Below are 57,671 nucleotides of genomic sequence, written 5' to 3' on the forward strand. Positions count from 1 at the left end.
GGTATCACCCAGGACAACAAATTCGTCACGCCGAAATCCCCTTCGGTATTGCCGGGTATCACCCGTCTGTCGTTGATCGAGCTGGCAAAATCGCGCCTGGGCATGGAAGTCGTTGAAGGCGACGTGTTCATCGACAAGATCAGCGACTTCAAGGAAGCCGGCGCCTGCGGTACTGCTGCGGTGATCACGCCGATCGGCGGCATCGAGTACAACGGCAAGCTGCACGTGTTCCACAGCGAAACCGAAGTTGGCCCGGTCACCCAGAAACTCTACAAAGAGCTGACTGGTGTGCAGACCGGCGACATCGAAGCGCCAGAGGGCTGGATCGTCAAGGTCTGATCCAGCGCTTGCGGCACTGAAAAGCCCACCCATCGCTCACGCGGTGGGTGGGCTTTTTATTGGTTGCCATCTACATCGAGCCTGGCAAACAACCACTCCAGAAACACTTGAGTCTGCTCTGTCACGTCCGGCGCAACACCGTAGTAGTAACGCGGCAGCGGCATGCGCAGTTCGGGCAATGGGCAAATCAGCCGGCCGCTCGGCAGGTCATCGCCCAGCAACGAGGCCGGACACAAGGCTATGCCCTGTCCCTCCACGGCAGCCTGAAGCACCGGCTGCATGTGATCGAACTGCAACGTCATCTGAGTCGCTGACTGCGTTTCGCCGAACAGCAGGGCCCAGTTGTGCCAGTCCTCGCGGCGGGTCTTGGCGGTCAGCAAGGTATGTCGGCTGAGGGCGTTCAAGTCGTCGAGCGGCAGACGCTTGATCAGCGAAGGCGCCGCGACCAGCAGCAATTCGTCTTCAAACAGTACCTGAGCGTGAATGTCCGGCGCCCAGCCGTCGCGGCCCCGTCGAATAACGACGTCGAACCTGTCTCGTGCGTGATCGGGCGCCAGCGTGGACGTGACCACCTCGGGTTTGATCTCCGGGTGCAGCGCCATGAACTCCGCCAGCCTGGGTCTCAGCCAGCGCTGGGCAAAGGTCGGACGGACGTTGATCTTTACGGTACGCAGCGAAGCGTGTTGCTTGAGTGCCGCGGCGGCGTTGGCAATCTGTGACAGTCCAGCGCTGACCTGTTCATAGAAGCTCTGTCCAGCCGGGGTCAGCAGCGATTGCCGGATGCGCCGTTCGAACAGCAGCACGCCCAGATGTTCCTCAAGCCGTTTGATGTGACGGCTGACGGCACTGTGGCTGACATGCAGTTCCTCGGCCGCGAGGCTGAAGCTCTGATGACGAGCAGCGGACGCAAAAGCGCGAACCGCATTCAAGGGAGGGAGTTGATTAATCATGCGTCTAATTTAGTCACATATACCGTGCAATTAAAGCGTTTGTCACACCTTCATCGTCACGCCAATCTGCGGGCATGCAGCCAATGCCACCTGATGGAGTGAGAGATGAATAGCTACGGAGTGTTTTTACTGTTCGCCGCCCTGACCATTCTGAGTCCCGGGCCCGGCGTGGTGCTCACGCTGACCAACTCCTTGCGTCATGGCTGGACCGGCGCGCTGCCGGGTATCCTGGGCATCGCCCTCGGGGCGTTTGTCGTCGCCGGGATCAGTGCGACCAGCGTGGGCCTGATACTCGCGACCTCCGCGAGCGCGTTCACCGTGCTGAAATATGCCGGTGCCGCGTACCTCTTGTACCTGGGTTACAAAAGCTGGCGCACTGATCGTTTCATCCCTGAGCGTGAAGTGAACTCGTCGAGTCCTGGGTATCGCTTCGTCGAAGCAGCATCGCTGCAGCTGTTGAACCCAAAAGCGGTGTTCTTCTTTCTCGCGGTGTTCCCGCAGTTCATCGATACCTCGACGCACTACTACAGCCAGTTTTTTAGCCTGGTCAGTTCCTACAGCCTGCTGGTGATCCTGATCCACGGCAGCTATGCGCTGCTCGCCAATGCAGCCAAAGGCTGGTTGTCGAGTCAAAAAGGTTCCTGGCTGGCGGCGAAGGTGTCAGGCGTTACGTTCGCCAGCTTCGGCGTGCTGATGGCCTCGGCCAGTCGATAGCGAATACGCCGTTATGGCGAAGGACTGACAACCGCGCGACTGCCTGACTCAGTGGCACTCCGCAGGTTCACCTTCGCCAGCGCCGGCAGTTCAATCGCGAATCTGGCCGTGATCTCTTTACGCCCGGTCGCCGTCAACGCCAGCGCTCGACTGTCCAGATCCTGTGTCAGCCATTTGCGCTTGATCGCCGTCTGCAACAACGCCGCGCCCAATGAGCCGCCGAGATGCGGGCGACGCATGCTCCAGTCGAGACAAGGGCAGGCAAAACGTCGACGCAGACTGTTCAAGGACTTCACGTCGATGCCCAACCCTTCGAAAAACCGCTCACCGGTTTCACTCAGCACGTGCTGCTGATCACCCTGCTCCGACACTGCCAACCAACCCGCTTCCAGCATCCGGTCATGCAGCAGCACGGCCAAGGTGCCGGCCATATGGTCGTAGCAAGTGCGAGCAAATTGCAGGCGATCCGGGGTTCGGGGAGTAAAGGTTGGCGCGGCGTTTTGGCCGATCACCATCAGCGCTTCCAGGGCCTGGGCGACCCGTTGGTCCGCCAGGCTGTAATAACGATGACGCCCCTGAACATGCAGCCGCACCAAGGCAAGTTCCTTGAGTTTCGCCAAGTGGGCACTGGCGGTAGAGGCGCTGACGTCGGCGATCACGGCCAGTTCAGTACTGGTGCGCGCGTGGCCGTCCATCAGCGAGCAAAGGATTTTCGTTCGGGCCGGCTCGGCAATGGCTGCCGCCACTTGCGAGACGCCGATGTCGTGCTGCTCTACGTTCATATTTCGCTCCCTGACGAATCGTCGCCCTGCCCGACTGGAGATAGTAGCAACACTTTCCACCGACGAATAAGGCAGCACTTCATGGACCCGATCATCGCCGCAACACATACCGACCCCTACCCTTATTACGCCAGCCTGCGCGCCGACGGCGGACTTTCATTTCATCAAGGACTGAGTCTGTGGGTGGCCAGCAGCGCCCAGGCCGTTGCCGCCGTGCTGGCTCATCCTGACTGCAAGGTCCGACCGGCCCACGAACCAGTGCCCAACGCCATTGCACACGGCGCGGCTGGCAAGGTGTTTGGTCAATTGATGCGAATGAACGATGGCGAACGCCAGCGCTGCCCGAGGTCGGCCATACAGCCGGGACTTGAAGTGATCGACACCGATGAGGTCAGCGCACTGGTGCGCGCCCGGTTGATCAGCCCATCTGCTGACGGACTGCACAAGGCCATGTTCATGGGCCCGGTGTGCGTGGTCGCTGCGTTGCTCGGCTTTACGCCAGCCGAAGGTCGAACCCTCAGTAAACTGACGGCTGATTTTGTCGCGTGCCTGTCGCCCCTGAGCAACCCAACCCAGCTGGACACGGCCCATGCGGCGGCGGAACAGTTGAACGGTTACTTCATAGAACGCCTCAGCGCGCAGGATCACCAAAGCCCTCTACTTGAAGGGATTCGTCAACGCCTGGCAAACCCCGACACCCTGCGCGCCAACCTGATTGGCCTGCTTTCCCAGACCTATGAGGCCACTGCCGGATTGATCGGCAACGCGGTGCTGGCATTGATCCGTAATCCGCAGCTCAAGGCTGAAATGCAGCGCGACCCGGCGCGGGTCAAAGATCTGTTGGCGGAAGTCCAGCGCCATGACCCTTCGGTGCAGAACACCCGTCGCTTCGTCAGCGCGCCTTGTGAAATCGACGGCGAGAGTCTCAAACCCGGCGACGTCATCCTGGTGCTGCTGGCCTCGGCCAACCGCGACCCACAGCTCAATGACAACCCGGACGCCTTGCTCCTCGACCGCCCAACCCGCCGCAGCTTCACCTTCGGCGCCGGCCGCCACCAGTGCCCCGGCCAGGCACTGGCCTTGAACATCGCCAGCGCCACGCTCAGCGAAATCCTGACGCACAACGATTTGCTCGATCAGCTTGCCTGGGAGTACCGCCCGTCATTGAACGGGCGTATTCCGGTGTTTTGGGAGCGGCGGGAGGTTCAGCGATGATCGTGGTGATTTTCGAAGCGTTGCCTCATGCGGAACATCGTCAGCGTTTTCAGACCCGTCCTACAGCCATGGCACTCCGCTTGAGATAGCGTCTCGTCGTACTTAACAGGCGAAACAAGGATGCGCATGGCTCGTAAAAAGGACATACCAAAAGTCTGGAACCCTCCGTCGGGTGACGGTCATCACCGCACCTCTAGATACATGACGCCAACCGAGCTTGCAGAGCGTGAGTTTCGACAGCAGGCATATGAAGACATGCTCTGATCAAAGCCGGAACGGTCGACAACAAAGGCAACATTCAGGGAGTTAAAAAGTGAGCCTGCTCTATCAAGATCCTTCGATGAACCATGACAAAGCGAACACTCTTCTTGCTGAAGGAAAGGAAACGGATGTCATCGCCGCCCTGATCTCCATCGGTCTTAACGAGCCAGATGGAGCGTGGGCTCAGAACACTTGCCTGCACTATCTGAACAGTGAGAGTGAAAATGTTGTATCAGCCGCCATCACAGCCCTTGGTCATGTGGCACGCCGACACGGTCAACTGGAGCTAGAGAAGATACTCGCGGCCTTTGAGCGTGCGAAGGCACGATTCCCCTCTCTTGAACCTGTCATCTCGGACACCCTTGAAGATATCGAGTTATTTACCTGACGTGGTGCCAGGTAAATGCCCATAGCAGTGTCCTCAAGCGTTGCGATATTCAACCGTCAGGTGTGACAGCTCATGAACCGGGGCCAGCCGTTCGCGGATGGCATCGGCCGTGACGGCTGCCGAGGTCACGACGCTGACAATCGCCGCTCGGGCCTGTGGGCCTACGCGCCAGACATGCAGGTCGGTGATGCTGACATCGCCTGTCGACTCCAGCAGCTCACGAACTTCGGCGGCAACGTGTTCATCGGTCGTGTCCAGCAGCACTGCGGCGCTGTCTCGCATCAAGCCATAGGCCCAATTGGCGATGACGACTGCGCCGACGATACCCATCACCGGGTCCAGCCAGACCCAACCCAGATAACGACCAGCCAACAACGCAGCGATTGCCAGCACGGAAGTCATCGCATCGGCCAGCACATGGACATAAGCCGAACGCAGATTGTTGTCGTGATGATGACCGTGACCGTGACCGTGACCGTGACCGTGGTCATGATGCGCAGAGTTGCCGGCCAGTAAAAGCGCGCTGACGATGTTCACGGCCAGGCCCACTACGGCGATCAGTGTTGCTTCGGTGAAAGCCACGGTAGTCGGTTGAAACAGCCGCATGATGGACTCTGCGGCAATGACGATCGAGACCAGCCCCAGCACCATGGCCGAGGCGAAGCCCGCCAGATCCCCTACTTTGCCCGTACCAAAACTGTAGCGCGCATTACCGGCGTTTCGTCTGGCAAACCCGTAGGCGATTGCGGTAATGCCCAGCGCACCAACGTGGGTGGCCATATGGAAACCGTCCGCCAACAGTGCCATCGAACCGGTGATGTAACCGGCGACAATCTCGCCAACCATCATGACGAACGTCAGCGCAACGACCCACAGCGTGCGTCTGGCATTCTCATCATGGGTGGCACCCAGGAACATGTGATCGTGGGAATAACGTGAAACCTGAGGTGTACTGCGCATGGGTTGCATGACCTTCAATTTGAATAACGACGAATGGCTTGCAGCAACTCTTCAAGACCTTCGGCGCGTTCTTGATCGCTGAGCTCGGGGCTGGCCACGTGTTCACGGGCGTGGGCTTCGATGAACTGGTCCATCAGACCGTTGACCGCGCCACGGATTGCCGCGACCAGATGCAGGGTCTTGGCGCAGTCGGCTTCCGACTCCAATGCCCGCTCGACGGCTTGAACCTGGCCGGCGATACGACGAACCCGCTTCAGCAGATCGTCCTTGTGTTCGTGAATGTGCGACATACCCATACCCCCTATACCTATCTACGGAAAGAATAGTCGTCGTTCACGTCAATATTGGCAACCCTGCATTCACCCAATGGTCATGGGATATGCCGCGGAACAGCGCTAGAACAAGTTGAGTTTGTTTCAGGGGCCGCGTCGACCTGTACTCTTGAACGTTCCTGCTTGCGCAGTCGCCCTATCCCGATCAAAGGAATGTCAATGAGTGCAAATTTTTCAGGCATTACGTGGGGCTTTCCCGGCATCGACCGGCGCCTGCTGAAAGTGCAATTCAGTTTTTTGCTGATGGTTCTGGGAGGACGGTGCAATCAACTGGCGGTGGCCTGGTGGACCTTGCAGGAAACAGGCTCTGCGCTCTATTTCGCCAACATGATTGCCTGTTCCATCGCGGCAGAGGTGTTAGCCAAGCCTCTGCTGGGATGGCTGGGGGACAAGTACAACAAAATCCTGATCATCAAGCTGGCCTCATGCATCAGCCTGCTGACAGCGCTGTTGATGGTGGTGCTGTCCGCCACGGGGTCGTTCAACCCCTGGACCGTGGGCGCGCTGATGATGATCAGCAGTGCGATCGTCGGCGTGCGTGACCCTCTCCAGGCGTCGATCATTCCTTTGTTTGCAGACGACGATAAAGTCTCCCCGGCCTTTCGGACCAAAAGCGTGATGTCGTCCTTTTCCATTCTGCTGGGGCCGGTGTTGGCCAGCGGGCTGATTTACAGGTTCGGTATCACCTTCGCCTTTGCCGCCGACTTTTTTGCGATTCTCATCGCAGGGACGTTGATCGCGACCATCCCGAGCCACATCGGTGCCACTGGCCAAGACGAAAAAGCCCCGGGTGCCAGTGGCTTCAGCATGATCTATTCCGGCTTCAAAGTGGTTTACGGAGTGAAAGTCGAGTTTTACCTGGCCATCATTGCAATGCTGATCAACTTTGCCCTGTTTCCGTTCTTCACCATCCTGATCCCTCTGTACGTAAAGGACGTCATCCAGTACCCGGTCACTTACATCGGTCTTCTGGATTCGTGCTTCGGGCTGGGCATTCTGGCGGGCAGTTACAAGATCATCGGCTGGTTATCCGACCGGGTCCCCCGTGACATGTGTGTGTCCGCAGGTTTTGCATTACTGGGGGGCAATCTGGTGGCAGTCGGCACCGTTTCATCGTCGTTCATCGTGCCCGTGGCCTTCTTCTGCGGCGGCGTCGGCCTGATGTTGATCAACATCCCCACCTCCGCTGTGAGGTTGCTGGCGACGCCAAAGCTCCATCGCAACCGGATTTTTGCCACGGTTTCATTTCTGTCTGCGGCGGCTAGCCCCTTGGGCAGTTTCGCGATGAATACCCTGATCGCCTATCTGGGGGTTGCACTGACAATCACGCTGCTGGGCGTCATGGTGCTGCTGTTGTCTCTGCTGGTCTTTCTGGTACCCGACTTCAAAACGTTCATGCGTTCCCAGGATACGCAGCTCAATGATGCCTATCTGGACAAATACCCTGAAGCGTTTGCGCACTGACGTGCTTCGCCATGCCTCTGCCTCTTACAAACGGAGTTGCCTTTCACTATGCCGGACTTCAAGGGCCGATCTGAAATCCGCTCTACCCCGATCGCCGCTACCGACCGTTGCGTGCGCGGTTGCTCACCGAGTTTCTCAGCGAGCGAGTCAGCCAGTTGCCGGGGTTCGAGGCGTAACAGTGGTCAGTCGTCGCGGGTCAGCACTTCGAGCAATTCAATCTCGAAAACCAGGTTGGAATTGGGCGGGATGGCGCCCATCGAGCGCTCGCCATACCCCAGGTGTGCCGGCACCAGCAACTTGCGCTTGCCGCCGACCTTCATACCCATCAAGCCCTGATCCCAGCCCTTGATCACTCGGCCGGTGCCGATCACACATTGGAAGGGCTTACCGCGCTCCCAGGAAGAATCGAACGGCGTACCGTCCTCCAGAAAACCGCGGTACTGAGTGGTAATCAAGGCGCCTTTGACGGCGACTTTGCCGTCACCCAGTTCAAGGTCGATGACCTGCAATTCTTCGTTCATTACTGCTCTCTCGTTCGCGGTGACCGTAAACACGGTCCGCGTTTTCTCAGATTTTGCCTTGCAGGGCAATGCCGTTGAAGACGCTGGTGTGGGCAGCGGTTCAACGCTCTATCGGCATGACCGCCAGAATCTGCCCGTTGGTGGTCTGCACCAGCATGTACTTGTCGTTGATTTGCACCCACTGGCTCTGACTTTGCGGGGTATTCAAGCCGCGTCTTTTCCAGTCGACCAGGGCTTTTTCGCTGCGGGTGTAGACGTCCGGCGCCTGGTCGCCGACGTGCAGGTTGCGGGCATTGATTGGCGCCGACTGGACGATGGTTTGCAGGGTATCGGCGGCCAGGACCGTCGGGCAGATAACTGCAAGACTCACAAGCACCGCCATGGCAGCCAGATTTCTTTGACGCAGCATCGGTATTTCTCCAGTGAATGGGTGACACCCGCTCTAGGACCGCCATTGCGTCCGGTCATTCGAAACGCTCACACCTCACTGTAGCGATGATTCTGCGATTGATCTCACCGCAGTGATAATCCATACGCATCAATGGATGTTAAATATGCACTTATCATATCGATCGACCTGCCCCAGTATCCGGCCTTAATAATATCCATGCGCCACGTTGCGCATGTCATAAAAGCGCGGGAGACACAACATGCAGGCTACAACCCATCCGCCAGCGACATCCGCTCGCAGCAAAGTCAGTGCAATTTTCCGGGTCACCTCGGGCAACTTCCTGGAACAGTTCGACTTCTTCCTCTTCGGTTTCTACGCCACCTATATTGCGGCGGCGTTCTTCCCTGCCAGCAGCGAATTCGCCTCGCTGATGATGACCTTCGCAGTGTTTGGCGCAGGTTTTCTGATGCGTCCTTTGGGCGCGGTGATTCTTGGTGCCTACATCGATGATGTCGGCCGCCGCAAAGGGTTGATCGTCACCCTGTCGATCATGGCCAGCGGCACGATTCTGATTGTGCTGGTGCCCGGCTACGAGACCATCGGTCTGTTCGCTCCGGCGCTGGTGTTGATCGGCCGTCTGCTTCAAGGCTTCTCCGCCGGTGCGGAACTGGGCGGCGTGTCGGTGTACCTGGCGGAAATCGCCACGCCGGGCCGCAAGGGCTTTTTCACCAGTTGGCAGTCGGCCAGCCAGCAAGTGGCGATCGTCGTTGCTGCGGCGCTGGGCTATGCGCTGAACCAATGGATGCCGGCGACAGTGGTTGCCGACTGGGGCTGGCGCATTCCGTTTTTCGTCGGTTGCATGATCGTGCCGTTTATTTTCCTGCTGCGGCGCAGCCTTGAAGAAACCGCAGAGTTCACCGCCCGCCGCCACCGCCCAAGCATGCGTCAGGTGTTCGGCACCTTGCTGCAAAACTGGCAGATCGTGATCGCCGGGATGCTGATGGTGGCGCTGACCACCACCGCGTTTTACCTGATCACCGTGTACGCGCCGACCTTTGGCAAAATCGTGCTGCACCTGAGCACTTCCGATGCGCTACTGGTGACCTTGCTGGTCGGCGTGTCGAACTTCTGCTGGCTACCACTGGGTGGCGCACTGTCGGACCGCATCGGTCGGCGCCCGGTGCTGGTGGCGATGACCCTGCTGACCTTGGCCACGGCCTACCCGGCATTGACGTATCTGGTCCAGGCACCGAGCTTCATCAACATGCTGTTGGTGCTGCTGTGGTTGTCGTTCATCTACGGTTTGTACAACGGCGCCATGGTTGCAGCGCTGACCGAAATCATGCCGGTGGAAGTCCGCGTGGCCGGTTTCTCCCTGGCCTACAGCCTGGCGACCGCAGTATTCGGCGGCTTCACCCCGGCGATTTCGACCTTCCTGATTCAGTACTCCGGCGACAAAGCCGCCCCCGGTTACTGGATGAGTTTCGCCGCGCTGTGTGCGTTGTGCGCAACGCTGTACCTGTACCGGCGCTCGACCGGTCGTTTACAAGTCGCCGTGCAATAAGCCAACCCCAGACAGAGAGGTATCGATGAAAAAATTACTGAACCTTGCGGCGCTGACCCTGATCGGCGCCCTGGGCCTGAGCAGCGTTGCCCAGGCTGAAGAGCTGCACGTGATGACCTCCGGTGGCTTCACAGCCGCCTATAAAGTGCTAGGTCCGAAGTTCGCCGCCGCCACCGGCAACACGCTCGATACGGCGCTTGGCCCGTCGATGGGCAAGGCGCCTGAAGCGATCCCCAACCGGTTGGCCCGTGGCGAGCACGCCGATGTGGTGATCATGGTCGGCTACGCCCTGGATGAGTTGATCAAGCAAGGCAAGGTCTTGCCCGGGTCACGGGTTGAACTGGCCGATTCGAGGATTGGCCTGGTGGTGCGCGAGGGTGCGGCGAAGCCGGATATCAGCTCGGTCGAAGGGCTGAAGACGACATTGCTCAATGCCAAATCCGTGGCCTACTCCGACAGCGCCAGCGGCGTGTACATCCAGGATCAGCTGTTCAAGCGCCTGGGGATCGAGCCGCAGCTCAAAGCCAAATCGACCATGGTGCCGAAAATTCCGGTGGCTTCGGTGGTTGCCACGGGCGACTACCAATTGGGCTTTCAACAGGTCAGTGAATTGCTCCCGGTGCCCGGCGTGACCTTCGTCGGCAAGATTCCGGAATCCGTGCAGTCAGTGACACGCTTCGCCGCCGGCATTCCGGTTGGTGCGCAACATCCGGTGCAAGCCAAAGCCTTGCTCGAATACCTCGCCTCCCCGGCCGCCCAGCCAGATGTCAAGGCAACCGGACTGGACTCGGTCAGCCGTTAAGCCTGATACCGGCCTCAGCCAATCCAGGCTGAGGCCGGTTTGACCTTCATTTCAATAATCAGCCGTTCCAGCTCCAGCGCCGCCGGCGTCAGCGTCCGTCCCCGACGCTTGAGCAGGCCGACGCTGCGCATCACTTGCGGATCCGTCAGCGGTACGTGAGTCAGAATCGGGTGGTCACTGCCGGGCATCGCCATCAACGGCACCGCAGCAATACCCAGCCCGGCTTCAACCAGACCGATCATAGTGGTGACGTGTCGGGTTTCGCAGATGCTCTGACGCGCCGGCACAATCCCGCTCAACGCCTGATCCAGCAGGAAGCGATTGCCCGACGTCTTGTCGAGGGAGATGTAATCCTGCTGGTACAGCTCGCTCCAGCTCACGCTTGCGCGGTTGGCCAAGGCGTGATCGCGTCGGCAAGCGACCACATAACGCTCCTGCACCAGCGGTTCGAACTCGACGTCGGCCTCCAGCGTGCCCATGAAACTCAAGCCGAAATCCGCCTCGCCATTGACCACTGCGCTCAGCACGTCATGGGCGCTGGAGTCGAGCACCTTGACCTTGATTCGTGGAAATCGCTGATGGTATTGGGCGACCACCCGCGGCATGAAGTAATAGGCCGCCGATGGCACGCAGGCCACAGTGACATAGCCCAAACGGGTCGACGCCACATCGCTGATCCCCAGCAACGCCACATCCAGGTCATCCAGCAACCGGTCGACACTCGGCGCAAACGCGCGCCCTGCCTGGGTCAGGCTAACGCGGCGAGTGGTGCGCTCGAACAGTTTGACGCCCAGTGCGTCTTCGAGCTTTTCAATCCGTCGACTCAGCGCCGGCTGGGAGATGCGCACCGCGTCGGCGGCCTTGCGAAAGCTGCCCTGCTCGACCACGGCGCGAAAAGCCTGCAAGTCATTCAGGTCGAAGTTGATGGCCATGAAGCGCACTCAGCGGCAAACGAATTGATCAGCTTATCCTATGAATGTAACAAACTGATGCAAAATGTAACGCGAAAATCCGCAATAGACGGCACTCATGACTGACTGACGCCGGCCCAGCCTTTATCCTTGTCGCCTTTCCAACCCATGATTGTCTGCAATTTTTGTTGTTCGACGTTTTCCCAGGAGTAAGCCATGCCCCATGAAGGCAACCTGTTGCAAGCCGCTGTCGTCTTTCTGTTCGCGGCGGTGCTCACCGTGCCTTTGGCCAAACGCCTGCAACTGGGCGCGGTGTTGGGCTATCTGCTGGCCGGCGTCATCATCGGGCCGTCGGTGCTGGGGTTGATCGGCAACCCGCAAAGTGTCAGCCATATTTCCGAGCTCGGCGTGGTGTTGCTGCTGTTCATCATTGGTCTTGAGCTGTCTCCGCGACGGTTATGGGTGATGCGCAAAGCGGTGTTTGGCGTCGGTCTGGCGCAAGTGCTGCTGACCGGTTCGGTGATCGGCGTGCTGGCGTTCTACGTGTTCGGCCAGGCGCTCAATAGCGCGATCGTGCTCGGCCTGGGGCTGGCGTTGTCGTCCACCGCCTTCGGTCTGCAAAGCCTGGCTGAGCGCAAGGAACTGACCAGCCCGCACGGACGGCTGGCGTTTGCGATTCTGCTGTTTCAGGACATCGCCGCGATCCCGCTGATCGCCATGGTGCCGCTGCTCGCCGGCGGCGATCACACCTCGACCGCCGCTGAAGATTTGAACCATGTCCTGCGGGTGCTCGGCAGCATCGCAGTGGTGGTGATTGGCGGGCGTTACCTGTTGCGACCGGTGTTTCGTGTGGTCGCCAAAACCGGCCTGCCGGAAGTCTCGACCGCCACCGCGCTGCTGGTGGTGATCGGCACTGCATGGCTGATGGACCTGGTCGGCGTGTCGATGGCACTCGGCGCATTCCTCGCCGGCTTGCTGCTGGCGGACTCGGAATACCGCCATGAACTGGAAGCGCAAATCGAACCGTTCAAGGGCCTGCTGCTGGGGCTGTTTTTCATCAGCGTCGGCATGGGCGCCAACATCAGCCTGCTGTTCAGCGCCCCAGCGACGGTGCTGGGCCTGACCTTGCTGCTGATCATGCTCAAGCTGCCGATGCTGTTTGTCGTCGGGCGACTGGCCGGAGGTTTGAATCGGCTGAGTGCGCTGCGCTTGGGCATCGTGCTGGCGGCGGGTGGTGAATTTGCGTTCGTGGTGTTCAAGATCGGCCGCGACCAAGGCCTGTTCGACCCACGGATGTACGACCTTCAGGTGCTGACCATCACCCTGTCGATGGCCGTGACCCCGCTGTTGCTGCTGATGTGCGGCCGACTGGTGAAATCGAAAGTCCAGCCCGTTGCCGTGCCGCCGCACCTGCGTGAAATCGACACTGACGCCCCGCGCGTAGTCATCGCCGGCCTGGGCCGTATGGGACAGATCGTCGCGCGGATCCTGCGGGCACAGAAAATCCAGTTCGTCGCCCTCGACACCTCGGTGGAAACCATCGAGCTGTCGCGCAGTTTTGGCGGTGTGCCGGTGTTCTATGGCGATCCGATGCGCCCGGAAATACTCCATGCGGCCAAGGTCGGGCAGGCGGAATACTTTGTGATTGCCACCGATGACCCGGACACCAACATCAAGACCGCCGAACTGGTGCGCAAACTCTACCCGCACATGAAAATCATCGCCCGTGCGCGTAACCGTCAGCACGTGCACCGGTTGGTCGACCTCGGCGCCGAGGCGATCCGCGAAACCTACTATTCCAGCCTGGAAATGAGCCGCCGGACCCTGCTCGGTCTGGGCCTGAGCCAAACCCAGGCCGACGCCCGCATCGAGCGTTTCAAGCATCACGACGAACAAGTGCTCGAAGCCCAGCACGCGATCTACGACGATGCCGCGAAAGTCATGCAAAGCGCCCAGGAAGCCCGAGCCGAACTGGCGCGGTTGTTCGAGGCGGATCGGATTGAGGAAGAGACGGTCAAACCTTGAAGCAAAAAAAGATCGCGTTCCCCGTGGGAACCGCCGCAGGCCGCGATCTTTTGCTCTGAAATGTTGAAAGGAATCCACGATGAGTAGCACCGACCAGTCTCCCCCCGCCCTGAAGGAAATCTTCAACGCCGAGCGCTTGCAACACATCGCCAGCGAAATGCGCGCGGTGTACCCGGCGTTCAACGCCAAGGCGTTCCTGAAACTCGCCAATGAAGGCCTGGCCGAGTTGTCGGTGATGCAGCGCATGGCGCGGGTCGGTGAGTGCCTGCATGCAGTGTTGCCGCTGAGCTATGAGCAGACACTGGAAATCCTGCGCCCGCTCGCACCACGCTTGAACAGCGGCTTCGTCAGCATGTTCCTGCCTCAGTACGTCGCCACTTATGGTGCCCACGCGTTCGAGCTGTCGATGGACGCACTCAAGTACTTCACCACGTTCGGTTCCTCGGAGTTCGCGATCCGGCATTTCCTGCGCAGCGACTTCGAACGCTCACTGGCACTGATGCACGACTGGTCGCTGGACGACAACGAACACGTCCGCCGCCTGGCCAGCGAAGGCAGTCGCCCGCGCCTGCCGTGGTCATTTCGTTTGGAACCGGTGCAAGCCGACCCGACGCTGGCAGCAGCAATCCTCGACAGCCTCAAGGCCGACAGCAGCCTTTATGTGCGCAAGTCGGTGGCCAACCACCTCAACGACATCACCAAGGACCACCCCGAGTGGGTGCTGAACCTGATCGAAGGCTGGTCGCTGGAAAACCCGCGCACCGCGTGGATCGCCAAACACGCCCTGCGCAGCCTGATCAAACAGGGCAACCAACGGGCACTGGCCATTATCGGCGCTGGCGGCAAGCCCGAGGTCCAGATCCATAACCTCAAGGTTGAACCGGCGGTGATCAGTCTCGGCGAGACCGTAAAGCTCTCGTTCGACCTTCACTCAACCGCCAATGACAACCAGCGACTGGTGGTCGATTACGCCATCGACTACGTCAAAGCCTCAGGCGCTACCTCGGCGAAAGTTTTCAAACTCAAGGGCCTCACCCTGCCCGCCCACGCCCGCCAAACCCTCAGCCGCACCCAGCAGATCCGCGAGCTGACCACCCGCAAACATTACGCAGGCACGCATGCGGTACACATCATGGTCAATGGCGAGCGACTGGGAAGCACCGCGTTCGAAATTACCCCGTAATCCCGGAGCAGGCACGCGCCTAGCCCTAGCCAGCGATGGGGTCGGTAAAATCACTACCGCCAGCAAGCCGCGCTCCCGCAGTTTTGATTGGTGTACATCTGCGGGAGATGGGTCGGCTGTCAGGCTGCCATCGCAGGCAAGCCAGCTCCCACACTTTTGATTGGTGTACATCCGCAAAAGATAGGCCGGCTGCCAGGTCGTCATCGCGGGCAAGCCCGGCTCCCACAAAAAAGGCAAAAAGGCAAAGCAGCGCATACCGTCGCCTTCACCACTCAACAGGCCGAGCGTTAGCTCGCCTGCCGCTGTTGATCTTGATCCGCCCGCCCCTTCGGGAGGCCGAGTGGAGGTGTTCATCAGGAGGTTGGCGCGTAGCGCCGTACGGCGTAGCCGGACACATCGAGAGGAGGTCGTCGCGAAGCAGACCGTAGGCGATGCCTCCTGATGAATACCGTAGCGAGGGAACGCCGAGCCTAAGCGAGGTGCCGTACGCTTGGGGCGAGCGTTTTTTTGCTTACTTTTTTTAGGCGCTTGTAAAAAAAGTGAGTCGCCGTAAGGGCGAAACCCTAAGTGGCCGGGGGTGTCAGAAATGGATATGTACACCTGCAAGAGATAGGCCGGCTATCAGGCCGCCTGGACCAAAAGATCGCAGCCTACACTTAAGAGCCGGGCCCAAGCAGCAGCGCCTGCTCGCGATCACACAACCCCACCACATAATCCCACAACACCCGCAACCGCACCGACTTGTGCAACTCACGCCGGGTACTGATCCAGTAACTACGCTGAATACTTTCAGCCGGTAACAGCGGCACCAGTTCCGGATCATGGCTGGCCATGTAACACGGCAACACCGCAATCCCCAACCCCGAGCGCGCCGCCTGCTGCTGGGCAATCACACTGGTACTGTGAAACACCACCTGAGGGCTGCGGCAAAAACTGTTGAGAAACATCAATTCCTGACTGAACAACAGATCGTCGACGTAACCGATCCACGCATGCCGCGCCAGGTCTTCCCGGCTGCGCAACGGCGGCGAACGGTCGAGGTAAGCCTGACTGGCGTAAAGCGCCAAACGGTAATCAGTGAGCTTGCGAGTGACCAGCATGTCAGCCGCCGGGCGCTCCAGATGAATACTGATCTCGGCTTCGCGATTGAGGATACTGACGAAACGCGGCACCGCCACCAACTCCACTTCCAACCCCGGATAGCGATCAAACAAACCCTGCATGCGACTGGCGAGAAACATGATCCCCAAGCCTTCGGTCACCCCGACGCGAATCTTGCCCAGCGGCGCACTGGACTGGGTGATCTCCTCCTGCGCCAGCAAGGCGACATTCTCCATGGCTTCAGCATGTTTGAGCAGCGCTTCACCAGCCGGGGTCAGTTGGTAACCCTGGGCTTGCTGGACAAACAGCGCGGTGCCGAGACTCGTTTCAATCGCCTCAATGTGTCGCGCCACCGTAGCGTGGGTGGTTTTCAAGCGCCGGGCGGCGGTCAGCAAGCGGCCGCTGCGTTGCAATTCGAGAAAAAACCGCAAGTCATTCCAGTCGAACATCCGCCTTCCTTGCATGCGTGGGAGTTGATCACTGTTTAAAAACGCACAGCAGCTGAGCAAAAACTAACATTCTTTTGCCGAAAACTAACAACTAGGATGGATCCCAATAAGAACAACACGCTGCGAGGTCATGGATGCAACCTGCCGTTGATGCATACGATTACATCGTGGTCGGCGCCGGACCGGCCGGCTGCCTGCTGGCCAATCGACTCTCCGCCAACCCGCAGCACCGGGTGTTGCTGCTTGAAGCCGGCGGGCGCGATAACTACCCGTGGATTCACATACCCGTCGGTTACCTGTACTGCATCGGCAACCCGCGCACCGACTGGTGCTTCAAGACCGAAGCGCAAACCGGCCTGCAAGGCCGCAGCCTGAGTTATCCACGCGGCAAGGTGCTGGGCGGCAGCTCATCGATCAACGGCATGATCTACATGCGCGGCCAGGCCGGCGATTACGACCGCTGGGCCGCCGAAGGCAACCCCGGCTGGAGCTGGAACGACGTACTGCCACTGTTCAAACAGAGCGAAAACCATTTTGCCGGTGACTCGGCATTTCACGGCGCCGCCGGTGAATGGCGCGTCGAGCGCCAGCGGCTGTCGTGGCCGATTCTCGACGCCTTCCGCAACGCCGCCGAACAAAGCGGCATCGCCAGCGTCGATGACTTCAACCAGGGCGACAACGAAGGCTGCGGCTACTTCCAGGTGAATCAGAAAGCCGGGGTGCGCTGGAATGCCGCCAAAGCCTTTCTCAAACCGGTTCGCCACCGACCAAACCTTACCGTCCTGACCGGTGTCGACGTCGACCGCGTGCTGCTGGAAAACGGCCGGGCATCCAGGGTCAGCGCCCGCTGGCAAGGCCAGGTAAACATCTTTGCTGCCCGCAGGGAGATCATCCTCAGCGCCGGCTCAGTCGGTTCGCCGAGCATCCTGCAACGTTCCGGCATTGGCCCCGGCAGCCTGCTCAAACGCCTGGGCATCGGCGTCGCCCACGAGCTCAATGGCGTGGGTGGCAACCTGCAGGATCACTTGCAGTTGCGGCTGATCTATAAGCTGGAAAATGCCCGGACCCTGAACCAGATCGCCGGCAGCCTGTGGGGTAAAATCGGCATGGGCCTGCGCTATCTGTACGACCGCAGTGGCCCGCTGTCGATGGCCCCCAGTCAACTCGGCGCCTTCGCCCGCTCCGGACCGGAACAAACCTCGGCGAACCTCGAATACCACGTCCAACCGCTCTCGCTCGAACGCTTTGGCGAACCCTTGCATGCGTTCCCGGCGTTTACCGCGTCGGTCTGCGACCTGCGCCCGCAAAGCCGTGGCCGCGTCGAGATTCGCTCGGCCGACCCGCAACAGCCGCCGCTGATTCAACCCAATTACCTGAGCCATCCCGAAGACCTGCGCGTAGCCGCCGAGGCGATTCGCCTGACCCGGCGCATCGTTGCCGCACCGGCCTTGCAACCGTTCAACCCGGTCGAATACCTGCCGGGCGCGGCCTTGCAAAGCGAAGAACAACTGCACGAAGCCGCCGCGCGCATCGGCACGACGATTTTCCATCCGGTCGGCACCTGCCGCATGGGCAACGATGCCGATGCCGTAGTCGATGCCCAGCTGCGGGTTCACGGCATTCCCGGATTGCGTATCGCCGATGCGTCGATCATGCCGCACATCACCTCGGGCAATACCTGTTCACCAACACTGATGATCGCCGAAAAAGCGGCGCAGCTGATTCTCGCCGCATCGACCTGGAACGCTACCGCGGAAATAGAACGGGTCACCGAGCCGCACCTGTAGAAGCCGAGCTTGCTCGCGATGAACGATGACGCGGATCACCGGATACACCGCGTCGCCTGCATCGCGAGCAAGCTCGGCTCCTACGAGGACCGTGCAATACCAGCAGGAGCGGCGCCAGCCCATACGGCCGGCGCTGACAGTGGAACAACAATAAATAAACACTGTGAGGGATACCGACATGTCAGAACAGGCTCAAGCCATCGCCGCAACGCTCAGCGCCGGCACCAGCAAGGAAACCCAGAAAGTCATCTTCGCCTCGTCCCTCGGGACGGTGTTCGAATGGTATGACTTCTTCCTCTACGGCGCCCTCGCGGCGGTGATCAGCAAACAGTTCTTCGCCGGGGTCAACGACACCACTGCCTTCATCTTCGCGTTGATGGCCTTCGCCGCCGGTTTCATCGTGCGACCGTTCGGCGCTCTGGTGTTCGGTCGACTGGGGGACATGATCGGGCGCAAATACACCTTCCTCGCCACGATCATCCTGATGGGCCTGGCAACCTTCTCCGTTGGCTTGCTGCCGACCTACGCCAGTATCGGCATTGCCGCACCGATCATTCTGGTGGTGCTGCGCATGCTTCAGGGCCTGGCACTCGGCGGCGAGTACGGCGGTGCCGCGACCTACGTGGCAGAACACGCGCCCGTCGGCAAACGCGGTTTCCACACCAGCTGGATTCAGTCCACCGCGACCCTCGGTTTGCTGCTCTCGCTGCTGGTGGTGCTCGGCTGCCGCTACTTCACCGGTGATCAATTCGAAGTCTGGGGCTGGCGCATTCCGTTCCTGCTGTCGATCGTACTGCTGGGCATTTCGACCTGGATTCGCCTGAGCCTGCACGAGTCGCCGGCCTTCTTGAAAATGAAAGAAGAAGGCAAGTCCTGCAAAGCACCGATCCGCGAATCCTTCGGTAACTGGGAAAACCTCAAAGTCGTGCTGATTGCGCTGTTCAGCATCAACGCCGGGCAAGCGGTGACCTTCTATGCCGCACAGTTCTATGTGCTGTTCTTCCTCACCCAGTTCCTGAAAATGGACCCGGCCCTGGCCAACACCTTGCTGATTGTCAGCGTGGTGATCGGTGCACCGTTCTTCATTTTCTTCGGCTGGCTGTCGGACCGGGTCGGGCGCAAACCGATCCTGATGATCGGCCTGTTGCTGGCCACCGTGCTGTACTTCCCGATCTTCAAAACCCTGGCCCATTACGCCAACCCGGCCATCGACCGCGCCAGTCAACAAGCGCCGATCAGCGTGCTGGCCGACCCGGCCACCTGCACCTTCCAGTTCGACCCGGTCGGCAAGGCGCGGTTTGACAGCCCCTGCGACAAAGTCAAAACCTTCCTGGTCAAACAAGGCCTGCCTTACAGCAGCAAAGCCGCCGCTGGCAGCGCGGTGCAGGTCAGCGTTGGCGATGTCACTATCGATGGTTACGACGAAGCCGCCCTGCGCGGTGCCGTGACCCTGGCCGGTTACCCGCAACAGGCGGACACCCAGCAGATCAACAAACCGATGATCGTCGTGCTGATCGTCGCGCTGATCATCATTTCGGCGATGTGCTACGGGCCGCTGGCGGCGCTGATGGTCGAACTGTTCCCGACGCGCATCCGCTACACCTCGATGTCCCTGCCGTATCACATCGGCAACGGCTGGTTTGGTGGTTTCCTGCCGACCGTATCGTTCGCGCTGGTGGTCTACACCGGGGATATTTTCTACGGGCTGTGGTACCCGATACTGATCACCGGGGTGAGCCTTGTGGTGGGTATGCTCTGCTTGCGCGAAACCAAGGACGTGGACCTGGAGAAAAACTGACGGCATAAAAAAAGTCCGCCCATGTTGGCCCTGGGCGGACTTTCATTTCACTGCACGGAACCGCATCGGCGGTTCCTGTCAGCAGAGTTTAGGCGACAATATCAGTGGTTGCCGCCTGACCGACCGTTCCCACGGCAAAATCTACCGCACCGTGGCCGGTGAGATCGATATACAAACTGGTCTGGTTGGTCTGTGCGAAGTACGTCAGGATCGCGTCGCCGGCATGGCCGGTGAAGCCACTGACGAAGTTCAGCGTGGCGGCGCCAGACGCGAACTGCGCGATGCCCGACAGGTCGATCTTGTCCTCACCGCTGGTGAAATCCATGATCCAGTCCGGTGCGGTCATGGTCGAATCGGATGCCGCACCGAACACGAAGGTGTCCGCCCCGGCCCCACCCCACAAGCTATCGCCGCCACCGCCGCCGTAGAGGATGTCGTTGCCGGCACCGCCTTCGAGCAGGTTGGCCACCGCGTTGCCGATCAGCAGGTCATTGCCCGAACCACCGATAGCGTTTTCCAGGGTTACGCCGTGGGCGATGGACACGTTGCCGACCAGGCCGCCAACGTCAGAGAACGAGCCTTGGTTGAGGTTGATCTTCTGGTTCTGGCTGAAGCCCGAGAAGTCCAGGGTGTCGTTGCCGCCACCGTCCCACACCGAGAACACCACTTTCGATTCAGCCGACGTGGCGCTGTAGAAATCGCGACCGGCGTTGGAGTTGAAGCCATAGACCGTATCATCGGCACGGGTCTCGAGGTTGGCACCGTAGAGTTTTTGCACCGCGACAATGTCGTCCATCAGCGGTGCCGAGGCGTACGCACCGCTGCCATCCTTGCTGAAGTCCTGACCGGTGTTGCTCTCGCTCCAGTAGCTCATCAGGCTGTAGCCGCGCGTGTCCTGAGCGTAGGTCACGTCGTTATAGGTCGGGTTGCCGCTACCCGCGTTATAGACGCCCGGATGGGACAGGCCCAGGCTGTGACCGATTTCGTGGGTCAGGGTCTGACGCCCGTAGTTGTTGGTGCCCGGCGTCTCGTTGACCCGGTACTGATCGTTGATCAGGTACCAGGACTGACCGTCGTAGCTACCGCCCGACGGCAAGTAGGCGAACGCCGCGCCACCGGTGCTGACATCGTAGTTACCGAAGCTCAGGTGCCCGTCACCGCCTGCGACCCCTTCCTTGAAGGTGACATTGGCCACGTCCGACCAGGATTGCAGAGAGAGTTTCGCCTGGGCTTTCTGCAGATCGCTGAACTCGCTGAAATGACCCAGCTTGGTGTTGTAGTTAGCCGGCGCCGACGTCATGAAGCTGAAGCTCAGTTCGACTTTGCCATTGCCGTCCGTGTCGTGCAAGGACAGGTTTTTACGCAGAATCTGATCAGCCGCCTGATCCGCGGTGAACGACGGTTTGCCGTTAATCAGCTCAGCGCCACCGCGATCATACAAATGGCTGAAGGCATCGACCTGACTGTAGGCCGAACTGACCTGCCCTGAAGAAATGAGCGCTTTTGCTTTGGCCTGTGACATCACTTACGTCCTTGTTTCAAATAGTCGGTTCCGATAGACCACGGCGACCCCTTCGCGAGATCGTCCTATCACTCGCCCTGTTGAAGGCGTAACGAAACTGACACAGTTTGAAGCAGCGGGGCTATTGAATTTTTAGATAGCCACCGCTCAAGGGCGAAGCGTCATGCCTCTTTTTTTGACCGGACTGATGGTACGCCCCTTCATCGCCAGCTGATTGACGTCTGCCCCCTGCAAGCGCGAGATAACAGGTTCAGCAATGTTCGAACAAGGGGAGTTCAACATGGTCAATGTCACCGTTTTGGCAGGAGATTTTCAACAAGGCGATAGCGAGTACCGTGAAGGGGCGTTGCAGTTGAAAACCCTTTTCAACCCTAACCAGGAAATCAAAGTGCGGCCCTCGGCATTCAAAACCCTGGAAGTGGCAACCGAGGACAGCGTGACCAACAAGGATGCGATTGGCTACAGCATCGCCGGCGCCATGCTGCTCGGCCCCATCGGGGCAATCGCCGGCTACCTGATGGCGGGCAAGGAGACCGAGATTACGTTCATCGCCACGCTCAAGGATGGTCGCAAGCTGTTGGCGGCAACGGACAGCGATACTTACCGGGATATTTCCCGACACATGCATCATTAAGCGTTACAGCGTAATCCCTTGTGCTCATGACGACTGAATGTCATGAGCACTTCGCGCCTTAATATCGATCACTGTCGACTGCAATTATTCTGACCGTCCCTTCTGCACTGTCCTTATCTGTCTAATGCCTTAACAACATGGATTTAAGGTTGACGTCAGCGGCCTGCCTGAGTACATTGCCCGGGCCGGTAACTCAGGCCTTTTTTCAACTCACAAAAGAATCCAATGGACACAGTATCTAGACGCTGTCTGGCTGATGCGTTTTCGCAGAGCTGGGCACTTAACCCAGAAAATGACGGGACTCGACTCCTCGGTCGGGTGAGCTGCGCTAGGGCTTGACGCTCCATCGTAACTTGCCTCTCCGGCGTCAGTCCGGTTGCGAGGCATGTTATGAACTTCAAATCTACTGTAATGCCAGGTGTACGCGCCTTCGCCTCGACGATGCGCGTAAAGCCTTGCCGTGAGCGCCCTGTGGCGACTCGTTCGCCGTTTTCCTCCCCTTCTTCGCGCACTCAGGCTCAGTTGCGTGCCACTTGGCGCGTCTGCCCGTCGACCGGCCAACTTCAGCAACGCTGGAGCCTCGACGAAAGCCAGGAACCACCGAGTTGGTGCTTTGCGCACCTCCTGCAGCAGGCCAGCGTATGGCTCGGCCTGCACCTCGGGGCACGCACTTTCAGTTGATCTGAAAGTACTTCCAAGGGTGTATAACCAGCGTTTTCCTTAATAAGGAATTCGGCAACTTTCTATTGCCTATTTAACACACAGACTTCATGAGGTTCGTTATGGACGAGGCCAGTAGTAGGTTCGCTGCATGCCGTTTTTTATTGGGCGTGCAGCGAACGTTAAACACTAAAAAACACAATAACTTTAATCGACCGCTTACTTGCGACTCGACCTACATTCGCTCGCCTTTAATTAGCTGAGTTTGCAGTGTGTCGTGCCGCAAGACTGCGGCAGGAGCACACGCAATGACCCTTGTAAAAGATCCGAAAAAGCACGTCCGGGGCGCCACGAACGACGACACCAAGCTGTCGATGCGCGCCGCCCGTGAGGCGCAAAACGGCCTCGCAGTTACCCTCGCCAACGTCAAGACTTCCGCCGACGGCCTGACCGAGCTTGATGCCGAAGGCCGCCTGCAACGCGAAGGCTTCAACGAAGTGGCCCATGACAAGCCACCTCACGCCATCGTCCAGTTTCTCCAGGCCCTCAACAATCCGTTCATCTATGTGCTGCTGGCGCTGGCCGGCATCAGCTTCGTGACCGATTACTGGCTCCCACTCCAGGCAGGCGAAGAAATCGACCTCACCAAAGTCATCATTATCATGACCATGGTGTCGCTCAGCAGCCTGCTGCGGTTCTGGCAGGAACACCGCTCGGCCAAGTCGGCTGAAGCGCTCAAGGCCATGGTCCGCACCACCGCCACCGTGCTGCGTCACGAGCAAATGGGCATGAAGCCCAAACTGCGTGAAGTGCCGATGCGTGAACTGGTGGCCGGCGACGTCATTCAGCTGTCGGCCGGTGACATGATCCCGGCTGACATTCGCCTGATCGAATCCCGTGACCTGTTCATCAGCCAAGCGGTGCTGACCGGCGAAGCCTTGCCGGTGGAGAAATACGACACCCTGGGCAACGTTGCACAGAAGTCCGCCTCAGCAACAGCCGCCGACCAGTCAAACCTGCTGGACCTGCCGAACATCTGCTTCATGGGCACCAACGTGGTCAGCGGCACCGCCCGAGCGGTGGTGGTCGCGACTGGTCCACGCACCTACTTTGGATCGCTGGCCAAAGCCATCGTCGGCTCGCGGGTGCAAACCGCCTTCGACCGTGGGGTGAACAGCGTCAGCTGGCTGCTGATCCGCTTCATGCTGGTCATGGTGCCGATCGTGTTCCTGCTCAACGGTTTTTCCAAAGGCGATTGGGCTGATGCGCTGATGTTTGCCCTGGCCGTCGCGGTCGGCCTGACCCCGGAAATGCTGCCGATGATCGTCAGCGCCAACCTCGCCAAAGGCGCGATGGCGATGGCTAAACGCAAAGTCGTGGTCAAGCGCCTCAACGCCATCCAGAACTTCGGCTCGATGGACGTGCTCTGCACCGACAAGACCGGCACCCTGACCCAGGACAAAATCATCCTCGAGCACCACGTCGACATCAATGGCCGGCGCGACGACTCGATTCTTGAACTGGCGTGGCTCAACAGCCATCACCAGAGCGGTCTGCGCAACCTGATGGACCAGGCGGTGGTGCAATTCGCCGAGCGCAACCCGACGTTCAAGATCCCGTTCGCCTACAGCAAGATCGATGAGCTGCCGTTCGACTTCATTCGTCGGCGCCTGTCGATCATCGTCAAGGACAGTCGCGACGATCATCTGCTGGTCTGCAAGGGTGCGGTCGAGGAGATGCTGAGCATTTCCAGCCACATCCACGAGAACGGCGTGGTGGTTGCACTGGATGAGCAGCGTCGCAAAGCGCTGCTGGCGATGGCCAACGAGTACAACGAAGACGGTTTCCGGGTGCTGGTGGTGGCGACTCGAGAGATCCCGAAAGCCCAGAGCAAAAACCAGTACAAGACCAGTGACGAACGCGAGCTGGTGATTCGCGGCTTCCTGACCTTCCTCGATCCGCCGAAGGAAACCGCTGGCCCGGCGATTGCCGCGCTGCGCGACATGGGCGTGACCGTCAAGGTGCTGACCGGCGACAACGCCGTGGTCACCAGCAAGATCTGCCGCGAAGTCGGCCTGGAGCCCGGCACGCCGCTGCTCGGCCAAGACATCGAGAAGATGGACGAGTCGACCCTCAAGTTGCGGGTTGAAGAACGCACGGTGTTTGCCAAGCTCACGCCGCTACAGAAATCCCGGGTACTCAAGGCCTTGCAATCGAACGGTCACACCGTCGGTTTCCTCGGCGACGGCATCAACGACGCCCCTGCCCTGCGCGACGCCGATGTCGGTATTTCGGTCGACAGCGGCACCGATATTGCCAAGGAATCGGCGGATATCATCCTGCTGGAAAAGAGCCTGATGGTGCTCGATGAAGGTGTGATCAAAGGTCGCGAGACCTTCGGCAACATCATGAAGTACCTGAACATGACCGCCAGCTCGAACTTCGGCAACGTCTTTTCGGTGTTGGTGGCCAGTGCCTTCATCCCGTTCCTGCCGATGCTGGCGATCCACCTGCTGCTGCAAAACCTGATGTACGACATCTCCCAGCTGGCGCTGCCGTGGGACAAGATGGACAAGGAATACCTGCGCAAGCCGCGCAAGTGGGACGCCAAGAACATCGGGCGCTTCATGCTGTGGATCGGGCCGACCTCGTCGATCTTCGACATCACCACCTTCGCCCTGATGTGGTACGTGTTCTCGGCCAACAGTGTGGAAATGCAGACCCTGTTCCAGTCCGGCTGGTTCATCGAAGGCTTGCTGTCGCAAACGTTGGTGGTGCACATGCTGCGGACCCAGAAGATCCCGTTCTTCCAGAGCACCGCGGCCTTGCCGGTGATCCTGATGACCGGGCTGGTGATGGTGCTGGGCATCTACATCCCGTTCTCGCCACTCGGCACCCTGGTCGGTCTGCAACCGCTGCCATGGCAGTACTTCCCATGGCTGGTGGGCACTCTGCTCAGCTACTGCGTGTTCGCCCAGTTGATGAAGACCTTCTACATCCGCCGCTTCAAGCAATGGTTCTGATCGTCTGAACGCCACAATCCCTGTGGGAGCAAGCTTGCTCCCACAGGTTTTTGTGTTCGCCGCCTCTATACGCCGCGATCCGGCTTTCGTGCCATCAATCAATGAAATAGCAAAGGGAGAGTCCTCATGTCGGGAACTACTCTATTGATCAACCTCGCCGGCTCCATCGCACTGATGCTCTGGGGCACCCATATGATTTCTTCGGCGCTGTTGCGCGGCTTCGGCACGCCTCTGCGCCAATGGCTGGGCAAAAACCTCAACAACCGCTGGATGGCCGTGCTCTCGGGCGTCGGGATCACCGGCATTCTACAAAGCAGCACCGCCGTCAGCCTGATGGCGACCTCCTTCACTGCCGCCGGAGCGCTGGGCCTTGCGCCAGCGTTGGCGGTGATGCTCGGGGCCAATATTGGCTCGACGCTGGTGGTGCAACTGCTCAGTTTCGATATTTCGATCGTCACACCTATCGTCCTGCTGGCCGGGTTCATCGTCTTCCGCCTGCGCGATGACTCACGCTACGAGAGCGTCGGCTGCGCGCTGATCGGCCTGGGCTTGATGCTGCTGGCGCTACGCATGCTCGGGTCGACGCTGGGAGAGGTCGAAGGCACGCCGATCTTCCATGCACTCATGCACAGCCTCGATGGTGACATGATCATTGCCTTGCTGGTGGCGATGCTGCTGACCTGGATCTGCCATTCCAGCGTCGCGGTGGTGTTGCTGATCGCCTCGCTCGCCGCCACTGGTCTGCTCTCGCCGGTGACCAGCATGGCGCTGGTGCTCGGGGTGAATATCGGTGGCGCCCTGCCCTCGGTGCTCAACGCCAGTTCCGCCGTGGCCCGGCGCTTGCCGGTCGGCAACCTGCTGGTGCGGGTCATCGGGGCGCTGGTGTGCTTGCCGTTCGTGCCGATGCTGGCTCAGAGCAGCCCGATTGCAGAGCTGACACCCGCGCTACGGGTGGTTTGCCTGCACACCAGCTTCAATCTGCTGCTGGCGCTGGTGTTCATCGGCCTGACAGAACCGCTGGCGAAACTGCTGACGCACCTGCTGCCGTCACCTGCGCGGGATGTTGATCCCGGCATGCCGCTCTATCTGGATGAAGCCGGCCTCGCGGTGGCGAACATTGGCCTGTCCAACGCGGCGCGTGAAGCCCTGCGGCTGGCCGACATGCTCTCGATCATGCTCAACCGCGTGCTGCAACTGTTCCAGACCTCTGACCAGCGCAACGTCGATGAGGTACGGCAGATCGACCAGTCCCTGGATCTGCTGAGCGCAGCGATTCGTGCCTATCTGGCGGACATCGGCCAGGAAGGCATCAGTGACAGCGACGCCGATCGCTCGCAGGAAATCCTGATGTTCGTGATCAACCTGGAGCACGCCGCCGACATCCTGTCCACCAGCCTTGCGCAGTTGGTAGCGCGCCGACTGCGGCGCGGTGAAAACTTTTCGGCCTTCGAACTGGGCACGCTCTATCCGCTGCACAACGAGCTGCTGGAAAGCCTGAGCCTGGCGATTACCGTGTTTCTTCGCGAAGACCTTGCAACCGCCCACTATCTGGTCAGCCGCAAGGAATCGGTCAGAAGACTGGAAGCTGCGGCCAGCCGGGCGCACTTTCGTGCCCTGCGCGAAGACAAAAGCGCCTGGGCCGAGTCCGGTGACATCTTTCAACGGCTGCTGCGCGACTACCGACGCGTGCATCACCACATCGCGGCGCTGGCCTACCCGGTACTCGAACGCGCCGGGGAACGCGATATCGAGAGCAATGACCTGGCAGATAGTCATCCGCAACCGTCTGCCGACAAGGATCAACTGCCATGCGCGTCCTGATCTGTGCCGGGCGCTATTACGCTGACACCCGTACCTGCCGCCGGGTACTGGAAGCCTTCCAGTGCCTGCATGAAGTGCGCGTGCTGATCCACGGCGGCAATCAGTTTCTGGGCGGAGACATCGAAAACTGGGCCCGGGAACTGGGCGCGAACATCGTGCGCTACCCCGCCAACTGGCAACTGCACGGCAAGCTGGCGGAGCGTCTGCGCAACAGCTTCATGCTGCAAGACAGCCGACCCGACATCGTCATTGCGCTACCCGGTGGGGAGGACACCGAAGAGCTGATCGCGCAGGCCAGGGCGGCCGGTATTCAAACGTTGCAGATGAACGAAGGGGTTTAACCCACCTTAACTGTACATCCATACAGATAAAGGTTGATCCACGCCGCTGTACCCCGCATGCTGTGCACCTTCAAACCCTGATGACTGATGGTGGTTATGCAGCTGTTTCTCTGTGAAAAGCCTTCCCAGGCCAAAGACATTGCGGCCGTGCTCGGTGCCAGCCGGCGCGGCGACGGCTGCTGGCTGGGAACGGGCGTCACAGTGACCTGGTGCATCGGTCACCTGCTGGAAACCGCACCGCCGGATGCCTACGACTCACGTTATAAACGCTGGGTCCTGGAAGACCTGCCGATCATTCCCGAGAAGTGGAAGATGCTGGTCAAACCCAAGACCGACAGCCAGTTCAAAGCCGTCAAACGACTACTCGGCGAAGCGGATGAGCTGGTGATCGCCACCGACGCCGACCGTGAGGGCGAGATGATTGCCCGCGAGCTGGTGGAGCATTGCCGCTATCGCGGGCCGATCAAGCGCCTGTGGCTGTCGGCGCTGGACGATGCGTCGATTCGCAAGGCCCTGGCGGCGCTCAAACCCGGCGCAGAAACCTTCAGTCTCTATCATTCGGCACTCGGGCGCTCGCGTGCCGACTGGCTGATCGGCATGAACATGAGCCGCCTGTTCACCCTGCTCGGGCGTCAGTCCGGCTATCAAGGCGTGCTGCCGGTGGGCCGGGTGCAAACTCCGACCTTGCGGCTGGTGGTCGATCGCGACCGCAGCATTGCTGACTTCGTGCCCGTGCCGTATTGGGCCATCGACGTACAACTGCTGCATGACAACATCCCGTTCACCGCCCAATGGCGCGCCGCACCGGAGGTCTGCGACGAGCATGACCGCTGCCTGAATCAGGCGCTGGCGCAGGAAGCGGCCATGGCCATGCGCAACGCCGCCAGTGCGCAGCTGGTCAAGCTGCGCACCGAGCGGGTCCGCGAAGCCGCACCGCTGCCGTTCGACCTTGGCACGCTGCAAGAAATCTGCTCGAAAAAACTCGGCCTCGGCGCTCAGGAAACCCTGGATGTGGCCCAGGCGTTGTACGAAACCCACAAGGTCATCACTTACCCGCGCAGTGACTGTGGCTACTTGCCGCTGAGCCAGCACAGCGAAGCGCCGGGCATTCTCGCCGCCCTTGGGCGTGCCGACCCCAGCCTTGGCGAGTTGCTCAAGCACCTTGAGCCACAACGCCGGTCGCGGGCCTGGAACGACGCCAAGGTCAGCGCCCACCACGGGATCATCCCCACGGCGGCGGCGAAAAACCTCGAACGCCTGACCGGCAAGCACCGTGCGGTCTACACCTTGATCCGGGCGCGGTATCTGGCGCAGTTCCTGCCCAATCACGAATATGACCGTACCCAGGCTGACTTCGACTGCGCCGGGCAAGCCTTGCGTGCGGTGGGCAAACTGATTGTCGAGCCCGGCTGGAAGCGCGCACTGCCCGAAGCGTTGGCCCCGGCGAAAGGACGGGAAGCTCCGGCGCCGCAGACGCTGCCGGCACTGGCTGAAGGACGGGATTACGCTGTCGCCAACGTGACGCTGAAGGACCTCTGGACCCAGCCACCCAAGCCGTTTACCGAAGGCGACCTGATCAAGGCGATGAAGAATGTCGCCAAACTGGTGGAAGATCCGCTGCTCAAGCAAAAGCTCAAGGACACCACCGGCATCGGCACCGAAGCAACCCGCGCCGGGATCATTCAGGGGTTGCTGGACCGAGGTTATCTGATCAAGAACGGCAAAGCCCTGGCCGCCACACCGCCGGCCTTCAGCCTGATCGACGCCGTGCCCCGAGCCATCGCCGACCCCGGCACCACAGCCATCTGGGAACAAGCCCTGGACATGGTGCAAAGTGGCGAAATGAGCCTTGAAGAGTTCGTCACCAAACAAGCCGCCTGGATGAGCAAACAGGTCGGCCGCTGCACCGGCCTGCGCCTGACCATCAGCGGCCCGGCAAGCCCGGCCGGCAAAGGAGCCGCGCCCTGGAAGAACAAACGCAAGACCACCAAGCGCAAAACCGCACCTGCCACCAAACGTAAAGCAAAACCGGCCCTGTAGGAGCACGGCTTGCCGGCGATGGCGATCTCACGGGCCCCATCGCTGGCAAGCCATGCTCCTACGACGGCGGGCGGTCGCTATCGGCTGTCCGCCCACTTCTATTGAAAACGCAAAAAACGAACAGCCAATTACAGAGTCGCGCCCGTAGCAGCTGTCGAGCCTGCGAGGCTGCGTTCGAGGACAGAGTCCTCGCCAATCCTGTATACGCGGTTTACCTGACGGAACGTGTTGCATGATTTCACGACCGCTTCGCCCGAGCGCGGACCGAGCCGAACGCAGCCTCGCAGGCTCGACAGCTGCTACGGTTTGCGTAACGGCTTGCGTAATCATTGATCGTTCACCCGCATGGGAACGATCAACGAAATATCGCGCTGGATAGTTTCGATCAGCCAGTGCCGCAGTAACTGATCAACAGGCTACGCTGCCTTTGCCTGATCAGGCATTTTCCCGCCGTCTACGCGCCTGAACAATCAAGGCGGGGGCGAAGTGCAACACGACCATCCGCACCAAGTGGTGGGACAGAATGAACACCACGTTCAGCCCACCACTGAACGCGACGATCGCGATGGTTTCGATGGCCCCCGGCATGTACGCCAACCATGAAGCCAAAGGATCGCTGCCCAGCAACCGCCCCGCTACCCCGGCAAACGCCGCGGCGACCAGCAACATCAGCGCAACAGACATCAACCCGGCACGGCCGTGGCGCACGAGCTCCGCCGGGGTAATGTCCTTGAATTTCGAGCCGATCAGCACACCAAGGACGACGGCGGCGGCATCAACGCTCCATGCCGGCATGTGGAAGCCATGCAGATAACCCAGTTTGACGTAGACGCCGGTGGTGACAATCGCGGTGAGCATGAACGGTGCCGGGACGCCGATGCGCAACAGCAGGCGCCCGAGCACCAGGCACAGGGCGACCAGCGACAACAACGTCAGCACGATGTTGATGCCCAGCGGACTGTTCTCGACAAGCACTGCGTCGACAGGCCCGGGGATGCAAAAACTGACCAGCACGGTGATCGACAACAGACGGACCAGGTGCACGACGATCACCTTGCTCGATGCCCGCTCGGACTCCAGCAAATCGAATACCGCCGCGAGTGCGCCTGGGTAAACGGCCAGCAGCGAGTCCTTGAGGTTCCATCCCGACACGTTGCGCAGCCACAAACCCGCCGCGACAATCTGCGCTGTCAGGCACAGCAGCAACAAACCCAGGCTGGGCAACAGCGCGGCGACTGTCTGGCTGTCCCAAGCCTCGAACATCAGGCCGGTGGCGATCCCCAATACAATTTGCACATAGCCAAGGCCGAGCGGCATCTTCGGCGAAAATTGGCGGTTGCTGACGATCAATGCAGTCGCGAGTATCGAGCCCAGCAACAGGCCATGCGGGACGCCGGCATACTGAAAACCAGTGCCCACCGCAGTGGCAATCAGCAAACACAGTAAGGTTTTCATAGTTTCTCAAGCGCCTAATGCACGAAGGTTTTTGTAGATGATTTCAGCCTGCATCTGCAGGACATCAATATTGCTGACCGCGTAGAACACTCCTGCGGTAGGGGCGCCGATTGCGAAGATGTCGTTGCGAAGGTGGGGATCAGTAATAAGAACTGCACAGCGTTGTGCCGGCGCGAGCATAGACTCTTCCTTAAGCTGGAGTGCGGCGAAAAAACTCGCCTGGAACGACTCTGACTCGGTTCGTAACTCACCGATGAGCAGTGCAACTGGCAGGTTAATACACTACTTCATGGCTGGCTGTAAGGCGCTTCCGAAAATGATGGGCGCGAGCGAAACTGATCGTTCCCACTCCCGCGTGGGAATGCAGCCCGTGACGCTCTGCGTCACTGGACGCGGAGCGTCCCCAGAGGCATTTTTTTGCGTCGCATGGGAACGATCAACGAAATACCGCACTGGCGATTCAGCAGATGATTTCCCTGGCCGGGTGGCGGTGAATCGCGCACTGGATCACTTCGACCCACCGGAGTAACAGCGCCCGTAGCAGCTGCCGAGCCCGCGAGGATACGTTAGAGGCGGGCCGCGTTCGGACGCAGTCCTCGTCAATCCGGCGTACGCGGTTTACCTGAGCGAACGTGTTGCCTGATTTTACGACCGCTCTGCGGCCGAACGCAGCCTCGCGGGCTCGGCAGCTGCTACAACGGGTGTTTAAGCTTGCCTACACTGCGCCTATCAGAGGCTACAACGTCTTGCGTCACGACCTACACCTGCGCCAGAATCCGCCGGCTTGTGCGTATTGGTCCTCGCCTCTATTGTTTCCGTGTCGCTGACCATTCAGCGAACGGGCTTGGCGGCTCGGTATTCAAAGCGCGCAACAGCGTCCCAACCATGATTGACGGCACTCTTTAGTGCCTGCTCTCCTGTGTCATGGCGGGTTGCCCAAGGATCCCTTCGGGGATGCCGGTATTTTTTCGCTTTGAACCGGTCCGCCAAACTTGTGTAACCCGCCACCTAATCTGCTTGGCGGCAGACGGTGGTAACTCACAATGACAAAGCGAGGTTCACCATGTTCAAAGCCACTCCAAATCCCCCCGAAACCGATCCGGTTTCCCCCTACGCCTCCCTCGACTCAAAAGAGCTCCACGCCGCCGCACACCGTGCGCTCGATCATTACCTGGTGCTGCCCGAGACCAAGGCATTGTTAACCGACCGCCGTCCCGGCTGCATTTTCGTCATCGCCCCCGACGTCGACTCTGAAACCCTGCTGGCCCACGCCTGCGAAACCCTCGCCTCGGCCAATGTCATGGCCAGCGATCTGGCGTTCGACCTCGAAGGCCCCAAGCGCAATACCGCGCTGGCGATTCAACAGATGATTTCGCTGGCCGAGTTGGCGGTGAATCGCGCACTGGATCACCTCGACCCACCGGACTCACCGCAGTAGCACGCCAAGTGTTAGGGGGCGTCAGGTAGACCGCGTTATCGTTCATCGCGGGCAAGCCTTGCTCCTACAGGGTTGAGTCGTACCATAAGGGTGCGATCACCCACAATCCGTAGGAGCAAAGCTTGCTCGCGATGGACACGCTGCGGTCATTCAGATACACCGCGGTGAGGCCATCGCGAGCAAGCTTTGCTCCTACGAGGGAGGTGGTGGGCGGGCGATTTATTGGTTTTCGGGTTTTAAAACACCGACCAGCCAATGCGCTGGCTCAGCAACTCCAGTGCCGCCATGCCGGCCAGCGAGTTACCTGCCGGGTTCAGTTCCGGTGACCAGACGCACACGGTAAAGCGCCCCGGCACCACGGCCACGATGCCGCCGCCTACACCACTCTTGCCCGGTAGACCGACGCGATAGGCAAAGTTGCCAGCTTCGTCATACAGACCGCTGGTGGCCATGATCGAGTTGACCTGTTTGGTCTGGCGCGCCGTGAGGATCTGTTCGCCGCTGTGCTTGCAAAACCCGTCATTGGCCAGGAAACAGAAGGCCCGGGCCAGGTCGACACAGCTCATGCGCAGCGCACAATGGCTGAAGTAGCTGCGCAGCACGGCTTCCACATCGTTATGAAAGTTGCCGAACGATTGCATCAGGTAAGCCATGGCCGCGTTGCGCGCACGGTGCTGGTATTCCGACTCGGCGACTTTGCTGTCGACCATCACTTGCGGATTACCGGACAACCGCCGCACAAAATCACGCATCGACAGCGCTGGCGCGGCAAAGCGTGACTGGTTGATGTCACAGATCACCAGCGCCCCGGCATTGATGAACGGATTGCGCGGTCGACCGCGTTCGAACTCCAGCTGCACCAGCGAATTGAACGGCTGGCCGGAAGGCTCGTGACCGAGTCGCTCCCAGATCGCCTCGCCGGAATGCTCGATGGCCTGAACCAGGCTGAACACCTTGGAAATACTCTGCACCGAAAACAGCGTGTGGGCATCGCCGGCGCAATACAGCTCGCCGTCATTGCCATACACCGCAATGCCCAACTGATCGGCCGGCACACTGCCCAGCGCAGGAATGTAATTAGCCACCTTGCCCTGTCCGATCAGGGGGCGAACCGTGTCAAGAATCTCGTTCAACAACGCTTGCATGCCGGCTTCCGAATTCACGCCCCGTACCACCGCGGGGACACAGACGCTAGACGTCACAAACGCACGTCAGAGCACAGTTTTTCGCTCAACTGCCAACCCCTCGCAGTAGACCGAATAACAACTATCCTGCATCGTGTTGTGAAACCCGGCAACCGGAGCGCTGACCATGTTCGACAGCCCCATCCGCGAACAGCTTGACCACCTGCAGAACCTGATGGCCGAGCAGCCGTTGCTGGTGCTCACGGGCGCCGGCATCAGCACGGCGTCGGGCATTCCCGATTACCGCGACACCGATGGGGTGCGGCGCGGCCGGCAGCCGATGATGTATCAGGAGTTTCTCAAAGCACCCGAGTCACGCCAGCGGTACTGGGCACGGGCGATGCTCGGTTGGCCACGGGTTCGGCAAGCGCGGCCGAATACCGCCCACGAAGCCTTGGCCACGCTGCAAGCACAGCGGCAGATTGCCGGGCTGATCACCCAAAATGTCGACACTTTGCACGATCAGGCCGGCAGCCCGGACGTGATCGAGCTGCATGGCAGCTTGCACCGGGTGTTGTGCCTGGATTGCGGCCAACGCAGTGACCGGGACTCGATCCAGCGCCTCATGGAAGCGCAAAACCCCTATCTGGCGGGTGTCGATGCGGTTCAGGCACCCGATGGTGACACCCTGCTCGACCCGGCCTTCGAGTCGCATTTTCAAGTCCCCCGTTGCCCAAACTGCGAAGGTGAGCGAATGAAACCGGATGTGGTGTTTTTCGGTGAAAACGTCGCGCACGCCACCGCCGCCAAGGCCATGGCCGCTGCCGAACAGGCAGCGGGTTTGCTGGTGGTGGGGTCATCGTTGATGGCATTTTCGGCGTTTCGCCTGTGTCGGGTGATCGCCGACCACGGCAAACCGCTGATTGCGATCAACCTGGGCAAGACCCGCGCCGATGAGTTGCTGGACATGAAAATCGAGGCGTCCTGCGAACAGCTATTGCCGCTGCTCGCAGAACACCTGAGCCAATTCAGGCCATTTCTGCCTGTTTGACCGCGACCGTTTGTTTCACCTCAAACCGATCCGCCAGGAACGGTGTGATGTCCAGCGGCAACGCTTCGTTGTTCACCAGTTTGTCGAGCAACACGCCGGTGATCGCCGAAGTCAGGATGCCGGTGCGGAAATGCCCGCAGGCATTGAGATAGCCCTGCACCCCTTTCATCGGCCCGAGAATCGGCAGCTCATCCGGTGAGCCCGGCCGCAACCCTGCCCAGCAGCGCTTGAGATTGATGTGTTCAAGCTCTGGAATGCAGCGGATCGCGCCTTGCACCAACCCATAGATTTCCGGGTAGGTGGTGGTCACGTCGAAGCCTTTGTCTTCGGTGGTGCTACCGATCAGAATCTCGCCGTCGTCCTTCTGCGCCAGATAGCAATCACTGGTGGTCAGGCAACCGCGCAAGATCTTCGGCATGCGCTCGGTCAGCAAGATCTGACCCTTGACCGGATTCACCGGAATGCGGATGCCAGTAGCCCACTCACTCAAGTCAGCCGCCCAGGCGCCGGCGGCGTTGATCAAGGTGTCGCAACGGAACTTGCCGGCTTCGGCAGTCTGCACCCCGACCACCCGCGAACCCTGGCGCAACACCTCAGTGACGTTGGTGTTGAAATACAGGTCGACGCCATTCTGCCGGGCACCTTCGGTGTAGGCGTCCGCCAGGCGGAACGGGCTGACCTGATGGTCGCAGAGAAACTCCAGCGCCCCGCGTGCTTCATGGCTGACGCTCGGTTCGGCCTCGCGCAGCGCGGCCTGGTCAAGCCAGCGCACCTGATCGGCCAGGTGTGGAATGCAGGCGACGATGTGCTCGGCGTACAAGCGGTCCTCATCGTCGTAGATCACGAACTTCAGCCCGGTTTTTTCGAACTTGAAATCCATGCCGTGCTTTTCCTGCAACTCGCGGTGCAGGTCCGGGTACAGCGCATTCGATTGCAGGGCAAACTCAAAGAACGAATCCGGCAGGATGTGCGGCGTGCTGGAGTCGACCGCCACCGCCGCGCCTTGGGCTTCGCGCTTGCGGTTGGCCGACATCATGCGAAAGAAAATGACCCCGCAGCCCAGCCCCACCGACTCGCCAATCGCCCACAGGCCGCCGGCCGACGCGCGAGTCGCGTTGCCGGGGCGCTTGGCGTCGATCAGCGCGACTTTCAGATTCTTGCGTTTCGACAGTTGATAGGCGCAAGAAGCCCCGATCACACCGCCACCGGCAATGACCACATCGTAGAACTTACTCATGATTCAACGCATCCGTGCCGAGGTTCTGGAAAGCCGAAAAAGGAATCGGCTCGATGGGAAAACGTGGGCGCAACCAGCCCACATCCTGGCGCCCGGTGGCTTCACGCAAGCGGTCGCTGCAATAACCGACACACATCCGCCCCTGACAATCGCCCATGCTCACCCGCGTGCGCATTTTCAGGCTGGCCATGTCTTGAACGCCTTGGGACAGCGCACGATCGATGTCGGCCCGGGTGGCGTTTTCGCAACGGCAGATCAGCGTATCGGCAGCCGGCAACGCGGTCTGCCCGGCACCGCGCTCGGTGTAGCGATCCACCGCCGCGCGAAAACGCACGATGGACTTGAGTTTCGCCAGATAGCGCTCGCGCAAGTGCAGCGCCTTTTCGCTGCTCAGCACATCGCGCTGCACAAGGATCGACAACGCAGCGATTCGACCGCTGAGCATCGCTGCCTCACCACCGCGGATCCCGCCCATGTCACCAGCCAGGTGAACGTGCGGCTCGCTGCTTTGCTGCCAGATATTGGCTGTAGCACGCAGATAACCGTCATCGCTGAAGCCATGTTCCAGGCCCATTTGCTGACTCAGTTGAGTACGCGGAATAAAGCCATAGCCTACCGCCAGGGTCTGCGCCGGCACTTGCTCGGCGCGACTCAGGTCTGGCTGCCAGTTGCTGGAATACGGTGCGACCGTCACGCTGCGCAACTCGCCCTCGCCTTGCGCCTCGACCACGCCCCAACCGTAGCGCATCGAGATTCGGTGCAGTTTCAGATAGGCGAGCATGCTCAGCCCGTCGAGGAACAATTGGGGTTTGTTCAGCAGTGCCAGGCTTTCCTTGGCGATCTTGCCGAACGCGCAGGCCTCGAACACTCCGGCGACCTTCACTCCGCTGGCATGCAATTGGCAGGCAACCAACGGCAACAACGGGCCGGTACCGGCGATCACCACCGGGCTTTGCGGCTTGACCACGCCACTCTTGATTTGCAGTTGCAGACCGCCCAGCAGTATCACCCCCGGCAATGTCCAGCCAGGGAACGGTACGCTGCGCTCATGGCATCCGGCGGCGAGCAACAATTGCGGGTAGGTGATTTCCTGCACGCGTTCGTCAGCGTCCAGCATGACCAGCGCCCGGGTCCCTTCTGCACCGACAACCCGCGTGTTCAGACACACATCGATCAGCGCACAACGGTCCAGAAAGTCGCCATGCAGTTTGGCCAGGGACTCAGCGTAACGCGGCCCCAGATAGTCCAGCTGTACGCCGTCGCGCAACGGCCCGCGATACACCACCCCGCCCAGCCGTGAAGCTTCTTCGAGCAAGGTGCAGTGCACGCCGTGTCTGGCCAGTTCAATGGCCGCCGCCATACCCGCCGGACCACCGCCGACGATGACCGGATGCAGGCTCATAGTGCCTCCTGCTCGGCAATGCGGTTGACCGCAGTTTGGACCCGCATGCCCGGCTGCACCAGCGTCTGGCAGGCGCGGCGTTTGTGCCGACCGTTGATTTTCACCAGGCAGCATTGGCACACGCCCATGCCGCAATAGGCCCCGCTGATCTGATCGTGATCGTTACGTGCGACCTGGCGCACGCCGAGGGCTTGAATGACCGTCAACACGGTTTCGCCGATCGCGGCGCTGACCGGCTGGCCATTGAGTTCGATGGTCATATCTGCCCGCATAAGCGGCTGGATATCAAAGGTACGGTCTAGGCGTTGCATGGCATGTTTCATCCGTGAAAAGTCATTAAGGGGTGTCAGCATCCTGCTGCAGTCGTGCAATGACGCAACATTGCTGCGCCAAGACAATGTAGCTGACGGTGCTACAAGGCCCTGAAACCTTTACGTTACGTGATATGCCAAAGCAAAATATTGATCCAGGCCAGTGAACCGTACCGCGCCTCCTTCTGTCACAGGCGATGAAAAGTCGTGTCTGTCTGAAGTCCATCTACCCTGCATGAAAGTTTTTTTAGAACCTTCGCCGGCATTTCTTGGCACACTGCCACTCGTGCATTTCACTTATTCTCAGGCAAGCCCCATGACCCGAATCCTGACCATTGAAGACGACGCCGTCACTGCACGGGAGATCGTTGCCGAACTGAGCAGCCACGGCCTGCAGGTGGACTGGGTCGCCAATGGTCGAGAAGGCCTGGCGCGGGCGGTCAGCGGTGACTACGACCTGATCACCCTTGACCGCATGCTGCCGGAGCTCGACGGCCTGGCGATTGTCACCACCTTGCGAACCATGGGCGTGTCGACGCCGATTCTGATGATCAGCGCCCTGTCCGACGTCGATGAACGTGTTCGCGGTCTGCGCGCCGGCGGTGACGATTACCTGACCAAACCCTTTGCCACCGACGAAATGGCCGCCCGCGTCGAAGTTCTGCTGCGACGCCAGAACACCGTCAAGGACTACACAACGACGCTGCGCGTGGCTGACCTTGAGCTCAACCTGATCAGCCGCGAAGCCAGCCGCGGCGGACAGTTGCTGAGCCTGCTGCCGACCGAATACAAACTGCTGGAGTTTCTGTTGCGCAATACCGGGCAGATCCTCACGCGGATGATGATTTTCGAAGAGGTCTGGGGCTATCACTTCGACCCCGGCACCAATCTGATCGATGTGCACATCGGACGTCTGCGCAAAAAAATCGACCTGCCGGGCCAACTACCGCTGATACGGACTGTGCGAGGCTCGGGTTATGTCATTGCTGAACCCGTCTAAAGGCTGGCGCTCCTCCAGCAGCCGCTTGCTGGCGCTCTACAGTTCGCTGTTCGTGGTCTGGAGCGGCCTGCTCATGGGGGTGATGTATTACGAGGTTTCCAGCTACCTGGAGAACCTTGCCAAACATTCGCTGATGCAGCGCCAGCACCTGTTTTCACGCTTCCACGGTGATCAGCTGGATGAGGCGCTGATTGCCAGCATCACCTTCGACCAACGCGGTATCGACGCCTATGGGCTGTTCGACGAACAGCATCGGCCGCTGCACGGGCTGATTCGCAGGATCCCCGCTGGCCTGCCGCTGGACGGCAAGATCCATTCACTGGGCGACTGCGCCGATCCGGATGACGCCAGCCTGCCATCCGACAGTTGCGACGCGGTGGCGACCCACACGCTGGATGGCCGCTGGCTGGTCCTGGTGCGTGACAACGGTTCGTTGTTTGCGGTCACACGGATCATCCTGCATGCGCTGTTCTGGGGAGTCTCGCTGACCATCATCCCCGGCATCGCCGGTTGGCATTTGTTGCGCCGTCGGCCGTTACAACGGATTCGCGCCTTGCAGGCGAGCGCCGAAGCCATCGTCGCCGGCAACCTCAACCACCGTTTGCCGCTGTCTAGCCGCCGCGATGAGCTGGACATGCTTGCGGCCATCGTCAACGCCATGCTCGAACGCATCGAGCGCCTGGTGAACGAGGTCAAGGGGGTTTGCGACAACATCGCCCACGACCTGCGCACCCCGCTCACCCGGCTACGCGCGCAGCTTTACCGCATTCAACAGCAGGCCGTCGAAGGTTCTGCCGAGGCGTTGCAGCTGGATCAGGTGATCGCCGAGACCGACACCCTGATGGCGCGCTTTCGCGGATTGCTGCGGATCTCCGAGCTGGAGGATCAACAACGGCGTTCAGGCTTTGTGCTGTTCGATCCATTGCCGTTGCTGCAGGAACTGTACGATTTTTACCTGCCGCTGGCCGAGGAAGGTCAGCTGACATTAAGCCTGCAAACACCGCAGACCTTGCCGGAGCTGACCGGCGACCGGGCGTTGTTGTTTGAAGCCCTGTCGAACTTGCTGAGCAACTCGATCAAGTTCACCCCGGCGGGCGGTCAGGTCATCGTGCGGGCAATCGACAATGCCGGCAGCACACGTATTGAAGTACTCGACTCCGGCCCCGGCATCCCGGCGGACAAACGCACGGCGGTGTTCCAACGGTTCTATCGCGTCGACGACAACGCCAAGAACGGTGGCTTCGGCCTCGGCTTATCGATTGTCGCGGCCATCGTGAACCTGCACGGATTCGCCCTGGACGTCGGCAGCAGCGAACTCGGCGGCGCCCGCCTGACACTCGACTGTCGCCAGCATTTACTGCCCGCCGACTAATAGTGCCCACTCCCCCCGCAGCTGGCGTAGCCTGCTGCGGGGGAGTGGGGACGCTGTTCAGGAGTCGGTTCAGCGTTTGAAGAGTCTGAACCTGACGCTATGCTTGCGTTTCCACTTCCAGGGAGGTAACCGGTCATGACGTCCACATCCGCTCAATCACACTGCGCCTTATTAGTCATCGATGTACAAAACGACTTCACTCCCGGCGGCCGACTGGCGGTACCCGAGGGCGACCGGATCATTCCCTTGATCAATCGCCTCGCCGGTCAGTTCACCCAGGTGATCATTGCCCAGGACTGGCATCCGGCCGGGCACGCCTCGTTCGCGTCCAGCCATCCCGGACGCCAACCCTATGATGTGATTGAACTGCCTTACGGCGCCCAGACCCTGTGGCCTGAACATTGTGTGCAAGCCACCACTGGCGCCGAACTGCATGCCGAACTGAACCTGCCCCACGCCCAGTTGATCATCCGCAAAGGCTGTAACCCGGACATCGACAGCTATTCGGCGTTTCTGGAAGCAGACCGCACCACCCCCACCGGCTTGGCCGGATACCTGCGGGAACGCGGAATCGATACGGTGTTCATGGTCGGACTTGCGCTGGATTTCTGCGTGATGTTCTCGGCGCTGGACGCCCGCGCAGCCGGGTTCAATGCCACGGTGGTGCTGGATGCGTGCCGGGCAATCGACCTGAACGGCTCGCTGGCCTCGGCCATGGAACGGATGGACCGGGCTGGGGTGGGGTTGATCACGGCTGCCGAAGTATCCGTTTGAACCCTGAACCTGTGGTGAGGGGGCTTGCCCCCGTCGGCCGGTCCGCGTTCGGGCGAAGCAGTCGTAAAGCTGCCGAATGCAGTGTGTCTGAATATATGCATTGGCAGGTTTTGGGGTCGCTTCGCGGCCCAACGGGAGCAAGCTCCCTCGCCACAAGGTCAGTGCAAGCTCGAGTTACCGTTGAGTGTCAGTAAAAAGCCTGAGATCAAACCGGGGTCGGCAGCCACAACCGGAACCGCGCCCCGCCCAGCGGCGAGGTTTCGGCCGTCAGTGTGCCGGCCTGGGCTTCCAGGGCTCGGCGGCTGATCGCCAGCCCCAGGCCAAACCCGCCCGTGGCGCGGTCGCGGCTGCGGTCCAGGCGGTAGAAAGGTTCGAAGATCCGCTCGCGTTCGTCTTCCGGAATGCCGATGCCGTCATCGTCGACGCAGATTTCACAGCCTTTTGCGCAGACCTGCACGCCGATCTGAATGCGTTTTTCGCAGTAGCGCATGGCGTTGCGCAGCAGGTTCTGGATCGCTCGGGCGGTCAGGCGCGGGTCAAGGCTGAAGCGTTCGAGCTGGCCGTGCAACAAGACGTCGATGACGATGTCCGGCGACTCCAGCTCTTCATCGACGCTGCCCAGAATACTGTCGATAAACTCATCCAGCGACACGTCCACCTGCTCCGGCACCCGTGCCGGATTCTGCAGGCGGCTGTAGGAAAGCAATTCCAGCACCAGCTCATCCAGTTCACGAATGTGTGCAACCAGGCCCTGCAAACGCTCGCGGCTGGCGGCCGGCAAGTCGTCGGACAAGGCCAGTGCCAGGCCAAAGTCCAGTCGGGTCAACGGCGTGCGCAATTCGTGCGACACCGCGTTGAGCAAATCACGTTGCTGGTTCAGGAGATTTTCAATATCGCCGGCCATGGTGTCGAAAACGTTGGCCAGGCTGCCAATGTTCGAACTCGGCGGGATCTGTGTGCGCTCGCTCAAGTGGCCCTTGCCAAAGCGCTCGGCGGTATTTTTCAGACGTTCCAGATCGCGCCAGTGCGGCCGCAGCCAGATCAACAGACACGCCAGCAGCGCGCCGCCGATCAGTACGTTGATGCTCCAGTACAACAAGTTGACGTCCAGCGGATCCGGTGGCACCACCAGTTTCACCGACAGTTGCTGATCCAGCGGCGAGACCGCCAGCGTGCGCCAGCCCCAGTCGCCCATGCGGATAACGTTTTCACCGCGCTCCAGACGCTCACGTTCGTAGGGGGTGAAATCCGCGTCGTCATTGCGCACCAGTGCCACGTGCAACGGGCTGAAGTCCTGGTCCAGCTGCGCGGCCAGATGGGTCCATTGCTCGGTCGGCACTCCGTGAAACTGTTGGGTGATCAGCTTCTGCAAGCCTCGGGAGTGATCAAGGTTGTAGTTCACGAATCGCTCGTGAAAAACCTTGATCACCAGATCCGGGATGAAATAAATCGCCGCGCTAAAGGTGACGATGGTGATCAGGTAGAGGCGGATCAGAATGCGCAGCATGTTCAGCATTCCCACTCGGAGCGACTGAACAGATAACCCTTGCCCCACACGGTTTTGATCTTGCGCGCTTCGCCGGCATGATCGTCGAATTTGCGCCGCAGCTTGGAAATCGCCACGTCCACCGAGCGGTCGGTGCCGTTGAATTCGATGCCGCGCAGGCGTTGCAGGATCTGGTCGCGGCTGAGTACTTCACCGGCGTGGCGAGCCAGCACCACCAACAGGTTGTATTCGCCGCTGGACAGTTCGACCAGTTGCTCGCGCCAGGTCACGGTGCGCTCCGACAGATCGATACAGAGGTTGCCCATGAGGATTCGGTCGCTGGCGGTCTGCGGCTCGTTCAGGCTGCTGCGCCGCAGCAAGGTCCGCACCCGCGCCAGCAATACCCGTGGCTCGCACGGCTTGGTGACGTAATCGTCAGCGCCCATCTCCAGGCCCAGCACCTGGTCATGACTGTCGTCGCGGGCGGTCAGCATCAGAATCGGCAGAGCCGCCGAATCGGCGCGCAGCAAGCGACAGACCTGCAAACCATCGAGGCCTGGCAGCATCAGGTCGAGGATCACCAGATCCGGCGGATCGACCCGCGCCCGTTCGCGCACATGGTCGCCACGGCTGATAACACTGACCTGATAGCCATTGCGTTCAAGGTAGCTGGCAATCAATTCAGAGAGTGCGGAATCGTCTTCGACCAAGAGGATGTTGGGCATGGGTGTTTCCAGGGAATGCAATGGTGAGCAGTGACCGCTATCGCGGGCAGGCCTTGCTCCTACGGACAGCGGGCGTTCGCAAATATTGCGTCCGGCTCGATACCTGTAGGAGCAAGGCATGTCCGCGATCGACTGCGAAGCAGGCGCCAAGGATATACGCCCTCGCACAGGCATGAGTAAAACCATTACACAATTTCACACAGCACCTACAAAGCTTCACCGCTACGCTCGTCCCCTCCCCGTAGGATGCCGGGGTCATTATTGGGGTATTTACATGTCAAAGAACCTGTTTGCGAAGCTCGGCCTGATTGCCTTGGCAATGACGCTGAGTGCGTGCGACAAGTCCTCCACTGCCGAAGAAACAGCGCCGCTGGCCACGGTCCGGATCGAAACCGTCGAAGCCCGGCCACTGTCGATCAGTAGCGAACTGAGTGGGCGGATCGCCGCGCCGCGAATCGCCGAAGTCCGCGCCCGGGTGGCCGGCGTGGTCCTGCAACGGACCTTCCGCGAAGGCAGCGACGTCAAACAGGGCGACGTGCTGTTTCGCATCGATCCGGCACCGTTCAAGGCTGATCTGGACAGCGCCCAGGCGGCGCTGCGCAAAGCCGAGGCCAATGCCTTTCAGGCGCGCTTGCAAGAGCAGCGTTACGCGCAGTTGATCGAAGGCAATGCCATCAGCGGCCAGGATTACGACAACGCCCGCGCCGCCGTCCGGCAGACCGCCGCCGATGTCGCGGCCAATCAGGCGGCTGTGCAACGGGCGAAACTGAACCTCGGTTACGCCACTGTCACCGCACCGATTTCCGGGCGGGTTGGCCGTGCCTTGGTCACCGAAGGCGCGCTGGTCGGGCAGAACGAAAGCACGCCATTGGCACTGATCCAGCAGCTGGACCCGATCCACGCCGACCTGACCCAGTCGACCCGCGAACTCAACGAGTTGCGCCGGGCGTTTCGTGCCGGGCAGATGCAGCAGGTCGGCCAGGATCAGGCCAAAGCCACGCTGATTCAGGACGACGGCAGTCTCTACCCATTGCCCGGCAAGCTGCTGTTCGCCGACATCAGTGTCGACCCGGGTACTGGCCAGATCATTCTGCGCAGCGAGTTCCCCAACCCGGACCTCGACTTGCTGCCGGGCAGCTTCATCCGGGTGCGCCTGGAGCAAGCGGTGAATCAGCACGGTATCAGCGTGCCGCAACGGGCGATCCTGCGTGACAGCGCCGGCATTGCTCAGGTGCTTTTGCTCGACGCCGACGCCCGTGTCAGCCAGCAACCGGTGCAGCTCGGCCAGGTGCAGAAGGATCGCTGGATCGTCACCGGCGGCCTCAAGCCCGGCGACCGCATTGTCATCGAAGGCCTGCAGCACGCCCGTCCCGGCGAAAAAGTAGAAATCGACGACACCCCTCTTCCCCTTGCCCAGGTCACCGGGCAGTAGGCAGGACGCAGACTTTATGCCGCAATTCTTTATCGACCGCCCGGTGTTCGCCTGGGTGGTCGCACTGTTTATCCTGTTGGCCGGTGCGCTGGCTATCCCGCAGCTGCCTGTCGCGCAGTACCCCAACGTTGCACCGCCGAAGGTCGAGATCTATGCGGTGTACCCGGGCGCCTCGGCGCAAACCATCGACGAAAGCGTGGTCAGCCTGATCGAGGGCGAGCTCAACGGCGCCGATCACCTGCTGTATTTCGAATCCCAGAGCAGCCTTGGCACCGCGACCATCACCGCCACCTTCCAGCCCGGTACCGATCCGGAAATGGCTCAGGTCGATGTGCAAAACCGCCTCAAGGTGATCGAGTCGCGCCTGCCGCAAGCGGTGACCCAACAAGGTTTGCAGGTCGAGAAAGTCTCGGCCGGCTTCCTGCTGTTGATCACCCTCACCTCCAGCGACGGCAAGCTCAATGACGTGGCGCTCAGCGACTATCTGGCGCGCAACGTGATGAACGAGATCAAGCGTCTGGACGGCGTCGGCAAGGCTCAGCTGTATGGCGCCGAACGGGCCATGCGGATCTGGATCGACCCGCAGAAACTGATCGGTTTCAACCTGACCCCGGCCGACGTCAACGCGGCGATCGTCGCGCAGAACGCCCAGGTCTCGGCGGGCAGCATCGGCGATTTGCCGACCCGTACCACCCAGGAAATCACTGCGACGGTGCTGGTGAAAGGTCAACTGTCGACCCCCGAAGAGTTCGCCGACATTGTGCTGCGGGCCAATCCCGACGGTTCCACGGTGCGCGTGGGTGACGTGGCGCGGGTCGAAATCGGCAGCCAGGAATACCAGTTCTCCACGCGCCTCAACGGCAAGCCGTCGACAGCGGTCAGCGTGCAACTGTCGCCCGGTGCCAATGCCTTGAGCACCGCAACACTGGTGCGCGAGAAGATGGACGAGCTGGCGCGCTACTTCCCGGCCGGTGTGGAATACAAGATTCCGTACGACACCTCGCCGTTCGTCAAAGTCTCGATCACCAAAGTGGTTTACACCCTCGGCGAGGCGATGCTGCTGGTGTTCGCGGTGATGTTCCTGTTCCTGCAGAACATCCGCTACACGCTGATCCCGACGTTGGTGGTGCCCGTGGCATTGATGGGCACTTTTGCGACCATGATGGCGCTGGGTTTCTCGATCAACGTACTGACCATGTTCGGCATGGTCCTGGCGATCGGCATTCTGGTCGACGACGCTATCGTCGTGGTCGAGAACGTCGAGCGGATCATGGTCAACGAAGGCCTGTCGCCCAAAGAAGCAACGCGCAAAGCCATGAGCCAGATCACCGGGGCGATCATCGGTATTACGCTGGTGCTGGTGGCGGTGTTTATCCCGATGGCGTTCATGCCGGGCTCGGTCGGGGTGATCTACCAGCAGTTCTCGCTGTCGATGGCCACATCGATTCTGTTCTCGGCGTTCCTCGCCCTGACACTCACCCCGGCACTCTGCGCCACGCTGCTGAAACCGATCGCCAAAGGTGAGCATCACGCCAAGGGCGGTTTCTTCGGCTGGTTCAACCAGCGCTTCGAGCAGATGACCGAGGGCTATCAGCGCTGGGTGGTCTACGCCCTGAAACGCAGTGGTCGTTATCTGCTGGTCTATGGCGTGTTGTTGATTGGTTTGGTGTTTTGCTTCAGTCGCCTGCCCTCGTCCTTCCTGCCGGTCGAAGACCAGGGCTACACCATCACCGACATTCAACTGCCACCGGGTGCCAGCAAGAACCGTACGGTGCAGGTGGTCGAGCAGATCGAAGCGCACAACGCCACTGAACCCGGTGTCGGCGACAGCACAGTGATTCTCGGCTTCAGCTTCTCCGGCAGCGGCCAGAACGCGGCCCTGGCGTTTACCACGCTCAAGGATTGGTCTGAACGCGGCAGCGATGACTCGGCGGCCTCGATTGCCAATCGCGCCAACGGTGCCTTGAGTCAGATCAAGGACGCCGTGGCCTTCTCGATACTGCCACCTCCAGTTGACGGCCTCGGTACGTCGAGCGGTTTCGAGTTCCGCCTGCAAGACCGCGGTGGCCTGGGTCATGCGGCGCTGATGCAAGCGCGCAGTGCCTTGCTGGCGGCTGCCGAGAAAAGCCCGATCCTGATGAACGTGCGCGAAAGTGCCTTGGCGGAAGCACCGCAAGTGCAACTTGAGGTCGACCGCAAACAGGCCAATGCCTTGGGCGTTTCCTTCGCCGATATCGGTAACGTGCTGTCCACCGCTGTCGGTTCGGCCTACATCAACGATTTCCCCAACCAGGGGCGGATGCAGCGGGTGGTGGTTCAGGCTGAAGGCGATCAACGCAGTCAGGTTGACGACTTGCTGAAGATCCACGTGCGCAACAATGCCGATAAAATGGTCCCACTGTCGGCGTTCGTCCAGGCCACATGGACCCAGGGCCCGGCGCAGCTAACGCGCTACAACGGTTACCCGGCGATCAGCATTTCCGGTGAGCCGGCGCCCGGTCACAGCACCGGCGAAGCGATGGCGGAAATCGAGCGTCTGGTCGCCCAAGGCCCGGCAGGGCTGGGTCAGGAATGGACCGGGTTGTCGTTGCAAGAGCGCCTGTCCGGCAGCCAGGCACCGATGCTGCTTGGCTTGTCGTTGCTGATCGTGTTCCTGTGCCTGGCGGCGTTGTACGAAAGCTGGTCGATTCCGACTTCGGTGCTGCTGGTGGTGCCGCTGGGTGTACTCGGCGCGGTGCTGGCGGTGACCTTGCGCGGAATGCCCAACGACGTGTTCTTCAAGGTCGGGCTGATCACCATCATCGGGCTGTCAGCGAAAAACGCGATCCTGATCATCGAGTTCGCCAAGAGCCTGTACGACGAAGGCCATGACCTGATCGACGCCACCGTGCAAGCCGCGCGCTTGCGTCTGCGACCGATCATCATGACCTCGCTGGCATTCATCCTTGGCGTGGTGCCGCTGGCGATTGCCACCGGCGCCAGTTCGGCGAGTCAGCAGGCGATCGGCACTGGCGTGATCGGCGGGATGATCACCGCGACCATGGCGGTGGTGTTTGTGCCGGTGTTTTTTGTAGCGGTGATGAAACTGGTCAGGAAACGCCAAGCTAAACCCTGAACCAGACACAACCTTGTGGCGAGGGAGCTTGCTCCCGCTGGACCGCGAAGCGGTCCCAGTATCAGCAGCCGCTATCCGTCAGATAAAACTCATAGACTGGTTTACGACCGCTGCGCGGCCGAGCGGGAGCAAGCTCCCTCGCCACAAGGGACCGCGCTACGCTATGGTGGTTAAAACCCGCCCTATCGAGTGACCATGCCACACCTCCTGCGCACCCACCCTCGCCTGACCGCCGCCGCCCTGCTGGGGGTGACGGTCAGCCTCCTGGCTCCGGCCAGTTCGATCATCAGCAAAATCCTTATTGGCTGGAATGCCGGAGTCTGGACCTATCTGGTACTGATGCTCTGGCTCACCATCCGCGCGCGGGCCGATGACGTCAAACGCATCGCCGAAGTCGAAGATGAAAACGCCGGCATGGTACTGCTCATCGTCTGTATCGCGGCGATTGCCAGCCTCGCCACCATCACCCTGGAACTGGTTGGCAGCAAGGATCTGGAGACCAGCCGACGGCTATTGCATTACGGCTTCACCGGGATGACGGTAATCGGTTCATGGTTGTTGGTCGGGGTGATCTTCAGCGTGCACTACGCCCGGCTGTTCTACACCTGGGACGGCAAGGAGCCGGCGCTGCGCTTTGCCGAAGGCTTGAAAAACCCCAACTATTGGGACTTCCTGTATTTCTCGTTCACCATCGGCGTGGCAGTACAAACCGCCGATGTCGGGGTGGCCACACGCAGTTTGCGCAAGATCGTGCTGGCCCAATCACTGATCGGTTTTCTGTTCAATACCGCCATCCTGGGGTTTTCGATCAATATTGCTGCCGGGTTGTTCAGTTGACGAATAACTGTGCGCGGCACTATTGGACGCAATGGGTGCGACAAATGACAGAGCTTTTATCAGCCCAAGCAGACTTCCCTCCCCCCGCAAAATCAGCGTATGGAAAAACAGAGAAAGGTGTGAACCTTTCTCTGTGCCTTGACCAACATCAATTAGATATATTGGTGTCCCCGAGTACTACAAGCCACCGTTCAACAACCCAACTTCACGAATGAACACCTCTGACTGAACGGGCGGACCATTAATCTGCCGTGTACAGCAAATGTCTATGGTGCCGATGGAGGCGTGAATTCGGCTGTGGCATCAACGATCACCACCGTTCTTTCCGAGCGGAACACATTCTTGCTTCCATCCGTATAAATAGTCCAAAAGGCATTGTGGCTGCCAGGACCTGCCTGATCAATAACGGACCAAGGCATCTCGAATACAAGTTCTATCTCGACACCGGTCAAAGGCAACGTGTAGATCAGTTTTCCAGCGAACCAAAGTCCAACAGTCTCATCGCCTCGAATCTGCCAAGGGTCATGAGGTTTTTTCATCGGTGTCCGGATAGTGACCGGTTTACCATGGTCCTTGCTCGTTAAATGATTCAGCGTCCCGGATTGCCCCCGAAGTTCGACGTTCACCATCTCCGAATTTGTCAAGTCCGGAAGATTCTTGCTTTTCGGGCCGGCCATTATAAAGTCAATAACAAATTTTAGCAGGGGAGACTGACGCGGCGGTTCATTGCCCCGCATAAGCTGATAGGACAGCGATGCCTGATACAGTGCGTCAGGATAAATAGGCAATTGGCTGATGATCAAGTAGCTGAGCCAGAACTCCAAGGGGCCTGGCCCCTCGCCCACTACCTGCTCCGCCACTTTAATATTATCAAGGAATAACAGAATCCGATCCGTTGGAAGTGAGTGGTCGGGAAGAGGGACGTAACACTTCGGTGTTGGCTGAACCTTTGCTAAATCAAGCACTCCATCGGATCCCAGCACCGGCAATGTGGGCGCTTCCAGCACTGGCTCAGCGCGAAGTTTCACATCCAGGTAAGCGTGCACCGACACCTTGCTGGCATTACCTGCACTGTCGGTAATAGAGTAAGCCACATAAAGAGTACGATCTACACCCAAGTACTCTTGAAAACTTTCGACAGGGATGTTGACTTGTCCACCTTCATCCAAATATCCGAAATACACTTCATTGGGGAGCGGAGAATCAGCGTCCGGCACGGTGTCAAAAATAGAAACTCTGATAAAGTCACTCTGCTGATGAAAGGGATAGCCGGTGTCTACTTTAAGCTTTAAGTATGAATGTTCCCCCAACCACTGTTTATCAATGACTTGATCAACTGGCACATTTAGAAAGACAAGCTTCATGGGCCGATTGTAGCCACCGTTATATTTACTTTGGTAAGGAGCATGGCGATCGACTCGAATGGCGAGTTTTTCTGTAGGATTATCATTACCCGTACTGCCTTCAGTGACGATCAATCTCACTTGATAGTAAGTTGAGTCATTCATCACATCATCATCAAGCAGTTCAGCACTCGGCAGATCAAAATATTGAGGGTACTCTGCTGCAGTCCCTGGCAAAGACTTTCGAGGCCCTATATAAACAATAGATGGAAATGGTTTTTTCGAATCAATCAAGTGCAGTTCAGCAGTATTACCCTGACTATATTCGTTCAGCCCCACCAGCTCAACCACTACTACCGGCTGAGCCAGAAGTGCTTTAGTTAACAGTCCATTCTCGATCAAGCCCTTAATCACTGGCGCCGGGTGCACCCCCGCTTTATTTGGGAGTGGGAGGTTAGGATTCGGTGTTTCCGTTTCCTTAGCAGTCATTTCATGTTCTCCATCACAATTGAATTGATGCCCGTCCGAACAGGCCTTTCTGGTAATCGCTCTTCACTAACAGTAAATATCCCGTTAGCCCTTACAAGAAATTAAACACCCGATCACCAAGACCGGCTACTGTCAGATCTGACAGGTATTTCGACCACCGGTCGGTTTGCGGTTTCACCAGGGTTTGCGACTGCAAAAAAAAACCATAAAAAAGCCGCACTTCTGTCGAAACGCGGCTTTCCAAAATTTCATCGCCCCTTAAAACTTGAGCTGCACGCCCAGCGTCCCGCGGGTCGGCATTTCGATGTTCTTGCCGTTCATGTACTCGACCTCGGCGTTTACACTCCAGCGGTCGGTCAGCTTCATGGCAACCCCCGTCGCCACTTCCAGGCGCGACCCGGAGAGTTTATGTTTAAACCGAGTGTCGTTGACCTTGAACTCATTGCTTGCGGAAAACTCATGCGCCAGCGCCGCACGGACATAAGGCTGCAGTGTGCTGCCGTTCTTCATCTGCAAGTCACGACCCGCCGTTACCCCAACCTTGCCCAGCAATGAATAGGTCCCGTCGTCCTCGACCTCCATGCCGTTATCCAGACCATAATTCTTGCCCTGAATGTAGGCGGTCGACCACCGAGTGGAGGGCTCGATGAAATATCCGTTGCGGAGTTCGATTTTCCGACCCGCCTCCACAGACGCACTCACGGCGGTGTTACCGTAATCCCCCTTGGACTCTTCCCCATCACTCATCGCAACATCAGCCTTGCTCTCCAAGCGATTGAGCTTGAGAGTGCTATCGACGTAATACCCCTGCTCACCCAACCAGGTCAGGTAGCTGCCCAGGAAGTAGCTGTCGACGGTGGCCGAACTGCCATGGTTCAGAGCAAGGTCCGATTGGCTATAACCAGCCATCACCCCCAGCATCCACCGACTGTCGCCCAACGGTGTATCGACACCCAACGCAAAACCCTTCTGCGTTTGCTGAAAGCTATTGCCGTAGTCCCCATTGACGTTGTACTTGCTGCCAAAAGCGCGGCTCCAGGCCCCCGACTTGCCGGGGTTGAAGCGCACTTCACCCATGCGCGTGCGTAGCGAGGCGTCTTCGCCGTATAACACGGTGAGCGGTGCACCAAACAAGGCACTGACGACCTGAGTGGAGGGGCTGACGGTGAGCTTGCTCGGGTCGAGGAACCAGTTTTTACCGGTTGTATCCTGAGTCAGCCCATAGGAATACGTCCCCAGATCGACCGTACCATCGGCATTGGCCAACTTGAACTGAGCATCGCCACCTTGTGTGTGCACCACAGTGATCGGCTCGCCACTAGCCGGATCGACACCGCTGCTGGTGATCAGCAGTCGATGATCGCCGGTAGCGGTGCCGGTGACGTTCAACAAATCAGTCTCACCCGTGGTGAAGTGGGTGCGCATGAGAAACAGGCCGTCGCCCGACAGGTTGGTTACATCCAGTTGTTTGTAGTCATTGCCATGATCGGCACCAAACCTGACAGTGCCCTCTGTGTGCAGGTCACCGACCTGGCTGTTGCCGGTCATGGTCCATTCGGATTGACGATCGATGCCGACCGTGGCCACGTTCTCCAGGCGCCCGGTCAATAGAGAACCTTGCTGCAGCTGAACATTCGCCGTACTACCCGACTCGGCGATCACGTCACCGGTCAGCGAGCCTTGCTTGAAATTCAGGTTCGCGGTGCTGTTGCCGGCCACTTGAACATTGCCGTTCAGTGCGCTGTTACCGACGTTCATATTGACCAACGCCTTGCCCGTCACGTCCAGAATGATGCCGTTACCGCCCTTGAGAGTGGAACCGTTGAGAATATCGATCTGCGTCGGGGCACTGTCCTTACCGGCGTAATCGACAAGGATCGCCGAACCCGTTCGACTTTCCGCACTCGAGTTGTCCAGCACCAGTGTGCCGGGTTGATCAACCGTGGTATCCAGCGTGAAGCTCACGCCATTCTGACCGCCAATGATGCGGCTGCCGTTGCTGGCAGTCACGCTGCCATTGGTCAGCCGAAGCCCATAACTGGTGGCGCCGGTACCTTCGAGCGTGGAGTTCGAAAGCGCCAGGGTGCTAAGGCTGGTGACCCACGCCCCCCCCGTCGCGCCAGTGATCGTACTGCCGGTCACTGTCGCGGTAGAGCCAGTATCCGTGGTCGCATCGCGAGCGATGCGCATACCCAAGCGGCTACTGTTGATGGTGCTGTCGGTAATCGTCGCGACACTGTTGATCAGTTCGACACCGTTATTGCCGCCAGCCGCGTTGACGGTGGTATTGACCAGATTGACCACCGAGCCCCGGCTGGCTGAAATCTGTTGCGTCGTGCCGGAATTGACATTGAGCGTCGACTGTATAGCTCGAATATCAAACGTCGACATACCGTTGACTGTTAAAACGGCATCTTTGTAAAGCTGCCAGTCCTGGGTGATCCCCGGCGGGCCGATTGTCAGTTCGACGCCATCCAGCTGTTGGGCGCTGGCATAGGGGGCGATCATCGACATTAGGGCCAGTGATGACATATTGAGCCCGATGACAACCGGGTTCAGGTTAAATAGTTGCGTTAACGACATAGTGAGGTATCCAGGTAATTATCCGTCCTTAAAGGAAAGATCCAGTAATCCGATACGGGAGCTCTCCTCCCGGAATGCGCGGGAGACTACGTGCGTAAACGATTCGCGTATGTAGGACTTTTCATCAGCCTAATCAGACTTTTCCCTCTGGTGGGTCGGAGCATGAAAAGCAGAGAGCGGTGTTGGCCTCTCTCTGCTGACTCGATCATTATTGATTAACGTGTTGGCGCATCTTCGCAATACACACCACTGGACAACAACCTTACTTCGCGCAGGCGCTCTTTTGACGAAACTGGCAGACTATCAACCTGCACGACGTACCAGAGTTTTATAGAACCATTTGGCATTCCAGAGTCATTCGTCGGCTGCATGGGTCTTATCTTGGTCAAATAGGGCTTGATGTTTACCGAAAATTCGCCCGCCGCCAAATCACTGTCACTTATAGTATGAGACTCTGAGAACTCGGTACCACCGATGACATCGAACCCAAACTTATCGGACGCCCCCACTGAACACACTATGACAACGGAGTCCTTCGGCATATAGGCGGCAACAACAGGGACGACCACTTTCAGATGACGATCTGGGAGCTCAAGACTTTTGCAGTTAATGACGTCAATTCCACCAACTGGAAAGTCCTGTACCCATGGCTCCACAAACTCGACTGTCTTCGGATCTACGGTAACTACAGTTTTTGGCGAGACCCAGGTATTGGAACTATCGTTCCCTATAATATCCCACCAGGCATCTTTTCTCCCTGTGCCTACCTGTTCAATAATGGCCACAGGTATATCATGAGTCAGTTCTGCCTCAGAACCGGTCAATGCCAATTCGAAGACCTTCACTCCGTGGTACCAGAGTCGAGCAATCTCATTGCCTAGAATCACCCAGGTGTCATCCAAATTTTTCATTGGCGTCTGGATAGTGACCGGTTTTCCACGGTCCAGGCCCGTAATATGATTCAGCGTTCCTGAGTCCCCTGTAACCCCAACTTTCACCATATTTGGATTGGTCTCGCTCGGCAGATTGGGGTTAATCGGGCCGGCTTCCGTGAGATCAGTAGTAAATTGTGTTGCAGGTGAGGGGCGCGGTGTCTCGGTCCCTCGTTTCAGCAGATAAAGCGATTTTGTGGGGGTTGGTGTCTCACGATCGATGAACAGTAATTTGATGTCCTGATAGCGAAGTGGGAACCGAAGTGGACCAGTTCCAATACCCACCTCGATCTGCGCCACATCGATAGGAGTGGCACCAGCAATAGTGCTCTGTATCTGGAGCAGAATTTTGTCTGTGTGGAACCAGTTCTTACCACGATCTACATAGGCATAAATAGTTGATTTAAATGTTTCATAATTAAGCACACCCCCTTCACCCACGATCGGAATTCTAGGCTTATTAAACTCGGGCTCAGGGCGCAACGCCACCCTAATGGCGGCATTGTATGAAACCTTACTGACGTTACCTGTCGCGTCCGTAACAGTGCAGTACACATAAATATCTCCATCGTTTGCCACTTCAGATGCAAATTTTTCAACCGAAACATCCAGAAGACCATCGACACCCAGCGCCCCGGAATAAACCACATTCAACAGTGGACCATCTGCCCCTGACTGAGTGGTGGAGATAGAAACTTTAAAAACATCATCAAGCAACCGGAATTGATACCCCAAGGCAAATTTCAGCTGCAGGAATTTATTATCTATCAGCCACTGCTCATCAATTCCAGACGAAGCATTTAGGACCTCCGGCACATCAGGCCGAAGGAAACTAGCATCATGCTTGCTTTGATAAGGCGCGTAACGATCGGCGAGAACAGGTAGTTTTAGTGAGGGAAGATCATTACCGGTTCCGGAATCAGTGACGATAAACCGCACCTGATAGCTAGTTTCTGGGTTAACTTTATCATCATCAACCAGGTGACTACTCGGAAAGAAAACTGTTAGAGGGAATCCTTCTAAACTATCAGGTAAATCCTCTGCCCCCCCCTCATAAACCGGTCCTGAATCACCCTTCCTCGGATCTATCACCTGCAACTTTAACTTATCACCTTTTTTGTATTCATGATCATTACTCAGCTTTCTTATTAAAACCGGTATTTCTGTCTTATCCAGAATAGATTTAGGTAGCAGTCCGCCTGGGTGAATCCCCTCAATCTCTGGAGCCGGATGCTGCTCGGCCGCTTCTGGCAAATTGAAAGAACGGTGTTTAATAAGCGTTTTCTTAGCAATTTCTTTGTTAGTCAGCGTCGATGTCAGCTTTTCGTTAGCAGTCATTTCACGTTCTCCATCACAGTTGAATTGATGCACGTCCGAACAGGCGTTGTTGGGGACCGTTCTTCAATAACAGGCGGTGACCTGTTATGCCTGCAAGAAATTAAACGCCCTATCCCCAACACCGGCTACTGTCAGATCTGACAGGTCTGAAGACCGCCTGTCGGTTAAATCCGACTTTTCCTACAACTTCCTTCGCCGATGAACTTGACGTTCACCCGCGCTTGGTGTTTTCTGAAACCGGTTTCAGCAGCAGCCACCACAACTCAAACAACAAGGCTTCACACCGTGACTACTTTTTCCGCCGCCCAGCGCGGTCGCGTCACCATGCTCGAAGTTGCCGAGCACGCCAGGGTCTCCAAAGCCAGCGTGTCGCGTTTTATTGGCGAAGACCGCGCCTTGCTGTCCGAGGCCACTGCCAAGCGCATCGAGCACGCGATCAACGAACTGGGCTATCGTCCGAACCAGATGGCTCGCGGTTTGAAACGCGGGCGTACCCGTCTGATCGGCATGCTGGTGGCCGATATCCGTAACCCCTATTCGATTGCCGTGATGCATGGCGTGGAAACCGCCTGCCTTCAGCACGGCTACAGCCTCGTGGTGTGCAACACCGACCGTGACGATGAGCAGGAACGCCAGCATCTGGCGGCACTGCGCTCGTACAACATCGAAGGCTTGATCGTGAACACCCTCGGCCATCACCTTGATGAGCTGCGCGAGCTGCACCGTGAACTGCCGATGGTGCTGGTGGATCGCAAGGTCGATCTGCTGGACAGCGACCTGGTCGGGCTGAACAACCCGGCAGCGGTCGAGATGGCGCTGGATCATCTTGAAGCACGCGGCTATCGCGACATTGTGTTGGTCAGCGAACCCTTCGACGGCACCAGCTCACGGATTGAGCGGGTGAACAGCTTCAAGGCGCAGATCGAGCGACGCACGCTGCTGAGCGGTGCGGTGGTTGAGACCGGCAGTGAGCTGAACGCACAGCTGAAATCCTTCCTGGCCACCCCCGGCCCCGGTCCGAAAGCGCTGTTTTGCGCCAACGGTATTGCCGCGTTGGCCGGCACCCGCGCCCTGCGCGAGTTGGGTTGCAGGCTGTTTGAAGACATCGGCTTGATCGCCCTCGATGACCTCGACTGGTACCCGCTGGTGGGCAGCGGTATTACTGCCCTCGCCCAGCCAACCGCAGAGATTGGCGCGAGCGCGTTCGAGTGTTTGCTCAAGCGCTTGCGCGGCGATGCCGGGCCGGCGCGGACCCTGGATTTTGCGGCGCGGCTGATTGAGCGTGGGTCGACACGGCCGCGCTGAAACTTTGTGGCGAGGGAGCTTGCTCCCGCTGGGTTGCGAAGCGGCCCTAAACGGCTGACTGCGTTGTATCAGGCATAACCCATGTGCTGGTTTACGGCTGCTCCGCAGCCGAGCGGGAGCAAGCTCCCTCGCCACAGGTTGTGAATGGCAGCAAAAAAATTTGAACAAAAATGAAACCGGTTTCAGAGGTGCAAAACAATGAATAAACCACCCGTTTCCATCAGCCTTTCCAGCTACGGCGCCGAACTGGTTCGCCAGCGTGGGCAGTTGAGTTTTGTCGAGTTGCTGGCCGCTGCCGGCGCTGATCGCATTGAGCTGCGTGAAGAACTGCTCACCAATGAAGTGCCGACAGAAGTGGCTGCGGCCATCGAACACAGCGGCTTGGGTTGCGTGTTTTCCTCACCGCTGGAACTGTGGCTGACCGGGCAGGAGCAGCCCCATCCAGAATTGCCCGACACCTTAAGGCGAGCCCGGGCGTTTGGCGCCAAGTGGCTGAAAGTCTCGCTGGGTGACTTCACCGACACTCACTCTCTGTCGGCGCTGGCCCGCTGCTTGTCCCAAAGCCCGGTGCAGTTGCTGGTGGAGAATGACCAGACCTTGCAGGGTGGACGCATCGAGCCGTTCCAGCGGTTTTTCAGCGCAGTTGAAGCGCATGCGCTGCCGGTGCAGATGACCTTCGATATCGGCAACTGGCAATGGCAGGACCAATCCGCCGCCAGCGCCGCATGCCTGCTGGGCCGGCATGTCGGCTATGTGCATTGCAAAGCGGTCCGTCGCCGTGCCGACGGCAAGCTGGTCGCCATACCGCCCTCGCTTGATGATTTGCACGAATGGGCACAGCACCTGCAGCACATGCCCCAAGGGGTTATGCGGGCGGTGGAATATCCGTTGCAAGGTGCCGACCTGGTGCAGTTGACCGCCGAGCATGTCGCCACCCTCGCCCG

General features: G+C 59.3%; 47 protein-coding genes and 2 pseudogenes (2 of these 49 cut by a window edge). 29 read left to right on the plus strand and 20 right to left on the minus strand.

Going from position 1 to position 57,671, the window contains the following annotated elements:
- Positions 1-339 carry the final stretch of a branched-chain amino acid aminotransferase gene (locus AABM55_RS16215; RefSeq protein ID WP_347926971.1) on the plus strand. It extends 681 nt beyond the left edge of the window, so only the last 339 of its 1,020 coding nucleotides appear in the window; its start codon lies beyond the left edge, outside the window; it ends in the stop codon at positions 337-339.
- 56 nt (positions 340-395) lie between these two features.
- On the opposite strand, the gene AABM55_RS16220 is transcribed toward AABM55_RS16215, so the two are convergent.
- Positions 396-1,289, minus strand: a complete 894-nt coding sequence (locus AABM55_RS16220; RefSeq protein ID WP_347926972.1) for a LysR substrate-binding domain-containing protein — start codon at positions 1,287-1,289, stop codon at positions 396-398.
- Positions 1,290-1,394: 105 nt separating this feature from the next.
- Here AABM55_RS16220 and AABM55_RS16225 point away from each other — a divergent pair, with 105 nt between their 5' ends.
- Complete coding sequence (locus AABM55_RS16225; protein ID WP_347926973.1) at positions 1,395-2,003, plus strand: LysE family translocator; 609 nt, start codon at positions 1,395-1,397, stop codon at positions 2,001-2,003.
- Positions 2,004-2,014: 11 nt separating this feature from the next.
- Here AABM55_RS16225 and AABM55_RS16230 read toward each other — a convergent pair whose 3' ends face one another.
- Positions 2,015-2,785, minus strand: coding sequence for a helix-turn-helix transcriptional regulator (locus AABM55_RS16230; RefSeq protein WP_347926974.1), 771 nt, complete (start codon positions 2,783-2,785; stop codon positions 2,015-2,017).
- Between the two features lie 81 nt (positions 2,786-2,866).
- On the opposite strand from AABM55_RS16230, the gene AABM55_RS16235 reads away from it, so the two are divergent.
- From AABM55_RS16235 to AABM55_RS16245, 3 genes and pseudogenes are all read left to right on the plus strand, one after another.
- Positions 2,867-4,000 carry a cytochrome P450 gene (locus AABM55_RS16235; protein ID WP_347926975.1) on the plus strand — a complete coding sequence of 378 codons (1,134 nt, stop codon included), beginning with the start codon at positions 2,867-2,869 and terminating at the stop codon, positions 3,998-4,000.
- 126 nt (positions 4,001-4,126) lie between these two features.
- Positions 4,127-4,261: pseudogene (locus AABM55_RS16240) on the plus strand (S-type Pyocin); the annotation flags it as partial.
- A gap of 52 nt (positions 4,262-4,313) precedes the next feature.
- Positions 4,314-4,649, plus strand: a complete 336-nt coding sequence (locus AABM55_RS16245) for a hypothetical protein (RefSeq protein ID WP_347926976.1) — start codon at positions 4,314-4,316, stop codon at positions 4,647-4,649.
- 33 nt (positions 4,650-4,682) lie between these two features.
- Here the strand turns inward: AABM55_RS16245 and dmeF are convergent, their stop codons facing one another.
- Both dmeF and AABM55_RS16255 read right to left on the minus strand, forming a co-directional pair.
- A complete protein-coding gene (dmeF, locus tag AABM55_RS16250; RefSeq protein ID WP_347926977.1) occupies positions 4,683-5,609 on the minus strand; it encodes a CDF family Co(II)/Ni(II) efflux transporter DmeF in 927 nt (308 codons plus the stop codon).
- Between the two features lie 14 nt (positions 5,610-5,623).
- A complete protein-coding gene (locus AABM55_RS16255) occupies positions 5,624-5,899 on the minus strand; it encodes a metal/formaldehyde-sensitive transcriptional repressor (protein WP_054598351.1) in 276 nt (91 codons plus the stop codon).
- Between the two features lie 54 nt (positions 5,900-5,953).
- Between AABM55_RS16255 and AABM55_RS16260 the strand changes: the two genes are divergently transcribed.
- Both AABM55_RS16260 and AABM55_RS16265 read left to right on the plus strand, forming a co-directional pair.
- The gene (locus AABM55_RS16260) at positions 5,954-7,405 is read left to right on the plus strand and encodes an MFS transporter (protein WP_347926978.1); all 1,452 of its coding nucleotides are present in this window, start codon (positions 5,954-5,956) and stop codon (positions 7,403-7,405) included.
- Between the two features lie 80 nt (positions 7,406-7,485).
- A pseudogene (locus AABM55_RS16265) lies at positions 7,486-7,581 on the plus strand (LysR family transcriptional regulator); the annotation flags it as partial.
- Between the two features lie 6 nt (positions 7,582-7,587).
- On the opposite strand, the gene AABM55_RS16270 reads toward AABM55_RS16265, so the two are convergent.
- Together AABM55_RS16270 and AABM55_RS16275 are read right to left on the minus strand one after the other, a co-directional pair.
- Positions 7,588-7,926: an FKBP-type peptidyl-prolyl cis-trans isomerase gene (locus AABM55_RS16270; protein ID WP_347926979.1), complete on the minus strand. Its 339-nt coding sequence runs from the start codon at positions 7,924-7,926 to the stop codon at positions 7,588-7,590.
- A gap of 100 nt (positions 7,927-8,026) precedes the next feature.
- Positions 8,027-8,335, minus strand: a complete 309-nt coding sequence (locus tag AABM55_RS16275) for an RcnB family protein (RefSeq protein ID WP_347926980.1) — start codon at positions 8,333-8,335, stop codon at positions 8,027-8,029.
- A gap of 241 nt (positions 8,336-8,576) precedes the next feature.
- Here AABM55_RS16275 and AABM55_RS16280 point away from each other — a divergent pair, with 241 nt between their 5' ends.
- Together AABM55_RS16280 and AABM55_RS16285 are read left to right on the plus strand one after the other, a co-directional pair.
- Positions 8,577-9,881: an MFS transporter gene (locus tag AABM55_RS16280; protein WP_347926981.1), complete on the plus strand. Its 1,305-nt coding sequence runs from the start codon at positions 8,577-8,579 to the stop codon at positions 9,879-9,881.
- Positions 9,882-9,906: 25 nt separating this feature from the next.
- Positions 9,907-10,683 carry a substrate-binding domain-containing protein gene (locus AABM55_RS16285; RefSeq protein WP_347926982.1) on the plus strand — a complete coding sequence of 259 codons (777 nt, stop codon included), beginning with the start codon at positions 9,907-9,909 and terminating at the stop codon, positions 10,681-10,683.
- A 14-nt stretch (positions 10,684-10,697) separates the two neighbouring features.
- Here the strand turns inward: AABM55_RS16285 and AABM55_RS16290 are convergent, their stop codons facing one another.
- Complete coding sequence (locus tag AABM55_RS16290; RefSeq protein ID WP_103316663.1) at positions 10,698-11,615, minus strand: LysR family transcriptional regulator; 918 nt, start codon at positions 11,613-11,615, stop codon at positions 10,698-10,700.
- A gap of 195 nt (positions 11,616-11,810) precedes the next feature.
- Between AABM55_RS16290 and AABM55_RS16295 the strand changes: the two genes are divergently transcribed.
- Both AABM55_RS16295 and AABM55_RS16300 read left to right on the plus strand, forming a co-directional pair.
- Positions 11,811-13,619 (plus strand): monovalent cation:proton antiporter-2 (CPA2) family protein, encoded by a 1,809-nt coding sequence (locus tag AABM55_RS16295; RefSeq protein ID WP_347926983.1) that lies wholly within the window; start codon positions 11,811-11,813, stop codon positions 13,617-13,619.
- Positions 13,620-13,698: 79 nt separating this feature from the next.
- Complete coding sequence (locus AABM55_RS16300) at positions 13,699-14,802, plus strand: DNA alkylation repair protein (RefSeq protein WP_347926984.1); 1,104 nt, start codon at positions 13,699-13,701, stop codon at positions 14,800-14,802.
- A gap of 656 nt (positions 14,803-15,458) precedes the next feature.
- Here the strand turns inward: AABM55_RS16300 and AABM55_RS16305 are convergent.
- Entirely contained in the window at positions 15,459-16,352 is an 894-nt protein-coding gene (locus AABM55_RS16305) for a LysR family transcriptional regulator (RefSeq protein WP_054597680.1), read from the minus strand.
- 134 nt (positions 16,353-16,486) lie between these two features.
- Here AABM55_RS16305 and AABM55_RS16310 point away from each other — a divergent pair, with 134 nt between their 5' ends.
- Both AABM55_RS16310 and AABM55_RS16315 read left to right on the plus strand, forming a co-directional pair.
- Positions 16,487-18,139, plus strand: a complete 1,653-nt coding sequence (locus tag AABM55_RS16310; RefSeq protein ID WP_347926985.1) for a GMC family oxidoreductase N-terminal domain-containing protein — start codon at positions 16,487-16,489, stop codon at positions 18,137-18,139.
- Between the two features lie 178 nt (positions 18,140-18,317).
- A complete protein-coding gene (locus tag AABM55_RS16315; RefSeq protein WP_347926986.1) occupies positions 18,318-19,937 on the plus strand; it encodes an MFS transporter in 1,620 nt (539 codons plus the stop codon).
- An 88-nt stretch (positions 19,938-20,025) separates the two neighbouring features.
- Here AABM55_RS16315 and AABM55_RS16320 read toward each other — a convergent pair whose 3' ends face one another.
- The gene (locus AABM55_RS16320) at positions 20,026-21,459 is read right to left on the minus strand and encodes a serralysin family metalloprotease (RefSeq protein WP_347926987.1); all 1,434 of its coding nucleotides are present in this window, start codon (positions 21,457-21,459) and stop codon (positions 20,026-20,028) included.
- Between the two features lie 280 nt (positions 21,460-21,739).
- Here AABM55_RS16320 and AABM55_RS16325 point away from each other — a divergent pair, with 280 nt between their 5' ends.
- The 6 genes from AABM55_RS16325 to AABM55_RS16350 all read left to right on the plus strand — a co-directional run bounded on the left by AABM55_RS16325 (position 21,740) and on the right by AABM55_RS16350 (position 29,978).
- Positions 21,740-22,093, plus strand: coding sequence for a hypothetical protein (locus tag AABM55_RS16325; RefSeq protein WP_054598352.1), 354 nt, complete (start codon positions 21,740-21,742; stop codon positions 22,091-22,093).
- A gap of 390 nt (positions 22,094-22,483) precedes the next feature.
- Positions 22,484-22,774 carry a hypothetical protein gene (locus AABM55_RS16330; RefSeq protein ID WP_347926988.1) on the plus strand — a complete coding sequence of 97 codons (291 nt, stop codon included), beginning with the start codon at positions 22,484-22,486 and terminating at the stop codon, positions 22,772-22,774.
- Positions 22,775-23,061: 287 nt separating this feature from the next.
- Complete coding sequence (gene mgtA, locus AABM55_RS16335) at positions 23,062-25,776, plus strand: magnesium-translocating P-type ATPase (protein WP_347926989.1); 2,715 nt, start codon at positions 23,062-23,064, stop codon at positions 25,774-25,776.
- A 126-nt stretch (positions 25,777-25,902) separates the two neighbouring features.
- Positions 25,903-27,597 carry a Na/Pi cotransporter family protein gene (locus AABM55_RS16340; protein WP_347926990.1) on the plus strand — a complete coding sequence of 565 codons (1,695 nt, stop codon included), beginning with the start codon at positions 25,903-25,905 and terminating at the stop codon, positions 27,595-27,597.
- Positions 27,585-27,938: an SLOG family protein gene (locus AABM55_RS16345; RefSeq protein WP_347926991.1), complete on the plus strand. Its 354-nt coding sequence runs from the start codon at positions 27,585-27,587 to the stop codon at positions 27,936-27,938. The genes AABM55_RS16340 and AABM55_RS16345 overlap by 13 nt, the downstream gene beginning before the upstream one ends.
- Positions 27,939-28,034: 96 nt before the next feature.
- Positions 28,035-29,978, plus strand: a complete 1,944-nt coding sequence (locus AABM55_RS16350) for a DNA topoisomerase III (protein ID WP_347926992.1) — start codon at positions 28,035-28,037, stop codon at positions 29,976-29,978.
- A gap of 435 nt (positions 29,979-30,413) precedes the next feature.
- Here the strand turns inward: AABM55_RS16350 and AABM55_RS16355 are convergent, their stop codons facing one another.
- Both AABM55_RS16355 and AABM55_RS16360 read right to left on the minus strand, forming a co-directional pair.
- Positions 30,414-31,433, minus strand: a complete 1,020-nt coding sequence (locus AABM55_RS16355; protein WP_347926993.1) for an AbrB family transcriptional regulator — start codon at positions 31,431-31,433, stop codon at positions 30,414-30,416.
- A 6-nt stretch (positions 31,434-31,439) separates the two neighbouring features.
- Entirely contained in the window at positions 31,440-31,613 is a 174-nt protein-coding gene (locus AABM55_RS16360; protein ID WP_347926994.1) for a hypothetical protein, read from the minus strand.
- An 883-nt stretch (positions 31,614-32,496) separates the two neighbouring features.
- Here AABM55_RS16360 and AABM55_RS16365 point away from each other — a divergent pair.
- The gene (locus AABM55_RS16365; protein WP_347926995.1) at positions 32,497-32,871 is read left to right on the plus strand and encodes a DUF6124 family protein; all 375 of its coding nucleotides are present in this window, start codon (positions 32,497-32,499) and stop codon (positions 32,869-32,871) included.
- A gap of 236 nt (positions 32,872-33,107) precedes the next feature.
- On the opposite strand, the gene glsB is transcribed toward AABM55_RS16365, so the two are convergent.
- The gene (gene glsB / locus AABM55_RS16370; protein ID WP_054597690.1) at positions 33,108-34,016 is read right to left on the minus strand and encodes a glutaminase B; all 909 of its coding nucleotides are present in this window, start codon (positions 34,014-34,016) and stop codon (positions 33,108-33,110) included.
- Positions 34,017-34,182: 166 nt separating this feature from the next.
- Here glsB and AABM55_RS16375 point away from each other — a divergent pair, with 166 nt between their 5' ends.
- Positions 34,183-35,046, plus strand: a complete 864-nt coding sequence (locus AABM55_RS16375) for an NAD-dependent protein deacetylase (RefSeq protein WP_347926996.1) — start codon at positions 34,183-34,185, stop codon at positions 35,044-35,046.
- Here the strand turns inward: AABM55_RS16375 and hcnC are convergent.
- From hcnC to hcnA, 3 genes are read right to left on the minus strand one after another with little or no spacing between them, the layout of a single operon-like run.
- Positions 35,024-36,283 (minus strand): cyanide-forming glycine dehydrogenase subunit HcnC, encoded by a 1,260-nt coding sequence (hcnC, locus tag AABM55_RS16380; protein WP_347926997.1) that lies wholly within the window; start codon positions 36,281-36,283, stop codon positions 35,024-35,026. The two genes, AABM55_RS16375 and hcnC, sit on opposite strands and share 23 nt — an antisense overlap.
- Entirely contained in the window at positions 36,276-37,685 is a 1,410-nt protein-coding gene (gene hcnB, locus AABM55_RS16385; RefSeq protein ID WP_347926998.1) for a cyanide-forming glycine dehydrogenase subunit HcnB, read from the minus strand. Before hcnB ends, hcnC begins: the two co-directional genes overlap by 8 nt.
- A complete protein-coding gene (hcnA, locus tag AABM55_RS16390; RefSeq protein ID WP_347926999.1) occupies positions 37,682-37,996 on the minus strand; it encodes a cyanide-forming glycine dehydrogenase subunit HcnA in 315 nt (104 codons plus the stop codon). The genes hcnB and hcnA overlap by 4 nt, the downstream gene beginning before the upstream one ends.
- A gap of 316 nt (positions 37,997-38,312) precedes the next feature.
- Between hcnA and AABM55_RS16395 the strand changes: the two genes are divergently transcribed.
- From AABM55_RS16395 to pncA, 3 genes are all read left to right on the plus strand, one after another.
- Positions 38,313-38,996, plus strand: coding sequence for a response regulator transcription factor (locus AABM55_RS16395; RefSeq protein ID WP_103316361.1), 684 nt, complete (start codon positions 38,313-38,315; stop codon positions 38,994-38,996).
- Positions 38,974-40,368, plus strand: a complete 1,395-nt coding sequence (locus AABM55_RS16400; protein ID WP_347927000.1) for a HAMP domain-containing sensor histidine kinase — start codon at positions 38,974-38,976, stop codon at positions 40,366-40,368. Before AABM55_RS16395 ends, AABM55_RS16400 begins: the two co-directional genes overlap by 23 nt.
- A gap of 135 nt (positions 40,369-40,503) precedes the next feature.
- A complete protein-coding gene (gene pncA / locus AABM55_RS16405; RefSeq protein WP_216741747.1) occupies positions 40,504-41,142 on the plus strand; it encodes a bifunctional nicotinamidase/pyrazinamidase in 639 nt (212 codons plus the stop codon).
- 205 nt (positions 41,143-41,347) lie between these two features.
- On the opposite strand, the gene AABM55_RS16410 is transcribed toward pncA, so the two are convergent.
- Positions 41,348-42,649 carry an ATP-binding protein gene (locus AABM55_RS16410; RefSeq protein ID WP_347927001.1) on the minus strand — a complete coding sequence of 434 codons (1,302 nt, stop codon included), beginning with the start codon at positions 42,647-42,649 and terminating at the stop codon, positions 41,348-41,350.
- Positions 42,650-42,651: 2 nt separating this feature from the next.
- Complete coding sequence (locus AABM55_RS16415; protein WP_054597698.1) at positions 42,652-43,353, minus strand: response regulator transcription factor; 702 nt, start codon at positions 43,351-43,353, stop codon at positions 42,652-42,654.
- Between the two features lie 274 nt (positions 43,354-43,627).
- On the opposite strand from AABM55_RS16415, the gene AABM55_RS16420 reads away from it, so the two are divergent.
- The 3 genes from AABM55_RS16420 to AABM55_RS16430 all read left to right on the plus strand — a co-directional run bounded on the left by AABM55_RS16420 (position 43,628) and on the right by AABM55_RS16430 (position 48,737).
- Entirely contained in the window at positions 43,628-44,785 is a 1,158-nt protein-coding gene (locus AABM55_RS16420) for an efflux RND transporter periplasmic adaptor subunit (protein ID WP_347927002.1), read from the plus strand.
- A 16-nt stretch (positions 44,786-44,801) separates the two neighbouring features.
- Positions 44,802-47,900: an efflux RND transporter permease subunit gene (locus AABM55_RS16425; RefSeq protein WP_347927003.1), complete on the plus strand. Its 3,099-nt coding sequence runs from the start codon at positions 44,802-44,804 to the stop codon at positions 47,898-47,900.
- A gap of 195 nt (positions 47,901-48,095) precedes the next feature.
- Positions 48,096-48,737, plus strand: coding sequence for a DUF1345 domain-containing protein (locus tag AABM55_RS16430; protein WP_054597701.1), 642 nt, complete (start codon positions 48,096-48,098; stop codon positions 48,735-48,737).
- Between the two features lie 266 nt (positions 48,738-49,003).
- On the opposite strand, the gene AABM55_RS16435 is transcribed toward AABM55_RS16430, so the two are convergent.
- The 3 genes from AABM55_RS16435 to AABM55_RS16445 all read right to left on the minus strand — a co-directional run bounded on the left by AABM55_RS16435 (position 49,004) and on the right by AABM55_RS16445 (position 55,422).
- Positions 49,004-50,569: a hypothetical protein gene (locus tag AABM55_RS16435; protein ID WP_347927004.1), complete on the minus strand. Its 1,566-nt coding sequence runs from the start codon at positions 50,567-50,569 to the stop codon at positions 49,004-49,006.
- A gap of 258 nt (positions 50,570-50,827) precedes the next feature.
- Positions 50,828-53,152 (minus strand): autotransporter outer membrane beta-barrel domain-containing protein, encoded by a 2,325-nt coding sequence (locus AABM55_RS16440; protein ID WP_347927005.1) that lies wholly within the window; start codon positions 53,150-53,152, stop codon positions 50,828-50,830.
- A gap of 215 nt (positions 53,153-53,367) precedes the next feature.
- Positions 53,368-55,422, minus strand: a complete 2,055-nt coding sequence (locus AABM55_RS16445; RefSeq protein WP_347927006.1) for a hypothetical protein — start codon at positions 55,420-55,422, stop codon at positions 53,368-53,370.
- Positions 55,423-55,707: 285 nt separating this feature from the next.
- On the opposite strand from AABM55_RS16445, the gene AABM55_RS16450 reads away from it, so the two are divergent.
- Positions 55,708-56,727 carry a LacI family DNA-binding transcriptional regulator gene (locus AABM55_RS16450; protein ID WP_347927007.1) on the plus strand — a complete coding sequence of 340 codons (1,020 nt, stop codon included), beginning with the start codon at positions 55,708-55,710 and terminating at the stop codon, positions 56,725-56,727.
- Positions 56,728-56,925: 198 nt separating this feature from the next.
- Positions 56,926-57,671, plus strand: partial view of a TIM barrel protein gene (locus AABM55_RS16455; protein ID WP_347927008.1) — the 5' portion only. Its footprint extends 37 nt past the window's final position; the window shows 746 of its 783 coding nt (coding positions 1-746); the start codon lies at positions 56,926-56,928; its stop codon lies beyond the right edge, outside the window.

Origin of the sequence: Pseudomonas helvetica, assembly GCF_039908645.1 — a bacterium.
Taxonomy (GTDB): domain Bacteria; phylum Pseudomonadota; class Gammaproteobacteria; order Pseudomonadales; family Pseudomonadaceae; genus Aquipseudomonas; species Aquipseudomonas helvetica.

Bases quoted from the DNA above. Each gene is read 5' to 3' on its own strand.
- AABM55_RS16220 (WP_347926972.1), bottom strand. From the start codon at position 1,289: ATGATTAATCAACTCCCTCCCTTGAATGCGGTTCGCGCTTTTGCGTCC.
- AABM55_RS16225 (WP_347926973.1), top strand. From the start codon at position 1,395: ATGAATAGCTACGGAGTGTTTTTACTGTTCGCCGCCCTGACCATTCTG.
- AABM55_RS16230 (WP_347926974.1), bottom strand. From the start codon at position 2,785: ATGAACGTAGAGCAGCACGACATCGGCGTCTCGCAAGTGGCGGCAGCC.
- AABM55_RS16235 (WP_347926975.1), top strand. From the start codon at position 2,867: ATGGACCCGATCATCGCCGCAACACATACCGACCCCTACCCTTATTAC.
- dmeF (WP_347926977.1), bottom strand. From the start codon at position 5,609: ATGCGCAGTACACCTCAGGTTTCACGTTATTCCCACGATCACATGTTC.
- AABM55_RS16255 (WP_054598351.1), bottom strand. From the start codon at position 5,899: ATGTCGCACATTCACGAACACAAGGACGATCTGCTGAAGCGGGTTCGT.
- AABM55_RS16270 (WP_347926979.1), bottom strand. From the start codon at position 7,926: ATGAACGAAGAATTGCAGGTCATCGACCTTGAACTGGGTGACGGCAAA.
- AABM55_RS16275 (WP_347926980.1), bottom strand. From the start codon at position 8,335: ATGCTGCGTCAAAGAAATCTGGCTGCCATGGCGGTGCTTGTGAGTCTT.
- AABM55_RS16280 (WP_347926981.1), top strand. From the start codon at position 8,577: ATGCAGGCTACAACCCATCCGCCAGCGACATCCGCTCGCAGCAAAGTC.
- AABM55_RS16285 (WP_347926982.1), top strand. From the start codon at position 9,907: ATGAAAAAATTACTGAACCTTGCGGCGCTGACCCTGATCGGCGCCCTG.
- AABM55_RS16290 (WP_103316663.1), bottom strand. From the start codon at position 11,615: ATGGCCATCAACTTCGACCTGAATGACTTGCAGGCTTTTCGCGCCGTG.
- AABM55_RS16295 (WP_347926983.1), top strand. From the start codon at position 11,811: ATGCCCCATGAAGGCAACCTGTTGCAAGCCGCTGTCGTCTTTCTGTTC.
- AABM55_RS16300 (WP_347926984.1), top strand. From the start codon at position 13,699: ATGAGTAGCACCGACCAGTCTCCCCCCGCCCTGAAGGAAATCTTCAAC.
- AABM55_RS16305 (WP_054597680.1), bottom strand. From the start codon at position 16,352: ATGTTCGACTGGAATGACTTGCGGTTTTTTCTCGAATTGCAACGCAGC.
- AABM55_RS16310 (WP_347926985.1), top strand. From the start codon at position 16,487: ATGCAACCTGCCGTTGATGCATACGATTACATCGTGGTCGGCGCCGGA.
- AABM55_RS16315 (WP_347926986.1), top strand. From the start codon at position 18,318: ATGTCAGAACAGGCTCAAGCCATCGCCGCAACGCTCAGCGCCGGCACC.
- AABM55_RS16320 (WP_347926987.1), bottom strand. From the start codon at position 21,459: ATGTCACAGGCCAAAGCAAAAGCGCTCATTTCTTCAGGGCAGGTCAGT.
- AABM55_RS16325 (WP_054598352.1), top strand. From the start codon at position 21,740: ATGGTCAATGTCACCGTTTTGGCAGGAGATTTTCAACAAGGCGATAGC.
- AABM55_RS16330 (WP_347926988.1), top strand. From the start codon at position 22,484: ATGAACTTCAAATCTACTGTAATGCCAGGTGTACGCGCCTTCGCCTCG.
- mgtA (WP_347926989.1), top strand. From the start codon at position 23,062: ATGACCCTTGTAAAAGATCCGAAAAAGCACGTCCGGGGCGCCACGAAC.
- AABM55_RS16340 (WP_347926990.1), top strand. From the start codon at position 25,903: ATGTCGGGAACTACTCTATTGATCAACCTCGCCGGCTCCATCGCACTG.
- AABM55_RS16345 (WP_347926991.1), top strand. From the start codon at position 27,585: ATGCGCGTCCTGATCTGTGCCGGGCGCTATTACGCTGACACCCGTACC.
- AABM55_RS16350 (WP_347926992.1), top strand. From the start codon at position 28,035: ATGCAGCTGTTTCTCTGTGAAAAGCCTTCCCAGGCCAAAGACATTGCG.
- AABM55_RS16355 (WP_347926993.1), bottom strand. From the start codon at position 31,433: ATGAAAACCTTACTGTGTTTGCTGATTGCCACTGCGGTGGGCACTGGT.
- AABM55_RS16360 (WP_347926994.1), bottom strand. From the start codon at position 31,613: ATGCTCGCGCCGGCACAACGCTGTGCAGTTCTTATTACTGATCCCCAC.
- AABM55_RS16365 (WP_347926995.1), top strand. From the start codon at position 32,497: ATGTTCAAAGCCACTCCAAATCCCCCCGAAACCGATCCGGTTTCCCCC.
- glsB (WP_054597690.1), bottom strand. From the start codon at position 34,016: ATGCAAGCGTTGTTGAACGAGATTCTTGACACGGTTCGCCCCCTGATC.
- AABM55_RS16375 (WP_347926996.1), top strand. From the start codon at position 34,183: ATGTTCGACAGCCCCATCCGCGAACAGCTTGACCACCTGCAGAACCTG.
- hcnC (WP_347926997.1), bottom strand. From the start codon at position 36,283: ATGAGTAAGTTCTACGATGTGGTCATTGCCGGTGGCGGTGTGATCGGG.
- hcnB (WP_347926998.1), bottom strand. From the start codon at position 37,685: ATGAGCCTGCATCCGGTCATCGTCGGCGGTGGTCCGGCGGGTATGGCG.
- hcnA (WP_347926999.1), bottom strand. From the start codon at position 37,996: ATGCAACGCCTAGACCGTACCTTTGATATCCAGCCGCTTATGCGGGCA.
- AABM55_RS16395 (WP_103316361.1), top strand. From the start codon at position 38,313: ATGACCCGAATCCTGACCATTGAAGACGACGCCGTCACTGCACGGGAG.
- AABM55_RS16400 (WP_347927000.1), top strand. From the start codon at position 38,974: ATGTCATTGCTGAACCCGTCTAAAGGCTGGCGCTCCTCCAGCAGCCGC.
- pncA (WP_216741747.1), top strand. From the start codon at position 40,504: ATGACGTCCACATCCGCTCAATCACACTGCGCCTTATTAGTCATCGAT.
- AABM55_RS16410 (WP_347927001.1), bottom strand. From the start codon at position 42,649: ATGCTGCGCATTCTGATCCGCCTCTACCTGATCACCATCGTCACCTTT.
- AABM55_RS16415 (WP_054597698.1), bottom strand. From the start codon at position 43,353: ATGCCCAACATCCTCTTGGTCGAAGACGATTCCGCACTCTCTGAATTG.
- AABM55_RS16420 (WP_347927002.1), top strand. From the start codon at position 43,628: ATGTCAAAGAACCTGTTTGCGAAGCTCGGCCTGATTGCCTTGGCAATG.
- AABM55_RS16425 (WP_347927003.1), top strand. From the start codon at position 44,802: ATGCCGCAATTCTTTATCGACCGCCCGGTGTTCGCCTGGGTGGTCGCA.
- AABM55_RS16430 (WP_054597701.1), top strand. From the start codon at position 48,096: ATGCCACACCTCCTGCGCACCCACCCTCGCCTGACCGCCGCCGCCCTG.
- AABM55_RS16435 (WP_347927004.1), bottom strand. From the start codon at position 50,569: ATGACTGCTAAGGAAACGGAAACACCGAATCCTAACCTCCCACTCCCA.
- AABM55_RS16440 (WP_347927005.1), bottom strand. From the start codon at position 53,152: ATGTCGTTAACGCAACTATTTAACCTGAACCCGGTTGTCATCGGGCTC.
- AABM55_RS16445 (WP_347927006.1), bottom strand. From the start codon at position 55,422: ATGACTGCTAACGAAAAGCTGACATCGACGCTGACTAACAAAGAAATT.